Origin of the sequence: Sphingomonas sp. Leaf21 (assembly GCF_916858675.1) — a bacterium.
Classification (GTDB): domain Bacteria; phylum Pseudomonadota; class Alphaproteobacteria; order Sphingomonadales; family Sphingomonadaceae; genus Sphingomonas.
The window spans coordinates 1-54,480 of the sequence record NZ_CAKASM010000022.1 but is presented as its reverse complement, the minus strand read 5'-3'; the positions used below and the strand labels follow the sequence as shown (position 1 = coordinate 54,480).

The following is a 54,480-nucleotide window of genomic DNA, read 5'->3' as shown; positions in this document are numbered from 1 at the left end:
TGGTCGTCATGCGCGCGCCAGCGCTCCCGCCAGATCGCCGAGCGCCACCCGCGTCTGGGTGCCGTCGGACAGCCGCTTCACCGCCGCCTCCCCCGCCGCCAGTTCGTCGTCGCCCAGGATGATCGCATAGGTCGCGCCCTGCGCATCCGCCTTCTGCATCCGACGCTTCATATTGCCCTTATAGGCCATGTCGACCGCCAGCCCGGCGCGGCGCAACGCGGCGACAACCCCCGTCGCGCGCAACTCCGCCGCCGCGCCCATCGGCACCACGACCGCGTCGATGCCCGGGCGCGCCGGTTCGTCGAGCAGCATCGCCAGCCGCTCGACACCCGCCGCCCAGCCCACGCCCGCCGTCGCCGGACCGCCCAGCGACTCGACCAGTCCGTCATATCGACCGCCCGCCAGCACCGTGCCCTGCGCGCCCAGCCGATCGGTCACGAATTCGAACGCGGTATGGCGATAATAGTCCAGGCCCCGCACCAGCCGCGCGTTTCGCGTCCAGGCGACCCCCGCCGCGTCGAGCCCCGCCGTCACCGCGTCGAAGAAGCCGCGTGCTTCCGGCGTCAGATAGGCGTCGATATCGGGCGCCGCGTCGGCGATCGGCCGGTCGCGCGGATCCTTCGAATCCAGGATGCGCATCGGGTTCTTGTCGAGCCGCACCAGGCTGTCCTCGGAGAGTTCGCCCCGATGCGCCTCGAAATGCGCGACCAGCGCCGCGCGCCAGGCGTCGCGCGTCTCCGCATCGCCCAGCGTGTTGAGCTGAAGCGTCACGCCCTCGGCGATGCCCAGATCGTGGAGCAGCTGGTCGGCCATCACGAGCAGCTCGACATCCGCCGCCGGTTCGGCCGCGCCCAGTATCTCGGCGTCGATCTGGTGGAACTGGCGATACCGCCCCTTTTGCGGGCGCTCGTAGCGAAAGACGGGGCCCGAGGTCGCGAGCTTGAGCGGCACATATTGCTGCCACCCCTCGGTCAGATAGGCGCGCGCGATCCCCGCGGTGAACTCCGGACGCAGGGTCAGCATGTCGCCGCCGCGATCGGGGAAGGTGTACATTTCCTTCGACACGACGTCGGTCGTCTCTCCGATCGAGCGCGCAAAGACCTGCGTGTCCTCGAACACCGGCAGGTCGAGACGCTGGAAGCCGTAGAGGCGATGGACATGCTCGAACCGCGCCAAGACATGCGCGAAACGGCGCTGCTCGTCGCCGAAGATGTCCTGCGTGCCGCGCACGCGCTTGGGGGTTTCGATCCGTGCCATAGAAGTGGCGCTATCTAGGGTAGCGGAGCGCCGTGCGCTAGAGTGCGATCACGCCTCGCGCGCCAGCCAATCCGCCAGCGCGAGTTCGTCGCTGGGACAGGTCTCGGCACACATGCTGTGCCGCATGATCTCCAGCGCCCAGCGACGATGCGAATCGCTTTCGCTCGCCACCGTGTCGCCCGGCACCCACAGGTCATATTCGCGCATATGCGCATCGGCCGCCGTGAACAGGACGCAGATGTCCGCCGCCACGCCGGTCAGGATCAGCCGACCGACGCCCAGTTGCGGCAGGAGCACGGGCAGATTGGTGGCGTAGAAGCCCGAAAATTGCGGCTTCACCACGAAGAAGTCGCTGTCACGCGGGCGCAGCGCGGCGATCAGCGCGCGGCCCGGACTGTCCGCCCGATCGCAATGCTCGACGATCGAGGAGCGCTCGGAATGCCAATGGCCGAAATTGTCGTTGACGTAGATCACCGGCACCCCGGCGGCGTCCGCCTCGCCGCGAAGCGCGACGATCCGCTCGGCGGCCGCCTCGGCCGGGGGTCGCAACTGCTCGCCGCCCTCGAAATCGAGGTCGTTGATCATGTCGATGATGATCAGCGCGGCGGCATGGGATGGAGAATCGGCCATGCGCGATCATGTCATGATCGAACGGTGGCGGCGTTGATCCATCTCTATGCCCCCTCCCCGCCGGTCACGGAGAGGGGGCACCCCGGCGTCAGGCCTTCAGACCCTTGGCCATGTTGAGGTGCGCGGTCACCGTCGGGATCAGGCCGGTGGCGAAGGTCTTGAGCGGCGCGGAGTCGCCGGTCGCGGCATAGGCCTTCAGCGTGTCGAGCGTCTGCTGATGCCCCGCGGTCTGCGCGGCGATATAGGCCTGGTCGAAGGCGGTGCCGTTCAGCCCCTTCATCTGGTCGAGCGTCTGCTGCTGCTGGGCGTTGAGCGCGGGATCGGGGGTGATCGCGGGGGTGGTGGTGCCCGCCACCGTCTTCAGCTTGGCGGTCGAGGCGGTGTGCGCGTCGATCATCTTGCGGGCATAGCTCTTGACCGAGGCCGAGGCGCCGTTGGTCAGCGCCAGCTTCGACGTCTCGATCTCGAACGCATCGCTCGCTGCCGCTGCATTGGCGAAGACCTGCGACGCGGGCAGCGCGGCCGACGTGGCGTCGGCCATTGCATTGCCCTCGGCCATGCCGTTGGTCGACATCGTATCGGCCGTCATCGAATTCTGTGCCTGCGGTTCGCTGCGATTGCAGCCCGCAAGGGCCAGAAGGGCGGCGGCGCCGAGGGCGGTTGCGCGAATGCTCATGCCAGTAAGCTCCTAGAATTGTTCGACTAGCCGTCTAAGCGCGCCGTGACGCGGGACGTTCCTTCGTATCCGGACCCGAATGCCGATCGCATCGTTTGAACGCTGACAATCGCCGCCGGGCGAAACGAGGAAGGAACTGGCATCATGAGCATCTTCGGCAATATCCTGGGCAAGATCTTCCATCACGGCGCGGCCAGGCCCGCTGATCCGGCCCCAGCTCCGGCGCCCGCACCCACCACGACCCAGGCCGCGCCACAGCAGCCCGCGCCAGCCCCAGCCCCCGCGCCGACTCCCGAACCCGCCGCGCAGCCGGTCGATGTCGGCGCGGTGCTGAGCGAGATGGCGTCGATGAAGAATGGCGGCGGCAATTATCAGAGCTCGATCGTCGATCTGCTCAAGCTGCTCGATCTCGACTCCAGCCTCGCCGCGCGCAAGGAACTGGCCAACGAACTGGGCGTCCACGCCGCCGAGGACGGCTCGGCCGAACAGAATATCGCGCTGCACCGCGCGGTGATGGCCAAGCTCGCCGAAAATGGCGGCATCGTGCCCGACAGCCTGCGCAACTGAGGCGCAGCGCCGACGCGCGTCGCCCCCCATCCAGGGGAGCGGGAAGGATAGCCAAGCGGGGGGCGACCGGATTACACCCGGCGCATGACCACCACCCGCTGGCAGCGCCTGAAGGCGCATATCGGTGACCGGATCGCGCCGCCGCGATTCCTGGCCTTCGCGCTGATCCTCTTGGTCGCGGGGGCGCTGCTGGTGCCGTCGCTCGGGCTGACGCGCGGAATCCTGGCAGGGTTCGATCTCGCCGCCTTCCTGTTCCTCCTGTCGCTGGTGCCGCTGCTTCGTCAGGGGCAGGCGGCGAAGATGCGACGGCGGGCGGCGCAGAACGATGCCAATCGCGCGGTGCTGCTGGTCTTTTGCGGCATCGTGTTGTTCGTCATCCTGATCGCGGTCGGCGGCGAATTGCGCGGGCGCAACAGCGTCGTCACCATCGCGCTGGTCGTCGTCACGCTGATCCTCGCCTGGCTGTTTTCCAACATCGTCTATGCGCTGCACTACGCGCACCTCTATTACAGCGCGGGCGAGAAGGGGGATGCGGGCGGACTGCAATTCCCCGACACGGCCGAGCCGGACTATTGGGATTTCCTCTATTTCTCGGTGACGCTCGGCATGACCTTCCAGACGTCGGACGTGTCGATCGCGTCGCGGCGGATGCGGCGGGTGGTGACCGGCCAGTGCCTCGCGGCGTTCATCTTCAACCTCGGGGTCATCGCCTTCACCGTCAACGTGCTGGGCGGCGGGGGCGGTGGCGGATAGCCGCATCCCCGTCCCGGTTCGGGAAAAGGGTCTGGACGGCTGGCCTATCGGGTGCCTAACCTGATCGCATCTCCTTCCGCCGCAAAAGGCTTTCCATGATCCGTCCCGTGTTCCGCGCCCTCATCGTCGCATCCCTGCTGTCGACCGCCGCCGTCTCGCTGGCCCAGGTGCCCCCCGGCAACTCCGCCCCCGCCGGCCCCCTGCCCTTCGTCGACACCATCCCCGATGCGGTCGACACGCCCTATCCCGGCACGATCAAGCTGGTCGTGAACGCCACCGATACCGACCGTGGCATCTTCCGCATGAAGGAGACGATCCCGGTCGCCAAGGCGGGGCCGATGGCGCTGCTCTTCCCCAAATGGCTGCCCGGCGCGCACAATCCGCGTGGCGAAATCGAGAAGCTGGCGGGCCTGGTGATCAGGGCGAATGGCCGCATCCTGCCCTGGACGCGCGACCCCGTCGACGTCTTCGCCTTCCATATCGACGTGCCGTCGGGCGCGAAGCAGCTCGACCTGGAGTTCCAGTTCCTGTCGGCGACCAAGCCGGACCAGGGCCGGATCGCGGTCACCCCGACGATGATCTCGCTCGAACCCAATTCGCTCAGCCTCTACCCGGCGGGCTATTACACGCGGCAGATCCCGATCCAGATGACCGCGATCTTCCCCACCGGCTGGACGGCGGCGGGCGCGGTCCCGGCCAAGGCGTCGGGCTCGACCTACACCTACGACACGACCAACTACGAGATCCTGGTCGATTCGCCGGTCCTGGCGGGCAAGTACGGCAAGGTCTTCCCGCTCAGCCCGCGCGTGAACCTGAACGTCTTCGCCGACAACGCGGCCGAGCTCGCCGCCAAGCCCGAGCAGATCGCCGCGCACCAGCGCCTGGTCGATCAGGCGGTCAAGACCTTCGGCGCGCAGCATTACGACCATTACGAATTCCTGCTGTCGATCAGCGACCAGCTCGGCGGTATCGGCCTGGAGCATCACCGTTCGTCGGAGAATGGCGTGACGCCGGGCTATTTCACCGACTGGGATTCGGGGCCGGGCCGTCGCAACCTGCTGCCGCACGAATTCACGCATAGCTGGGACGGCAAGTTCCGCCGTGGCGCCGATCTCTGGACCCCCGATTTCCGCACGCCGATGCGCAACTCGATGCTGTGGGTCTATGAGGGGCAGACGCAATTCTGGGGCTATGTGCTCCAGGCGCGCGCCGGGCTGGTGTCCAAGCAGGACACGCTGGACCAGTATGCGTCGATCCTGGGCATCTACGACACCGCCCCCGCGCGTCAGTGGCGCGACCTGCTCGACACCACCAACGACCCCATCATCTCGTCGCGCAAGCCCAAGGGCTGGACCAGCTGGCAGCGCTCGGAGGATTATTACAACGAGGGCCTGATGGTCTGGATGGAGGTCGATGCGATGCTCCGCCAGAAGTCGAACGGCACCAAGTCGATCGACGACTTCGCCAGGGCCTTTTTCGGCATCCGCGACGGCGACTGGGGCGAGGTCACCTATAATTTCGACGATATCGCGAACACGCTGAACGCCATCGTGCCCTATGACTGGGCCGGTTTCCTGCGCCGTCGCCTGACCGAGACGGGCCAGCCCGCGCCGATCCAGGGCTTCGCGATGAACGGCTACAAGCTGGTCTACACGCCCGAGCCGACCCCGACCTTCAAGCAATCGGAGAAGGGCCGCACCGATGTCAGCTACTCGCTGGGCATGGTCGTCTCGACCGCGGGGGACGTGACCAGTTCAATTTGGGACAGTCCCGCGTTCAAGGCGGGGATCGACGTGGGCACGCAAATTCAGGCAGTGAACGGCGAAAGCTATACGGGTGACCGTCTGAAGGCCGCGATCGTGGCGGCCAAGGATCCGGCCATGCCCATCAAGTTGGTGATAAAGAGCCAGGACCGCATTCGTGAAGTGACTTTGGCCTATACCGGCGGCCCACGTTACCCGCGTCTGCAAAAGGTCGGAACCGGCGAGACCGGGCTCGATCGTTTGTTGACCGCACGCTGATCTCATCCGGACGGGAGCGTTACCGTCCTCTATCGACTCCCCGTGGCGGGTTGCGCTATCGCGCCCGCCATTGTTTTTCCACCGGAACGCGTTTCCGGCCTGTTTGGCAAAGAAAGACTGACCGATGCGTATCGACCTCATTCCTGTCGGCAAGAATCCCCCCGACGACCTCAACGTCGTGATCGAAGTGCCGACCGGCGGCGAACCCGTGAAGTATGAGTTCGACAAGGCGAGCGGCGCGCTGTTCGTCGATCGCATCCTGCACACGCCGATGCGCTATCCGGCCAATTACGGCTTCGTGCCGCACACGCTCAGCCCCGATGGCGATCCGCTCGACGCGCTGGTCGTCGCGCGTTCGCCCTTCATCCCGGGCTGCGTCGTCCGGGCCCGCCCGATCGCCGTCCTGAACCTGGAAGACGAAGCCGGCGGCGACGAGAAGCTGGTCTGCGTGCCGGTCGATTCGACCTTCCCCTATTATTCGAACGTCGGCGGCCGCGACGATCTTCCCGAGATCGTCTTCCAGCAGATCGAGCACTTCTTCACCCACTATAAGGACCTGGAGAAGAAGAAGTGGGTGCGTATCGGCACCTGGGGCGACCGCGACGAAGCCCGCCGCATCGTCGTCGAGGCGATCGAGCGCTATGACGCCGCCAAGCAGAAGGGCGAAGAGCCGCACGACCACGACGTGCCCGGCCGCGCCTGAACCACTCGGATGGTTCGAAAGACGCCTCGGTGCCCGGTGCACCGGGGCGTTTTTTTGTTCCTCCGCCTCGCTCCCCTCCCGCAGGCGGGAGGGGCTGGGGGAGGGCAGTCCCGGACCATGGGGAGAGGACGGGGCCGTGGCCTTCGACCGACGCGCAGGCTGAACGGAGGCCGGATAAAGGCCCACCGTTCACGCTGGGCGAAGTCGAACCTACCGTCCCGCCAACCGCGCCAGCGCCGCGCCCGACACACGTTGCACGGTCCACTCGTCCATCGCCTCCGCCCCCATGGCGCGATAGAATGCGATCGCGGGCGCGTTCCAGTCGAGCACCGACCATTCGAAGCGCCCCCAGCCCCGATCGACCGCGAGCCCGGCAAGGTGGATCAACAGCGCCTTGCCAACCCCGGCACCGCGCGCGGCGGGGGTGACGTAGAGATCCTCCAGATACAGCCCCTGCCGCCCGGTCCAGGTCGAAAAATTGGCGAAGAACAGCGCGAAGCCCACGCCCACACCATCGCGCTCGGCGATCACGGCCTCCGCCGCGGGCCGTTCGCCGAACAAGGCCGCCTCCAGCATCGCCTCGGTCGCGACCACCGCATCGGGCTCGCGCTCGAACGCCGCCAGTTCGCGCACGAAGCGCAGAATGGTCGCGGTATCGGCGCGCGCCGCCGCCCGGATGGTAATGCTCATAATCCCGCCTCGCTCTGGGGTCCCGGCCCCGGCCGCCGCACCGCGACGACGCATCCCCCGATGATCAGCGCCGCCCCGGCCAGCGTGAAGGGCGACACGCGCTCGCCGAAGACGGCATAGCCCAGACAGGCCGCCCAGACGAAAGCGGTATATTCGACCGGCGCCAGTATCTGCGCCTCCGCCCGCGCATAGGCCCAGGCCAGCAACAAGGCCGACAGGCTGCCCAGCAACGCGGCGGCGAGGATCGCGGGCCACTGCCCCATGGCGGGCCAGTGCGAAACGAAGGGCGCCGCGGGGGTCATCAGCACGGCGATCACCAGCATGGTGAACAACGCGACCTCGGTCGGCCCCGCGACCTGCGCCTGCCGCCGCAGCAACACCAGGCTGACGGCATAGAGGATCGAGGCGGCCAGGATGGCGAGCGAGCCGAGCACGACCTCGGTCGAGGCCTGTGCGCGTACCTCGCCGCCCGCGATCACCAGCACGCCCGCGCCCGCGATCAGCGAACCCCAGATCGCGGCACGGCGGACCTTCTCGCCCAGCGCGACCGCCGCCAGGAACAGCGCGATCAACGGCGACAGGAAGGTCAGTGCGATGCTCTGCGCCATCGGCACGCGCGCCAGCCCCCAGAAGAACAGCAGCACCGACGCGCCCCCGGTCGCACCACGCGCGACATGCAGGGTCAGCGCCTCGCGCCCCGGCCAGCGTCCGCGCCTGGCGAGGAACAGCGCGGCCGTGATCGCCACCCCGACCCAGGAGCGCCACAGCACCGCGCTATACGCACCGCTGTCGATCGACAGCCGCTTCATCAGCGTATCCATCACCGAATAGATCGCGATCCCCAGCGCGGCGGCGCCGAAGGCGATGACGGGAGAGGGACGCGCGTTCATGAACCGGGCGATACCGGCCGCGACGGCGAAAGGCGAGGACTCCCTCGCCAGGTTCCGCATCTCATGGCGCCCATTCCCCCCTCCGACCGAGAAAGGAGGGCGCGTCGGATTAAACCCCGCCCGGCATCCGTTGCCCGTTCAATCAGGACACCAAGGGACAAAGGGTATGAAGACGCTCCTCGCAGCAACCGGTCTGGCCATGCTGATCGCGGCGCCCGCCGGGGCACAGGTCACCGCGTCGATCGGCGCCGACTATGCCTCGGGCAAATACGGCACCGGCCAGCAGGTACGCAGCGCCAGTTCCACCGCCACGCTTCGCGCCAAGCGTAAACGGGTGACGGTCTTCGCCGCGCTACCCGTCGTGCAGGTCGACGCGCCGGGCAATGTCATCGCGCCGGGCGGGCCGCTGGGCCTGCCGATCTTCACCGATCCCACCCGCCCCGCCACCCGCGTGAAGCGCAGCGGCCTGGGCGATGCCGTGGTCGGCGCGTCGGTCCAGCTCATCGAGCCGCGCCCGCATCGCCTGGCACTCGCGCTGACCGGAACCGCGAAGCTGCCGACCGCGTCCGCCGCGCGCGGGCTGGGGACCGGCAAGGCGGATTACTCGGTCGTCGCGGAGGCGGCGGTGCCGGGCAAGGTCACCCCCTTCGCCGCGGTCGGGCACAGCTTCATCGGCCAGCCCGATGGCTATCGCCTGCGCGACGTGACCAGCGCGCGGGGCGGCCTGGCCCTGCGCGTCGGCAAGGGAAGCGAGGTCAATGTCTCGTACAATTACGCATCACGGGTCAGCGACCAGATCGCCGATCGGCAGGAGGTCGGCGCGGGCGTCGACACCGCGCTGTCACGACGCCTGTCGCTGGGCGTGCAGGGCAGCGCCGGGGTCAGCAAGGGCGCGCCGGACATGGGCGCGGGGGTGCGGCTGGGACTGCGGCTGTAATCATTCGTCCGGGCTAGGCGGGTCCCGCTTTGCTTCCCTCGCCCCTCGCAGAGGGGAGAGGGTTGCGTAGACTTGGTCTTTGCGGGAGCAAAGGCCTTAGTCGGAGCTGGGTGAGGGGTGGGCGCGCGGAGCGCGCGCGAGCCTTGCGGCTCGCTCGACCCCTCACCCAAGCTTCGCTAGCCAGCAAAGCCGGCAAGCTCCGCTAACCCTCTCCCCTTTCCAGGGGAGAGGGAAAGACAGAGCGGAATGAACGTCGACCGGATCTGGGCTCTGTCCCCATCTCACGCCAGCATGGCAGGATATGATCCCGCGTCAACGGTGCGACGGGAAGCGGGATGGGCGCGGCTGGATCGACCCAGATCACCTCCTCGATCTCGGCCGCGGGAACCGGGTCATGCCCGGTGCGCAGATGGAAGACATGCGCGTCGACCCGGTGGTCGGGCTCGTTGGCGGCGGGCGCGTCGAAATGCCCGAGCGGTCGAAGGTCGGCCGGGGAGACGACCAGGCCGATTTCCTCCTCGAGCTCGCGACACAGCGCGGTCGCGGCATCCTCGCCGGGTTCGATCTTGCCACCCGCCTGCATGAAGAACCGCGTTCCCGCCTTGCGGACCAGCAGAACGCGGCCGGACGCATCCTCGATCAACGCGGCGGCGATATGGATGATGGTCATGCCACCGGACGTAACGACATCACGTCCGCCCCTGCAAGCGAAGGTCCGCGAAACGCCGTGAGGCCGGATCGACATTCCGCTTATTCTCCCCTCTCCCCTCTACGAGGGACGAGGGATGGACAGGCATGGTTGAATGTCGATCGGCCCTGGGAGAGGCAACAGGAACCGCCCGACCCCAAGGCGACCGAATCACTCCGCCGCGATCGCCGCCTTGGTAACGTCCGCCGCGTCGAGTTCGGCGGCCTTGGCCTCGACCAGCTTGACGATATGGTCGACCATGTCGGCATCCTCGACCGTGTGGTCGGTCAGACCCGACAGATAGACCATGTGCTTGCCGTTACCGCCGCCGGTCACGCCGATATCGGTCTCGCGCGCTTCGCCGGGGCCGTTGACGACGCAGCCCAGCACCGACAGCGACATGGGCGTGCGGATATGCTGCAGCCGCTCCTCCAGCACCTGTACCGTGCGGATCACGTCGAAGCCCTGGCGCGCGCAGGACGGACAGGACACGACACGAACCCCGCGATTGCGGATGCCCAGCGCCTTCAATATCTCGAAGCCGACGCGCACCTCTTCCTCGGGCTCGGCCGACAGCGAGACGCGGATGGTGTCGCCGATCCCGAACCAGAGCAGCGAGCCGATGCCGATCGAGGACTTGACCGTCCCGCCGATCAGCCCGCCCGCCTCGGTGATGCCAAGATGCAGCGGGCAGTCGGTCGCCTCGGCCAGCCCCTGATAGGCGGCGACCGCCAGGAAGACGTCGGACGCCTTCACCGCGACCTTATATTCGTGGAAATCGTGATCCTGGAGCAGCTTGATATGGTCAAGCGCCGATTCGACCAAAGCCTCCGGGCAAGGCTCGCCATATTTCTCCAGCAGATCCTTTTCCAGCGAACCCGCGTTCACCCCGATTCGAATGGCGCAGCCATTGGCCTTGGCGGCCCGTACAACCTCCGCGACCCGCTCCGACGAGCCGATATTGCCCGGATTGATGCGCAGACAGGCCGCGCCCGCATCCGCCGCCTCCAGCGCGCGCTTATAGTGGAAATGGATATCCGCGACGATCGGAACCCGCGCCGCCTTGGTGATCTTGGCCAGTGCCGCGGTCGAATCGGTGTCGGGGCAGGAGACACGGATGATGTCCGCCCCCGCCTCCTCGCAGCGCCGGATCTGGTTGATCGTGGCGACCGGATCGCTGGTCGGCGTGTTGGTCATGGTCTGCACGGTCACGGGGGCGTCGCCGCCCACGGGCACGTTGCCCACCATGATCTGACGGCTTTGGCGGCGGACGATGTCGCGCCAGGGACGAATGGACATGGGCCCACTATACGCGCAAGCGCGTTGCGGTTCAAAGTCAGTGCTGTACCAGAACCGAGATTCATGACCGCCGCCGCCCCGATCCCCCGCCATTACGGCCTAGACTGGCTGCGTGTCGGCGCCTTCGCCATCTTGATCCTCTATCATATCGGCATGGTGTTCGTGCCCTGGGGCTTCCACGTCCAGCTCGCGCGGCTGCCCTGGGTCGCGATCCCGATGCTGGCGAGCAATCCGTGGCGGCTGATGCTCCTCTTCGTCGTGTCGGGCTATGCCACCCGCGCGCTGGCGGTGCGGCACCCGACGATCCTCAGCTTCGTGCGCGGCCGCAGCATCCGGCTGCTCGTGCCCCTGATCTTCGGTATCGCCATATTGGTGCCGCCACAGATCTGGGCCGAGCTGGCGAGCAAATATGGCTATCCCGAATCCTTCTGGTCCTTCTGGCTGCACGACTGGCTGGGCTTTCGCGCGATCGGCGGCGTGGTGCCAACGCCCGCCTGGAACCATCTGTGGTTCGTCGGCTATCTCTGGGCCTATACCATGGCGGTCGCGGCGATGCTGGCGCTGGGTCCCCGAATCGCGAGACATGCGCAGGCCTGGTTCGACCGGCTGTTCGGCGGCTGGGGCGGCGCGGTGCTGCCCCTGGTCTGGCTGCTGCTGGTCGACATCAAATTCTTCCCCGGCCAGTCGGAAACCCATGGCCTGATCGACGACTGGCTGGCGCATGCGATCTATTTTCCCGCGCTGTTGTTCGGCTTCGGCATGGCGGGGTCGGAACGGGTGCTGGACAGCTTCCGCCGCGGCTGGGCGGTCGCGGGCGCCATCGCGCTCGCCAGCTATGCGGTGGCGGCGGGGCTGGAATGGCGCTGGCCCGGGCTGGCGGGCGCGCCGCCGGGCCTCGGCATCGTCTTTGCCGGTGCGCGTGCGGTGCAGGGCTGGATGGCGGTCGTCGCGCTGATCGGCCTGGCAGAGCGCTTCTGGAACCGCGACCATCCGTGGCGTCGGACGCTGACCGAGGCGGTCTTTCCCTTTTACCTGATTCACCAGACGATCATCATCCTCGTCGCCTTCCATCTCCGCCGGGCGGGGCTGCCGCTATGGCTGGATGCGGCGATCCTGATCGCGGCGACGGTGGCGGGGTGCTGGGCCTTCTACCGGATCGGGCGCGAGGTACGCTGGCTTCGTCCGCTGATCGGGCTCCGCCCCCGGGGGATGCCAGGCAGGCCGTGATCTGATAGGGGCGCCGCATATCCCCTGCGCTTTATCGGAGTTTCGTCATGCCCGCTTCCTGGTCGCTGGTCATCCATGGCGGCGCGGGCCGGATCACGCGGGACGTCCTGACGCCCGAACAGGATGCCGGTGCGCGCGCGGCGCTCGACGCGGCGCTGACCGCCGGATCGGCGATCCTGGCGCTGGGCGGCCACGCGCTGGACGCGATCGAGGCGGCGGTCCGCGTGCTGGAGGACGATCCGCATTTCAACGCGGGGCGCGGCGCCTGCTTCACCCATGAGGGCACCATCGAGCTCGACGCCGCGATCATGGACGGGCGCGACCGCCGCGCCGGATCGGTCGCCGGCGCGACCCGGACCCGCAACCCGGTGTCGCTCGCCCGCAGGGTGATGGAGGCCAGTCCCCATGTTCTGCTCGCCGGGCCGGGGGCGGATCGGTTCGCGGTCGAACAAGGGCTGCCGCAGGTCGACCCCGACTGGTTCCACACCGACGAGCGTCGTCGCCAGCTCGACGAGCTGCTGTCGCGCGATGGCGACGCCTTCGACAGCGACATGAAATACGGCACCGTCGGCGCGGTGGCCCGCGACATGCAGGGCCATGTCGCCGCCGCGACCTCGACCGGGGGCGTGACGGCCAAGCGCTGGGGCAGGATCGGCGATTCGCCGCTGATCGGGGCGGGCACCTTCGCCGACGACCGCGCCTGCGCGGTATCGTGCACCGGCTCGGGCGAGGTCTTCATCCGCGTCGGCGTCGGACACGAGATCGCGGCGCGCCGCCGTTTCACCGGCGAGGACGTGCAGGCCGCCGCCGACGCCGTACTGGCCGAGGTCAGGACGCTGGGCGGCACGGGCGGCACCATCGTCGCGGCGCCCGATGGCAGCATCGCCTGGAGCATGACGACCGCGGGCATGTATCGCGGCCGCGCGACCGGCACCGGCGAACATCGGGTGGCGATCTATGCCGATGAGGGATAAAGGGCGTGGCATGAAGCACTTGCGTATCCTGATCGGGATGCTGGCGGGCCTGTTCCTCGCCTCCCCCGCCGCCGCCTACTGGGAATATGGCCATCAGACCGTCGCGGCCATCGCCTGGGCCAATGTCACGCCACATGCCCGCGCCGAGATCCGCCAGATCCTGCGCGCGCAGACCCAGCTCGACACCCCGACCTGCCCGGTTCGCACGATCGAGGAGGCGAGCGTCTGGCCCGATTGCGTCAAGCCGTTGAAGGACGAGGCGGGCAAGTCGCGCTTCGGCTATGCCTATAGCTGGCACTATCAGAATGTGGACATCTGCCAGCCCTTCCGCCTGCCGCCCGCGTGCGACACCGGGGATTGCGTCTCGGCGCAGATCCCGCGCCAGCTCGCGGTTCTGAAGGACAAGCGCGCCAGCCGTAAGGACCGGGTGATGGCACTCGCCTTCCTGGTCCATTTCGTCGGCGACCTGCATCAGCCGCTGCATGCCGGCGACAAGGGCGACAAGGGCGGCAACGACACCCATGTCGATTACGGCATCTATGCGACGCCCAGGCTCAACCTGCATTCGGTATGGGACGGGCTCTTGGCCGAGCGCGCGATCTCCACCCCGCCGAGGCTGGTCCGCCGCTATCCGCTCGCCGAGCAGCGCCGCGAGTCGGCCGGGGGCGTGATGGCGTGGAGCCGCGAGAATTGGGCGGTCGCCAAGCGCGCCTATGCCGCCGCGATGGGCGGCGACGCCTGCCAGCCGACCCCGCCGCAGATGCACATGGACGAAGCCGCGATCAAGGCGATGGCCCCGGTCGAGCGCGAACAGATCAAGCGCGGCGGGTTGCGGCTGGCGAAGCTGCTGGACAGCGCGTTCAAATCCTGACCCGATCCTCCCCAAGCCATGCTTGGGGAGGAATTGCGCGCCACAGGAGATCGGGCCCGGCGCCCCTTGATCGGGCCGCCGGGCCGTTGGTCGTCAGCTCAGGACGATGGTCACCGCGCGACGGTTCTGCGCGTAGCTGGCATCGTCCGAGCCCAGCGCGATCGGGCGTTCCTTGCCATAGCTGATCACGTTCATCCGGTCGGGCGACACGCCGCGCGCCGCCAGGTAATTCTTCGCCGCATTGGCGCGGCGGTCACCGAGCGCGAGGTTGTATTCGCGGGTGCCGCGCTCGTCGCAATGCCCTTCGATCGTGATCCGGACATTGGGATAGCGCTGCAACCAGGCGGCCTGGCTGTCGAGGATCGCGCGCGCCTCGGGATCGATATCATATTGGTCGAGCCCGAAATGGACCGTGTTCGACGTCACCGAGCGACGGAAGTCGGCGTCGGAGCCGGGGACGACCGCGCCGTTCGGGTTGGCGTTGGCACCCGCATTGGGATCGATCGGCGCATTCTGGTCGACCGGCGCGGGCGGCAGCACCGGGGGCCGCTTCTTGGCGCATCCGGCGATCGCGAGCGCCATGGTGGCGACGACGAGCGTGGTCTTGATCTTGGTCACTGGCTATCACTCCCTTTGAGTTCGGTTCGACCCGATGGCGGCCGACCGTAAACGCTTACGGACGCAACGGCCCCCAGGCCGGATCCGATCCGTCGAGCGGGGTCGGGATGCGGCGCTCGTTGACCCCGGTCAGGTCGACCATCCACACATCCGCCTTGCCCGACGCCCCTTGCGTCGAGCGCTGGAAGGTGATGACGCGGCCATTGGGGGACCAGCTCGGCCCCTCGTCCTGCCAGCTGTTGGTCAGCAGCTTTTCGCCGCCGCCCGACGGGCTCATGATACCGATCCGGAACGCCCCGCCCAGCTTGGTGAAGGCGATGAGGTCGCCGCGCGGGCTCCACACCGGCGTCGCGTAACGCCCGCCGCCAAAGCTGATCCGCTGCTGGTTGGAGCCGTCGGCGTTCATCACATAGATTTGCTGCCCGCCCGAGCGGTCGCTCTCGAAGACGATCTTCGAGCCGTCGGGCGAATAGCTGCCGCCGGTGTCGATGCCCGGCGCATTGGTCAGTCGCTGCGGCGTGCCGCCCTGCGACGAGACGCGGTAGATATCGGTGTTGCCCGCCTGCGCCATCGAGAACAGGATCCAGCGGCCATCGGGCGAGAAGCGCGGCGCGAAGGTCGTCGCGGCATTCTGCACCACCAGCCGCTGGCGCCCCGAACCGATGTCATAGACATAGATGGCGGGCCGCTTGTCGACATAGCTCATATAGACGATCGACTGCTGATTGGGTGCGAAGCGCGGGGTCAGCACGATCGACTGGCCGTTGGTCAGGAAGCGGTGGTTCGCGCCGTCCTGGTCCATGATCGCCAGCCGCTTGATCCGCCGCCCCTTGGGCCCCGTTTCGGAGACATAGGTGATCCGGCTGTCGAAATAGGGGCCTTCGCCGGTCAGCTTGGTATAGATGGTATCGGCGCATTTGTGCGCCGCGCGCCGCCAGTCGGACGGCGGCACCACGAAACCCTGCCGCGCCAGTTCGCTCCGCGCCAGCACGTCATAGAGATAGCAGCCGACCGTCAGCGTCCCGTCGCCATTGGCGCGGACATAGCCCTGGACCAGCGCCTGCGCGCCGGTGCCGTTCCAATAATCGAAGGCGGGCGCGGTCACTTCCGGAAAGGACACGGTGCGAAGCTGCGCGGGAGGAACGGGCGTGAACAGCCCCGAATTGCGCAGGTCGTTGGCGATGATCTGCGATAGCTGCTGGCCGACGACATCGGTGGTGCCCGCCGCGGTCTGCACGACCGCACTGGTCGGCATCGCGGGAATGGCGATCGGCATCGGCGCGGAGATGCCGCCCTCGACATCGACTACCAGCTCCTGCGATCCATTGGCAGGTGCTAACGTGGGCTGTTGCCCGGCGGCAGGCGCGGGCTGTGCCTGAGGTGCAGGCATGTCTTGAGCACCGACCGCACTTGCGGCCAGCGCCAGGGTGAGCGGAAGAGTCAGCAGGGAACGGGGCATAAGCATCATCCTCAACCCGAAAGTTTGTAATTCAGCGTGAACACGCGCCAGCCGCCGGGTACGTCATAGAGCTCTGGCGGCAAGCCGCGTAGCGGCGAACAGCCCTTGAACGTGGCGATGGCCAGCGCATTGACTCGATCGACATAGCGTTCGTTGTCGCCATCGACGCCGGTATGGCCGACGACGCGCGGCTCGGCGGCTAGGCTGCCGTCCCGATTAATCTGCAAACGAATCGCGACTTTGATACGATTCGCCTCCGGCGCCGGACTGACCTGACGATCGGCGCAAGGCTTCACTTGGCGACTGATCGCCGAGGCGATGTTGGCGAGCTGCTGCGCACCGATCTTCGCGGCGGGGGCCGCCTCCGACTTGGACGGCGACGGATCGGCGGACAGGCCCTTCAGGAAATTGTCGCCGAGCCGCGATCCGCGCGGCTTGCTGGCCGTCGCGGTTTCGCTCTTGCCGGTGCCGCGCGCAGCGGTGCTGGGCTTGGCGGGCGACGGCCTGGCCTCCGCCCTGCTCGGCTTGGCGGGTGCTGGCTTGGCGGGCGCCGGTTTCGCCGGAGCGGGCTTGGGCTGCGGCTTGGGGACCGGGCGCGGCTCGGGCTTGGCCGGTTCGGGCTTGGGCTGCGGTTTGGGTTGGGGCTTGGGCTGCGGTTTGGGCTGGGGAGCCGGGGGCGGCGGCACGGGTTCGGGTTGGGGCTCGGGCTCCGCCTCGACCGGCTCGGGCGGCGCGGCGTCCTCGGGCGCGCCCTGTTCCGGCGCGATCGACTGGGCGGGCTCCTGGTTCGGGGTGGGCGATTCGGCCTCGATCCCGACATCCTTCACCAGCGAGATGTCGATCGGCGTGACCTTCAGCTTTTCGGGGTTCGGCGTCGACAGGAAACCGACCGACAACAGGCCGAACAGGACGATATGCCCTGCGACCGCGACGGCCAGTCCGATCCGCTCACCACGCTCCATCAGCGGGGACCCGCCCCCTCGACCGTGACCAGCGACACGCGGTTGAGCCCGGCGCGGTTCAGCTCGCCCATCACCCGCATCACCCGGCCATAGTCCAGCGCCCGGTCGGCACGCAGATAGACCTGCGGCACCTGTCCATCGGGGTCCTTGCGCGCCGCGATCGCGTCCAGCCTGGCCGGCAGGTCCGCTTCGGTGATCTCATCGTCGTTGAGGAACATCCGCCCCTGTTCGTCGATCGAGATCTGCTCGGGCTTCTGCTCCTGCTCCAGCGCCTTGGCGCGGCTGTCGGGCAGGTTGACCGGCACGCCCGTGGTCAACAGCGGCGCGGTCACCATGAAGATGATCAGCAGCACCAGCATCACGTCGACCAGCGGCGTGACGTTGATCTCCGCCATCGGGGCGCGGCGGCCCCGACCGGATCGGGAGGGAAGGTTCATCGCCATCGCCCTTGCCCTTTCAACGCGCCTGGTCGAGCTGACGGCTGAGCGTGGTGTGGAAGCCGTCGGCGAAGCGGTTCAGCGACGCCTCGATCCGGTTCACCCCGTGGCTGAAGCGGTTATAGGCGATCACCGCCGGAATGGCGGCGAACAGGCCGATCGCGGTCGCGAACAGCGCCTCGGCGATACCCGGCGCGACGACCGCCAGCGACGAATTCTGCGCCTGAGCGATGCCGGTGAAGCTGCGCATGATGCCCCAGACGGTGCCGAACAGCCCGACGAACGGCGCGACCGAGCCGACCGTCGCCAGCACGTTCAACCGATCCGACAGCTTGTCGATCTCGCCCGCGACCGCCGATCCCATCGCGGTGGCCAGCCGCTCGCGCGTGCCGTCGCGGTCGATATGCCCGCCCGCGGTCGAGCGGCGCCATTCCTGCACGCCCGCCGAGAAGACCCGCGCGGAGGGCAGTTCATTGTCCTGCTCCATCCGGTGAAAGGCGTCGATATCCTCGGCCTTCCAGAAATCGCGCTCGAACCGGGTCATGCCCTTCTTCGTCCGCGCCAGCCTGCGCGAGAAGGCAACGATGATCGTCCAGGTCCAGATGCTGGCGAGCAGCAGCCCGATCATCACGAACTTCACCACCCAATCGGCCTGCAGGAACAGGGCGACGGGCGACAATGTGGCGGCATCCATGTTGAAGACGGGATTCATGGGTGTTGGGTGTCCCCCTGCCAGACAAGGCGTTGGTAGATGGCGATCCAGTCGGCGGGTTGCCGTCGCGGGCGGCCGTTCGGGCCGACCCAGGCGACAGTGACCCTGGCGTCGGTCAGCATGACCGCGCCGCACCTGACTGTCTGATGAATGACGACGCGCACCGCACTGACCTCGATCAGTTTCGATATGACGATCAGGTCGTCGTCGAGCCGCGCGGGGGCGGCATAGCGGAGGGCGATGTCGGTGACGGCATAGGCACCCTCGCCCGCCTCGTGCGCCGCACGCTGGTCGATCCCGGCGAGCCGCAGCATGTCGGAGCGGGCGCGCTCCATATAGCGGAGATAATTGGCGTGATAGACCACGCCCGACAGGTCGGTATCCTCGAAATAGACGCGCACCGGAAAGCGATGCCCGAACCCCTCGAAGCGGCCGCCGATCGGCTGGTGGTCTCCCGTCACCGTCATGGTGACCGTCCGTTAACGCATCCGCCCCCTCGAAGAAAGGCACTTGCACGCCTGTCACCTACGGGTTACATGACACCTATAGGTTACAGCCAGCAGGTACAGGAGTTCGTGATGAATCTCGTGGAGAAGGCCGAACGTAGGAGCCGCAGCCGGGCGATCCTGTTCTATCTGCTGGCGCTCAGCCTGCTCGCCTCGACGATCCTGGCGGTCACCAACGGCAACGAGGCGCCGAATCGCCTGCTGCCATGGTTCGTGATGGTCGGTGCGACCGCACTGAACCTGACCGGCCTGCCTTTTCGCTGGGGTCGATATGGGCCGGTTTCCGACCTGATGAATGACGAAACCACCCGCTATCACCGCCGATCGAGCTTTGAGGCCGGTTTCTGGGCGATGATCGTGGCGGCTGCGGCGACCATCGTGGTCGCGACGTTCGAGCCGCTGAATGCCATCGCACTGGGCCGGATCACGATAACCGCCGGCCTCATGGCCGCGCTGATCGCCTTCGCCACGCTGGAAATCCGCGCCAGTCGATGAGCGAAACGCTGGGCAACGACCTGAAGGCCGCGCGCGAGGCGGCAGGGCTGACGCAAGGCGGCCTCGCGGAAGCGATCGGAGTCAGTCGCAAGACGATCAACACGGTGGAGAATGGCGTCTTCCAGCCCTCCACCCTGCTCGCGCTCAAGCTGGCACGGGCGCTGGACCGATCGGTGGAATCGCTGTTCTGGATCGAGGGCTAGGCACGATCGACTTCATGTGGGACCTTCTCCCCTCTCCCCTGGACAGGGGAGAGGGGAGAAGAAGCGCATGTTTGGACGTCGATTCGACCTGGAGAGCCTCGCTCCGCACTCTCAGAGAGGCTGGATGTACCGGCGGCGTTTACTGGAGCGCCGCCGGATTCACCGTCAGGCTCGGCGGATTGATCACCGGCGGCGCATAGGGCTTTGCCGCGGGCACCGGCTGGCTCGACAGGACCGGCTGCGCGGCCGGGCGCGGCGTGACCTGGGGCGTGGCGCTCGCGGCCATGCTCAGCGGTGAGGCGGCTTGCTCGACGGGCACCATCGTGCCCGACCGCCATGCGTCATAGGCTCGGAAAAAGGCCACGAACGGCGCGTTCAGCTGGTCGAGATGCCGCGCCGCGCCGCCCTCGAACCCGTCGACGGCGCCGCCACTGATATCCGACAGGACCTGATCGGCGGCGGCGCAAAAGGTCTTGCGCACCGGCGTGATCGAGAAGAAATTATAGAGACGGGTCATCGCATCGTCATAGCGATCGCGCCAGTCGCCCCCCTGCGACTGGTATTCGGCCGAGTAGCGCTTCTCCGCCGCCGCCAGCGTGATCCGCTGGACGGTGAGCATGGTGTTGTAACGGGTGACGATCTGTCCCTCGTCCGGCCCGCGACAGGCAAGTGCGGCGACGTTGAGCGCCGAGCGGAGATGCCAGATCGTCGCGGCGCTGGTCAGCGAACGGTTCGGGGTATCGTAATTGCCATCGGGCAGCCGCACGGGGATGCGCATCCCCGGCGTCGCGCCCGGCGGCAGTGGCGCCTTGGCATATTGCGGTTGCGGTGCCGGGATCATCACCGGCGGCGGCGCGACCTTGGCGGTCTCGCGCGCGGCACACCCCGCCAGCGAAAGGCCGATCGCCACACCCGATAGAATACGCACACTCGCCATGACCCTGATCCCTTTACGCCCGCCCCCCGGCTGTTGGGCCATGTCATGGCGAATCAAGGTTAACACGTCGTAAGCCCTGCGATGAAGCGAGCCGTACATCCGGGGGCCGGAATTTTCCCCCGGCGCAGGGAGAATCAGGGGAAGGATCAGATGGCGCGGGCGACCAGGGCGGCGGCGGCTTCGGCCATGAGTTGCGCCAGGATGTCGGCGATCGGCTCTTCCTTCGTGACCATGCCGACCGACTGGCCCGCCATCACCGAGCCATGCTCGACATCGCCCTCGATCACCGCGCGGCGAAGCGCGCCCGCCCAGTAATGCTCGATCTGGAGCTGCGCCTCCATCATCGCGACCTTGCCCTCGTCGAGCGACTGGGCGACTTCGCGCTGCTTGGCGGTGAAGAGTTCGCCGCCCGCATTCTTGAGCGCGCGGACCGGGATGACCGGCAGGCGCGGGTCGATCTGCACGCTCGCCACCGCGTCGCGGGCCGAGGCGCGGATGAACGCCTTCTTGAAATTGGGGTGCGCGATCGATTCGGTCGCACAGACGAAGCGCGTGCCGAGCTGCACGCCCGCCGCGCCCATGTCGAGATAGGCGGCGATCGCCTCGCCCCGGCCGATGCCGCCCGCGACGAAGACCGGCACCTGGTTGGCGATCTCGGGCAGCATCTCCTGCGCCAGCACGCTCGTCGATACCGGGCCGATATGGCCGCCCGCTTCCATCCCCTCGATCACCAGCGCGTCGACGCCCGAGCGGATCAGCTTCTTGGCAAGGCTCAGCGCGGGCGCGAAGCAGATGACCTTGGCGCCGGTTTCCTTGATCGCCTCCAGCGCGCCCTTGGGTGGCAGGCCGCCGGCCAGCACGACATGGCCGACCTGGTGACGGCCGCACACCGCGATCAGGTCGAACAGCTGCGGGTGCATGGTGATCAGGTTCACGCCGAACGGGCGGCTGGTCATCGCCTTGGTGGCGGCGATCTCGGTATCGAGCAGTTCGGGCGTCATCGCGCCGCACGCGATCACGCCGAAGCCGCCCGCGTTCGACATGGCGGAGACGAGGTTGCGCTCCGACACCCAGGACATGGCGCCCGCCATGATCGCCATCTCGGCGCCGAGGAATTCCGCGCCGCGCGCCATGCGGGTGGCCAGGCGCTGTTCGCCAGTGGTGGTGATGTGGGTGTCGGTCATCGACGCTCCATGCCGTGGAGCGCGGCGGACGGCAAGATGGGAGCACATTCCTCCCTGAGCTTGCTCGGGGAGGGGGACCGCGCCCGCAGGGCGTGGTGGAGGGCATTCGCCCCTCGCCCCTCCACCATCGCTTCGCGATGGTCCCCCTCCCCAAGCCGCGCTTGGGGAGGAATTGGGGGTGTCAGGCCGCGTCGGCGTCCAGACCATAGGCGGTGTGCAGCACACGCACCGCCAGTTCGGTATAATCCTCTTCGATCAGCACGCTGACCTTGATCTCCGAGGTGGTGATGGCGAGGATGTTGATCCCCCGCGCGCCGAGCGTCTGGAACATGGTCGACGCCACGCCCGCATGGCTGCGCATCCCGACACCGACGACCGAGATCTTGGCGACCCGCGTGTCGTGGACCAGCTTGGCATAGCCGATCTCGCCATTCGCCTTTTCCAGCACGTCGAGGCTGCGCGCCAGATCGGCCGAAGGCACCGTGAAGGTCACGTCGGTCGAGGATGGGGTCGATCCGGTCGAATGCGCGATGTTCTGGACGATCATGTCCACGTTGATGCCTGCATCCGCGAGCGGCGCGAAGATCGCGCCGACCGAGCCGGGCCGATCCGGCACGGCGGTCAGGGTGATCTTGGCTTCGTTCTTGTCATGCGCGATGCCGGTGATGAGCTGGCGTTCCATATCGTCGATTTCCTCTTCGCCCACGATCAACGTGCCGCGATGTCCGTCTTCGTCCCGTGCGTCGTCGAACGAGCTGAGCACCCGGACACGCACCTGTTCCTTCATCGCCAGACCCACCGAGCGGGTCTGGAGCACCTTGGCGCCGACGCTGGCGAGTTCCAGCATCTCCTCATAGGTGACCTTCGACAGTTTCCGCGCACGCGGTACGATGCGCGGGTCGGTCGTGTAGACGCCGTCGACATCGGTGTAGATGTCGCACCGCTCCGCCTTCATCGCGGCGGCGACCGCGACCGCGCTGGTGTCCGACCCGCCGCGACCCAAGGTCGTCACCCGGTTGCCCTCGGCCACGCCCTGGAAGCCGGGGATGACCGCGACGACACCGCTGGCCAGGCTCTGGTCGAGCGCGGTCGTGTCGATCTCGCCGATGCGTGCCTTCGCGAACGCCGTGTCCGTGTGGATCGGCAACTGCCAGCCCAGCCACGAGCGGGCGGGGACGCCCATCGCTTGGAGCGTGATCGCCAGCAATCCGCTGGTGATCTGTTCGCCCGCCGAGACGACGACGTCATATTCCTGGGGATCGTAGAGCGACGAGGCCTCGCGGCAGAAACCGACCAGCCGGTCGGTCTCCCCCGCCATCGCGGAGACGACGACCGCGACCTCATGGCCCGCCTCCACCTCGCGTTTGACCCGCGCCGCCACGTTGCGGATGCGCTCGATTCCGGCCATCGAGGTGCCGCCGAACTTCATCACGATACGGGCCATGCGGTTTTTGCCAATCTCCTTGGGGTAAAACGGCGGTCCTGATAGGTAGCCCCCATGACGAACGCAAGCCATTTGAACGATTCTACCATTATCGGGGCTGAAGCCGCACATTTCGGAAAGATGGCCGCCGATTGGTGGGATCCCAAGGGATCGAGCGCGATGCTCCACCGGCTGAACCCGCCCCGGCTGCGCTATATTCGCGAGCAGATCGACCTTCACTGGGATGCCGATGGGCAGGGCTTCACCCCGCTTGCGGGCAAACGCGCGCTGGATGTCGGCTGCGGCGCGGGGTTGCTGTGCGAGCCGCTGGCCCGGCTTGGCGCGGCGGTGACCGGGCTCGACGCCGCACCGGAGAATGTCGCGGTCGCCGCCGCCCATGCCGCGCAATCGGGGCTGGCGATTCAGTACCGCGCGGGTAGCGTCGAGGGGCTGGCGGGCGAGACCTTCGACCTCGTTACCTCGCTGGAGGTGATCGAGCATGTCGCCGATCCGGCGCGATTCGTGCGCGGGCTGGCCGATGCGCTGGCGCCGGGCGGGCTGTTGATCCTGTCGACGCCAAATCGCACGCCGCTGTCGAGACTGGCGCTGATCACCATCGCCGAGGGGACGGGTACGATCCCCAAGGGGACGCATGACTGGTCGAAGTTCCTGACGCCCGAAGAGTTGTCGTCATTGCTGAAAGACGCCGGGCTGACGGTACGCGACGTGCGCGGCCTGAGCTATTCGCCGACCAAGGGTTTCGCGGTCAGCGACTCGACCGCGCTGGATTATTTCGTGACCGCGATTCGCTGACCCTCCACTCCTCCTCACGGGATCACATTGCACCTTTGAGACCATCCCGGCGAAGGCCGGGATCCAGTTGGGACACGCGGGGAAGTCTTGTCTTCGTAGCGCAACTGGACCCCGGCCTTCGCCGGGGTGGAAGGTATGGGCGTGGAAGGCCCAACTTTCGTCACGATCCGCTGCAAGGGGCGGGACTCGTTTGGATTCACCCCATGTCTTCACGCCCAAGATCGTCCCCGAACCGACTCCTGATCCTGCTCGCCGTCGCGCTGGCCGCCCGCGCGCTGACCTTCGGCAATCCGGTGGTGCATGTGGACGAGGAATTCTATTTCTTCACCGGACATTCGATGTGGCAGGGCGCATGGCCCTTCGTCGACGTCTGGGACCGCAAGCCGATCGGGCTTTTCCTGCTCTATGCGCTGCCCGCCGCCTTCGGTTTCCCGGGGGGTATCTGGGCGTATCAGGCGATGGCGCTGGCCAGCGTGGTGGCGACCGCATGGCTGATCGCGCGGATGGCCGAACGGCTGGGCTGGGGCGCGGGGGCGATGGCGGCGGGAATCGCCTATATCCTGTGGCTCGACCTTCTCGGCGGGCAGGGGGGGCAGGCGCCGGTCTTCTACAATCTGCTGATGATGGGCGCGGCCTGGACCATTCTCGAATCGGATCGGCAGCGGGCGCGCAGCCTCGGCATCGTGGCGATGGCGCTGGTCGGCATCGTGCTCCAGATCAAATATTCGGCGGTGTTCGAGGGGATGGTGTTCGGGCTCTGGCTGCTCGCGTCCGAATGGCGGCGGAGCCGGTCGCCGGTCGCGCTGATGCTGTACGGTATCGGGCTGGTGGCGGTGTCGCTGATCCCGACGGCGCTGGCGGCGGGGGTCTATGCCGCGATCGGGCAGTGGGACGCGTTCCTCTACGCCAATTTCCTGTCGATCTTCCATCGCAACCCCGATCCGCTGTCCGAACTGGCGGGCAATCTGGGGCAGATGATCCTGATCCTCTCGCCCATCGTCACGCTGGCGGTGCTGGGATTGAAGCGGACATGGCGGGGCGACGGCGAGCACGGCTTCCTTGCCGTCTGGCTGGGCGCGGCGATCGTCGGCGTCCTGCTGTTCCGGCCCTGGTTCGACCATTATGGCCTTCCCATCCTCCTCCCCGCCTGCACCGCCTCGGCCGCGATGCTGGGAAGCGGGGCGTGGCGGCGGCGCCATGCCCCTGCCCTGCTGCTGACCGTCGCGCTCGCCGGACAGGTCGTGCTGCTGGCATTGCGACACGAGCGCGGCGACGGAACGCAGTTCACCGCGCTGGCGACGGCGGTCGGCAAGGGGCCGGGCTGCCTCTATGTCTATTCGGGCAGCACCATGCTCTATGTCGCGACCGAGCGATGCGCCCTGTCGCGCTGGATCGTACCGGCCCATCTCAGCCGCGCGCGCGAAGCCGGGGCGACCGGCGTCGACCAGGATGCCGAGATCACCCGCATCCTCTCGCGACATCCCGCCGTCGTCGTGATGCGGCCGCCCTATAATGGCGAACGGCCCGAGGCACATGCGCGCGTCCTGGCGGCGATGGCCGGCGGCTACCGGCTGACCGCCAAACTGCCGATGGGCAATGAGACGATCAGCGTCTATAAATCCGCGCGATGAAACGCCTTCTCGCCTCGATCCATGACGTGTCCCCCCGGTTCGAGGGGGCGGTCGATGCGCTGTTCGACCGGCTGTCGGGCCATCTCGGTGGCCCGCGCCTGGCCATGCTGGTCATCCCCGACCATTGGAACAGCGCACCGATCGCGCCGGGCACGCCCTTCGCCACGCGGCTGCGCGACTGGGCGGACATGGGGATCGAGATGTTCGTCCATGGCTGGTCGCACAAGGACGACATGGTCCACACCGATTCCAGGACCGCGCTGAAGGCCAGGCACATGACGGCGGGCGAGGGCGAGTTCGTCGGCCTGCCCCGCGACGAGGCGTTGCGGCGGATGCGGCGAGGGACCGCGCTGATCGAGGATATCATTGGTCGCCGCGCGACCGGCTTCATCGCGCCCGCCTGGCTCTATTCGGACGAGGCGCGGGCAGCGCTGGGTGACGCGGGCTTCGGCCTCGCCGAGGATCATTTCCGTGTCTGGACGCCCGCCGATGGCAGGATCATCGCGCGCGGTCCGGTCGTCACCTGGGCCAGCCGGTCGCGCGGACGCCAGCTCAGTTCGCTCGCCGCCGCCGCCGTGCTGCGCCATGGCCTGCGCCCGACGCCCGTGGCGCGAGTCGCGGTGCATCCGGGCGACAACGGCGTGCCCGCGCTGCTCGACAGCATCGACAAGACCTATTCCCGGCTGGCGAAGACGCACAGGCCCTCGCGTTACGTGGATCTCCTGGCGGCCTGACCCCCACGCCAGCAGCGGCGAGCGATCAGCGCGCTGCGAGCGCGTGGAGGAAGCGATGCCGCTCCTCAGAGCCGCGCGGGTAGCGGGCCAGCGTCTTCGCTTCCGCCTTTGTCAGCGTGAACGGGCGATAGCCTTTATCGCTCAGACATTGCTCGACATCGCCGACCTGGATCGCGTGTACCAAACGCTTCTGTCGATCGGGGCGCACGCGCTGCACCGAATCGATCCATGCATCGATGTTGGGAGACCCCGCCCCGTTCAGGCCGTTGTCCGCGGTCTCGAATCCCCGGATGAACCGCTTGGCCGGTTCGTCCTGCGAGACGTCACGGAAATAGCCGATCTTGGCACATTCGACCGCGTCGGTGCGATATTGGGCGAAGCCGACGCCGGGCTTGCCCCAGCTTTCGACCGGAGGACGGTCCGCCGCCAGGGCCGCGCCGGACGACGCCAGCAGGATGCCGATCACGACTGCGAGGCCACGACTCACCGACGGTCTCCCATGACATTTGTGTCATGATGACATACGCGCCGTCCCTTCGAAAGGTCCGCCTGGCCTCAGGCGACCGCCCGCTGATGCTGGTCGCCATCCAGCAGCCGCTGATAGCGTGCGATCAGCGCCTCGGCATGGTCGCGGTCGCTGAACACCTTTCCCGCCGCCACACGCGCGGCGTTGCGCAACATGCGCTGGTCGCGCGCCAGCAGCCGCTCGATCGCCTGTGCACAGGCGGCGCCATCACGGGCGCGAAACGTCTCGGCGAAGAGCGGGCTCGCGACCTCGGCGCATCCGCCATAATCGGGCACGACCAGCGGCAGCCCCGAGGCCAGCGCCTCGGACGCGACCAGTCCGAAGGTCTCGGTCTCGCAACCATGGACCAGCGCGTCGCAGCTCGCCATGATCCGGGCGAGGCGCGGGCGGTCATAGACCGGGCGGAACAGCCGTATATGCGGACTGCCGGCGATCCGCTTCTCGAGCGTCCGGCTGGCGACGCCGCCACCGATCAGGATCAGGCCGATCGGCCGGGTCGAGGCGACCCGCTCGACAGCGTCGATGACCATCGGCCAGCGCTTTTCGGGATGATGCCGCCCCAGGCCCAGCAGCAGATGCGCATCCTCCGGGAGCGCGCATTGGGCCAGCAGCGCGGCGCGAAGCCGCTCGTCCCGGTGATCGGGCGAGAAGAAATGCCGTTCGATACCGAGGGGTATCCCCTCGTCCACCCGCACGCCGCGCTTGCCGAGCCGCTTGACCAGCGCCGGACCGTTGGACAGCACCAGGTCGTAATGGTCGAGGAAGCGGTTCATGTAGCGGCTGTACCAGCTGAACCAGTCCTCCACCCGCTCCTGCGCGACGATGCCGTCCAGCCAGCGCACCGGATAGGTGCCGACATTGTCGTTGTGCATGAAGAAGACCTTCTTCGCACGCCCCTGCCAGCTGGCGACGAACCAGGCGGGCTTGGCGGGCGAGGAGACTTCGACGATGTCGGGATCCAGCTCGTCGAGCAGGCGGCAGACGGGCGCACCGTCCCAGAACATCCCGTAATTGGTGTCGAGGATCAGGCGCGGCGCCTTGATATAGATGATCTTGCCGCCGCCGGGACGCTCCTCGACCACGTCCTCGGTGCCCGGGGCGAGCACGATCAGCTCATGGCCCATCTCGGCCAGGATCGACATCTTGCGGTCGATATAGGTCCGCACGCCACCGCCGGTGGGCGAATAGAATTCGTTGACGTCGACGATGCGCATCGTCTTCCCCTTAATCCACCGGCCCGAAGCCGCCCAGCCCACGCAGATACTGGGCCCGAATGTTCGTCGTCACCACCCCGTTCGGCACGTCGATCAGCGCGTAGGCGAGCGGCGGCTTGCGACGGCCAAGCTTGGTGTTGGACGGGAAGCCCGCCCCGTCGCTCCAGAAGTTGAACTTGTTCTTGCCGTCGCGGTCATGCGTGAAGAGCAGCGCAAAGCGGCCGGGGTGCGGCACGCGGATGCATATCGCGATCGGCCCGCCGCCCGCGGGGGTCGGCACCGACACCCGGCGGAAGGTCTTGCCCGCGCGCTCCAGGACGCCGTCGTCCTGCAGGAAGTCGTCCTGATTGGCCGGGTAGAGTTCCAGCTTCAGATTGCCCTTGCGATCCTTCAGCCCCTCGATCCGCACCAGGATCGCGGGGCCGCCGCTGGCGCAGGCCGCCGCGTCGCTGCCCAGCACCTGCGCCGGGGCCGCCTGGGGCAACCATGCCGCGGCCAGCGCCGCCGCCATCATCGTCATCGTCTTAGGGGTCATACCCGCACCCTCCGCACCAGTTCCGCCACACCGAACCCCGCGATCAGCACGACATGGACCAGAAGGGTCAGTGCCGCGGTGAACGCGATCAGTTCGCTCAGTTGCTGATCCTGCCCGATCAACAGGATCGCGAAATTGGCGAAAAGAAGGTCCTTGTTGGGCACGAGCGGCAGACGCGAGACCAGCAGACGTGCCGCCGACAGGAACAGCCACATGCCGAGCGATACCGTGGGCATCCCGAAATGCCAGGCGAGCGCGACCAGCAGCGAGTTGGCGATCAGGCGCACGCAATGGACCATGAAGATCCACCACAGCGTCTTGCGATCGAGCGAAAAGACCCGCCGCGAGAAGATCAGGAAGGGCAGCGAGGTCGCCATGACGATCGCGATCGATCCCCAGACCAGATGCAGTTGCTCATGCGTCAGCAATTCGCGACCCACGGGCAGCGCGAGGCCGATCATGATGAGGGTGATCGCATTGCCCGCGATCGCCGACAGGATGCCGACATCCTTGACCGCCCCGAACGGCGCCGCGACCATCTTCGCATTGGCGCGCGCCCAGGCGTAGAAATAGGCCTCGCCCGAATAGCTGAAGGCCACCTCGTTGGCGATCCGCTTGCGGATCAGCGCGGCGAGGCCGCTGGTCGGAATCCCCCACAGGCGACGGAAGATGATATAGTCGCCGATCGGCAGCGCCATGTAGAGCCCGACGAACACGATGTAGAACAGCGGGTTGGTCGGCACCGAATGGCTGAGCCCCACCAGGCCGCGGCCGAGCAGCTCGTGCCCCAGCCCGACGACCATCGCGATCGTCAGCAGTCCGCCGATGATCGCGGGCCAGCGCCGCTTCACCGTCTTCAGCGGTTCCAGCGCGGCGATATCGCGCGCGACCGGCGCCCCCGATGCCGGGGTGCCGACAGGCAGGGCCTGTGGCGGGTTCATGGGATCATCTCGTTCATTCTGCACGTTAGGGAGATTCCTCGGCGGCGTTCGCCGGTGGCGCCCGCTAACCTCAACACTGCTTTCTCGCACCTGAATAAGAATTCACCTCTGGGGGGCGATTGTGTCGAGCTTAGGGCTGAATCTGACATATTTGCGCGACAAGCTACGCGTACCCCCGGCACCCGATCCACTCTTCAGCCGTTATGGGGGCTCATGCCAGCCGATCATATACTGACCTATGCGCTGGCGATGCGGGGCGGTGCGGAAGCCGCGCTGGCCCGGATGCTCCAGGGATGGCTCCGCCACGGACGGCGCGTGACGCTGGTCCTCGGCGAGGACAGTGGCCAGTTTCAGAACGGCGTGCCCGCCGGTGTCGATATCGTCACCCTGGGGCATCAGCGCTATGCCGGGCTGTGCACCACGCTTCCCGCGATGATCGAGCGGGTGCGCCCCGACATCGTCTTCTGTCCGGGCAATCACTATACCAGCATGGCGGCCTGGGCGCGGCTGCGGCTGGCGGATGGCTGCCCGCCGATCGTCGGCAAGATGTCCAACGCGGTCGATCGGGGGGACCATCATCCGCTGATCGCCTGGGGCCAGCGGCAATGGCTGGCGCGGCACCGGCTGTTCCTCGATTCGCTGGTCGCGATGACCCCCGCCACGGCGCGCGCCGCGCGGGCGGCGACCGGGCTGTCGGTCGCGGTCATCCCCAATCCGCCGTCCGCGCCGTCGCCCTCGCCCTGGTCCGACGCGATCCTGCCGCCCGGTCGGCGGATACTGGGCGTGGGTCGGCTGGAGCCGCAGAAGCGCTGGGACCGGCTGATCACCGCGATGACCCATCTGCCCGAGGATATCGGGCTGACCATCCTGGGCGAGGGCAGCCTGCGCCCCGCGCTGACCGCGCAGATCGAAGTGCTGGGGCTGGAGCATCGGGTGTCGCTGCCCGGTCATGTCGCCAACCCGGCCGCCGCGATGGCCGCCGCCCCGGTGCTGGCGCTGCCGTCCGATTATGAGGGGGTGCCCGGCGTGCTGCGCGAGGCGCTGGCGGTCGGCACCCCCGTCGTCACCACCGATTCGAGCCCGGCGGTGCACGAGATCGTCAGCGACCCGTCGCTCGGCACCATCGTTCCGCGCGACGACCTGGCCGCGCTGGTCGCGGGGCTCCGGCAGTGGCTCAGCCCGGTCGCCCCGCGCCCCGATCCGGTGCCGCAGCCCGGACAGGATTCGGCGGAACGCTATCTGGCCCTGTTCGATTCGATCGTCACCGCGCGGCGGCGGCGCGACGATCTGGTGTCCGAACCGGTTTCAGCCGATATCGGCCTCGGCGCGCGCGCTGTCGCCGTCGCGCGCCGCCTCGCGCTCCGACCGGCGCTTTAGCGCGGTCTTCGCCATCGCCGTCATCGGATCGGCCAGCGCGAGCCCGAGAATGCCGAACAGCGCGCTCGCCATGATCTGCGTCGACAGGGTCAGCGCGGGCGGCAGGTCAACGGTCCGCTTGGCGACCATCGGCACCACGACATAACCGTCGAAGGTCTGCACGATGACATAGGTGCCGATCGCCCAGAAGCCCGCATCGCTTCCCGCCGAAAAGCCGACCGCGATCATCAGCGTGCCGGTGATGATCGCCCCGACATTGGGAATGAACGCCAGCACGCCCGCGATGATGCCCAGCAGCAGCGCCATCGGCACGCCCCCGACGGTCAGCGCGATGCCGGTCAGCACCCCCTCCACCGCCATGCCCAGCAACCGCCCGGCGAGCAGCTTGCGCAACGTGCTCATCATCCGCTTCTGCGTGATCGCGAATTCGGGGCGCGCGGCGCGCGGCACCACCCATTGCAGGCCGCGCGCATAGCCTTCGGGATCCATCGCCAGGAACAGGCCGATGATCAGGATCATGAACATGGTGGTGACCGCGCCCACCGCCGTGCCGACCCAGGAGGTCAGCTTGCCGATCGAGCCGACCGACTGTTTGAGCAGGCCGTTGATGTCCGAGGTGCCGGGCATCAGCCCCTGCGACGCGAGCCAGCCGCTCAGCCGCCCCGCCTGCGTCTCCAGCGTCGAGCGGAGCTGGGTCACCTGCTGGGTCATCTCGACCCCGGTCAGGTAGAAGGTGCCGAGCAGGAACGCCGTCACCGCCAGCACGACGATCAGGAGCCGCCAGCCACGCCCGATCGGCAGCACGCGGCCCAGCAACCGGACGCCGCCGTCGAGCAGCGTGGCGAAGACCAGCCCGGCGAAGATCACCAGCAAGGGCTGGACCAGCAGCACGGTCACCGCCATCGCGGCGATCAGGCCCAGCCAGATCGCGGCGCGGGTCAGCTCCCGCCGGACGAACCCTTCGCGAAACTCGATCGGGGCGGGATCGTCGGTCAGCGGGGCGGGATCCGTCATTGGCCCGCCGCCACCTTGGCCGGATGGAGCGAGGTGCCCGCGCGGCCCGACCGAAGCGAACCCCACCAGGTCAGCGGATTGAGCGTCGCATCGCCGTCCAGGCTGAAGGTCACGAACTCGGCGCGGCCACCGATATTCTCATAGGGAACGGGGCCGCCCAGCCCCAGCTCGGCGAGCGAGAAACGGCTGTCCGCCGAGCGGTCGCGATTGTCGCCCATCAGGAAGACATGGTTGGCGGGAATGGTGATCGGGCCGTAATTGTCACCCGGGCTCCAGCCCAGCTCGACCGTGTCGTAGCGGCGGTTGTTGGGCAGCGTCTCGGTCACGATCGGCAGGTGGCAGACCCATTGTCCGCCGGGCGACCGGACCTTGGCCTCGTCGCCATAATCGGACGCCTTGCACGGGCTGTTCGTGTCGACGGGGATGTCGATATAGTGGAGCGGGCCGCGCCGCACCGGCTGGCCGTTCAGGATGACGGTGCCGTCGCGTACCTCCAGCCGGTCGCCGGGCAGGCCGATCACCCGCTTGATATAGTCGTTGTGCGTTCCCGGCGGCGTAACGATCACCACGTCGCCGCGAGTCGGCAGCGACCCGAACAACCGGCCATGGATGAATGGCAGCTGCGCGCTCCAGCTCTGTTCGGGCTCGCGAAGGACGACCGACTTGAAGATCGCGACCGGGTTGGGGATGGTCGGCGAGATATAGGACCAGCCATAGGCGAACTTGCTCACCACCAGCCGGTCGCCGACGCGCAGCCCCGGCAGCATCGATTCGGAGGGGATGTAGAAAGGCTTGGCGATGAAGCTGTGAAAGCCCAGCACGATCAGCAGCAGCCAGAACAGCCCCTTGACCTCGGACCACAGGTCGGTGCCCTTCTTCCTGGCGACCGGCGTCGGGGGCGGTGGCGCCGCGTTCACCGGTTTGTCCGCGGGAGCGCCCTGGTTCGTGTCCAACACCGCGTCGTTCATGCGGAAACTTCCGGTCGTGCCTCGATCACGACAAGGGCCTGCGCCCAGGGGTGATCGTCGGTCATGGTCAAGTGAATATGCGCGACGTGGCCCGCCGGGGTCATCGCGTCAAGTCGTTCGCGTGCGCCGCCGGTCAACACCAGCGTCGGCGCGCCACCGGGCCCGTTGACGACGCCGATGTCGCGCATGAACACGCCTTGCGCGAATCCGGTGCCGACCGCCTTCGAAAAGGCCTCCTTGGCGGCGAAGCGCTTGGCGTAGGTGCCCGCGCGCGTGAAGGGGCGCCTGGCCGCCTTGGCCTGTTCCACGTCGGTGAAGCACCGCGCCTCGAACCGTCCGCCATGGCGATCCAGCGCGGCCTGTATCCGCTCGATATTGCAGAGGTCCGAACCCAGGCCGATGATCACCGGCATTCCTCCCCTGCAAGGCGCGGTGGCAGGGCGAAGCCGTGGTGGAGGGGTGTCACGGCCAGCGGCGACGCCCCTCCAGCACGGCTTCGCGGCGGTCTCCCTCCCCAGGCACCGCTTGGGGAGGATCGGGTGATGCCCCTCACCGCGCCAGGTCCATCGCGGCGCGCATCTTGCGGACCACCTCCGGCAAGCCGACGAACACCGCGTCCGCGATCAGGAAATGCCCGATGTTCAGCTCGCGCACTTGCGGGATCGCGGCGATGGGCGCGACATTGTCATAGGTCAGGCCGTGCCCGGCATGAACCTCGATCCCGTTCTTCGCCGCCAGCGCCGCCGCGTCGGACAGGCGACGCAGCTCGTCGGTCCGCTCGGGGCCGTTCAGCTCGGCATAGCGGCCGGTGTGCAGCTCGACGACCGGCACGCGCAGGTGCAGCGCCGCCTCGATCTGGCGGGGATCGGGCTCGATGAACAGCGAGACGCGGATCCCCGCCTCGCCGAGCGTCGCGACCATGGGGCCGAGCCATTCGCGCTGCCCGGCGGCGTCGAGACCGCCCTCGGTCGTGCGCTCCTCGCGCTTTTCGGGAACGATGCAGGCGGCGTGCGGGCGATGCCTGAGCGCGATGGCCAGCATCTCCTGCGTGGCCGCCATCTCCAGATTCAGCGGAACGGTCAGCTCCGCCGACAGCCGCGCGATGTCGTCATCGGTGATGTGCCGCCGATCCTCGCGCAGATGCGCGGTGATGCCGTCCGCGCCCGCCTGCACGGCGATCAGCGCCGCCTTCACCGGATCGGGATAGCCCGCGCCGCGCGCGTTCCGCACGGTCGCGACATGATCGATATTCACACCCAGGCGAAGATGCTCGGTCATGCCGCCGCGCGACTCCCGGGCTTGATCGCGGGGATCGCCGCCAGTTCGGGGGGCAGATCGTCGGGGCTGTAGCTCGGCACATCGAGTCGGATCAGCGGGAAGAAGGGCACGCCCAGATCGGCCTTGCCGTTCGACCGGTCGACCAGCGAAGCCGCCGCGATCGTCTCGCCCCCCTCGCGCGCGATGGCGGCGATCGCTTCGCGACTCGACAGGCCGGTGGTGACCACATCCTCCATCATCAGCACCTTCTGCCCTGGCTCCAGCCGGAAGCCGCGACGCAGGTGGAAGGTTCCCTCCGGCCGTTCGAGGAACATGCCCGGCACACCCAGCGCACGCGCCATCTCATGCCCGACGATGACGCCGCCCATCGCGGGGGCGACGACGGCGCTGATCCCGTCGCGGATTTCCGCCGGGATCGTCGCGGCGACCGCCTCGCACAGCCGCGCGGCGCGGGCCGGGTCCATCAGGACACGCGCACATTGCAGATAGCGCGGGCTGCGCAATCCGGAGGACAGGATGAAATGCCCTTCGAGCAGCGCCTCGGCGGCACGGAACTCGGCGAGGACGTCTTCATCGGTCATGGGGCAACTCCGGCATCGGTCAGATGACCAGGCCTCATAGAATCGCCCCTCGACCGGTGCAATGACGCTTCGCACCGCCAAGGGTTGAGGGGGCGCGGTCCCGTGCTATAGTCGACTGACAAAAACGACATGAGGCCCCGTCAAGGGCCCGTCGGATGACCGACGGACCGACGAGGGAGGATGGGAGACGAGAGCGGGATGAGCGAGGTCAAGCGCATGTCCGGACCCCGGAGGATGAGGATGCCGAAACGGATGAAGGCGCTGGCGATCGCCGCCGGGCTGGGCTGTGCCGCTTTGTCGGGGGCCGCGCTCGCGACTCCCGCCGCGCCGCCGGCCGCCGCCCCCGCCCCGCAGGCCGCGGCCGAACCGGCGGGGGTGTCCAACACCGCCCCGACCACCGCCGCCGCACCCGCCACCGCCGCCCCGGCCAGCCCGCTGCTGGCGCAGGACGGTGCACCGGTGACGACGATCGATCCCCAGGTCGGCCTGCCGATCAACGGCAAGATCGGGCTCCAGCCGCAGGTGACGAAGAACGGCGTGTTCGCGCACTGGATGCACAACGACGTGCTGATGCCGGTGATCACGATCATCTGCATCCTGGTCCTGCTGCTGCTCGTCTGGGTCGCCTTCCGCTATCGCCGCGCGGCCAATCCGGTGCCGTCCAAGACCAGCCACAACACGCTGGTCGAGGTGCTGTGGACGCTCGGCCCCGTCGTGGTCCTGGTCCTGATCGCCATCCCCTCGATCGGCCTGCTGCAGGCGCAGTTCAAGCCCGCGCCCGCCGGTGCCGTCACGCTGAAGGCGATCGGCAACCAATGGTATTGGACCTATCAATATCCGGATCATGGCGGGATCGAGATCACCGCCAACATGCTGAAGGAAAAGGATCAGGTGTCACCCGGCGAGCGCGCGCGCACCGATGCCGACGGTCCGCGCCTGCTGGCGGTGGACAACCGCATCGTCCTGCCCGTCGGCGTGCCGATCCGCCTGATCACCACGTCGAACGACGTCATCCATAGCTGGGCCATCCCGGCCTTCTGGATGAAGCTGGACGCGGTGCCCGGCCGGTTGAACGAGACGAGCTTCACCATCGACAAGCCCGGCCTCTATTTCGGGCAATGCTCCGAGCTCTGTGGCGCGCGCCACGGCTTCATGCCGATCGCGGTGCAGGCGGTGCCCCCGGCGCAGTTCGCGGCGTGGATCGCGGCCAAGGGCGGCAAGATGCCCGGCTCGACGGCCCCCTCCGCCTCGGTCATTCCGCAGCCGGGTGCCGAGGGTTCGAAGGTCGAAGCGACCCAGGCCAATGCGGCCGAGGCGGTCACCGGCCCCGCCGACAATCTGGCCACCCCCGCCGTTTCCCCCCCTTCCGCGCAAGGCGCCACCGGCAATCCGGCGGGCCCCGGCAACGCTGGACAATAAGCCATGACCGACACCGCACTTCACCCCGGATCGGCTTTCGTCGGTCATGAAGACCATAACCACGCGCACCATGACGCCGATCACAAGCCCGGCTTCTTCGCGCGCTGGTTCCTGTCGACCAACCACAAGGATATCGGCACCCTCTATCTGATCTTCGCGATCGTCGCGGGGATCATCGGCGGGGCGATCTCCGGCCTGATGCGCGCCGAGCTGCGTGAGCCCGGCATCCAGTATCTCGGCATCTGGGCCGGGCTGCTGCACGGCGGCGCGCAGAGCCTCGACCAGTCGCTCCACCTGTGGAACGTGCTTATCACCGCGCACGGGCTGATCATGGTCTTCTTCATGGTCATGCCCGCGATGATCGGCGGGTTCGGCAACTGGTTCGTGCCGATCATGATCGGCGCGCCCGACATGGCGTTCCCGCGCATGAACAACGTGTCCTTCTGGCTGCTGATCCCCGCCTTCACGCTGCTGCTCGCCTCGCCCTTCTTCGGGTCGGGCGCGGGTGTCGGCTGGACCGCCTACGCCCCGCTATCGACCTTCGGCGAGCCGGGTCCATCGGTGGACATGGCGATCCTGTCGCTGCATCTGGCGGGTGCGTCGTCGATCCTGGGCGCGATCAACTTCATCACCACCATCTTCAACATGCGCGCGCCGGGCATGACCCTGCACAAGATGCCGCTGTTCGTCTGGTCGGTGCTGGTCACCGCCTTCCTGCTGCTGCTCTCGCTGCCGGTGCTGGCGGCGGCGATCACCATGCTGCTGACCGACCGCAACTTCGGCACGACCTTCTTCGACCCCGCCGGGGGCGGCGACCCGATCCTGTACCAGCATCTCTTCTGGTTCTTCGGTCACCCCGAAGTCTACATCATGATCCTGCCGGGCTTCGGCATCGTCAGCCAGATCATCGCGACCTTCAGCCGCAAGCCCGTCTTCGGCTATCTCGGCATGGCCTATGCCATGGTCGCGATCGGCGTGGTCGGCTTCGTCGTGTGGGCGCACCACATGTTCGCCACCGGCCTGAGCGTGAACACCAAGATGTATTTCACCGCCGCGACGATGATCATCGCGGTGCCGACGGGTATCAAGATCTTCTCGTGGATCGCGACCATGTGGGGCGGCAGTCTCACCTTCAAGACGCCGATGGTGTGGGCGATCGGTTTCATCTTCATGTTCACCGTCGGCGGCGTGACTGGCGTGGTGCTGGCGAATGGCGGCATCGACGATTACATGCACGACACCTATTATGTCGTGGCGCACTTCCACTACGTCCTGTCGCTGGGTGCGGTGTTCGCGCTGTTCGCGGGCTTCTATTACTGGTTCCCGAAGATGTCGGGGAAGATGTATAGCGAGCTGCTCGGCCAGCTTCACTTCTGGGTGTTCTTCGTCGGCGTGAACCTGTTGTTCTTCCCGATGCACTTCCTGGGGCTGCAGGGTATGCCGCGTCGCATTCCCGACTATCCGGCGGCCTTTGCCGACTGGAACAAGCTGGCGACCCATGGCTATGAGATCATGGCGCTGGGCATGGTGTTCTTCTTCGTCAACCTGGTCTGGTCGCTGGTCGCGGGCAAGCCCGCCGGGGACAATCCCTGGGGCGAAGGTGCGACGACGCTGGAATGGACGCTGTCCAGCCCGCCACCCTATCACCAGTTCGAGACGCTGCCGCGGATCGACTGATCCCTGCCACCCCTCGCGACGGAAAGGGCCCCCACCTCTGGTGCGGGGCCCTTTTCTTATGCCCGCCACATTCCGTCGGGCCGCCCCCGCCAGACGGGTCCGAAAGCGCGACGGAGCGAAGGCCGGATTCATGATTCGTTAGCCACGTCGGCGCATCCTGACACCGGGGCGACATTTGGTCGGTGCGGGCGGGTATCCTATCATGACGGTGCTGGAAGACGGGGCGGTGCCGAATGCGGCAACCGTCGACATGGCGGCGGTCGCGCCGGTCGATCGGGCGGACGGCGCGACCGGCGTCGTGCCGCTCCTCGCGCTGGCGGCCTGCGGCGACGGCGGCGGCGCGAGCGGCGGCGGCTCTTCGGCATCGGGCGGCACGACGACGGTCGTGGTGGTCAACGCCGCGCCCACCGCCACCGAGGCGAGCCGCTTCCTCGCACAGGCCAGCATGGGCGCCACGCGAGCGATGATCGATACGGTCGTCTCGCGCGGCTACGACGGCTGGCTGAGCGATCAGTTCGCCCTGCCCCGCGCGACCACCCATTGGGACTGGATGACCGCCAACGGCTATGACGCCGCCGCCAACAGGAATACGCTGGCGGGCTTCGACCCGTCGATGTGGCGGCAGATGATCGTCGAGCCCGACCAGCTTCGCCAGCGGATCGGCATGGCGCTGCTCGATATACTGGTCGTCGGCATCGACGGCGTCACCGATGCGTGGCGCGCGTTCAGCATGGCCGCCTATGTCGACCTGCTGCTCGACAATGCGTTCGGCAATTATCGCGACCTGCTCGGCGCGATCACGACCAATTTCGCGATGGCGACCTATCTGACCTTTCTGAACAACCGCAAGGCCAACCCGACCACGGGCCTGCAACCCGACGAGAATTACGCGCGCGAGCTGATGCAGCTCTTCACGCTGGGCCTCTACCAGCTCAACATGGACGGCTCGGTCAAGACCAATGGCGGGCAGCCGATCGAGACCTATGGCCAAGCCGATGTGTCGGGCCTGGCGCGCATCTTCACCGGCCTGTCGCCCGCGACGAGCGACAGCACGACCACCGCACGCTATCGCCAGCCACTGGTGATGAACGCCGCAATCAACGAGACCGGCGCGTCGAGCTTCCTCGGCACCACCGTGACCGGCGGGGGGATGGCGGGCGTGACGTCGGCGCTCGACACCATCTTCGCGCATCCCAACATACCGCCCTTCGTCGCGCGGCAGCTGATCCAGCGGCTGGTCACCAGCAACCCCTCGCCCGCCTATATCAACCGGGTCGCGAGCCGCTTCGCGGACAATGGCCAGGGCGTGCGCGGCGACATGAAGGCAGTGATCCGCGCGATCCTGCTCGACAGCGAGGCCCGGTCGCTGCCGACCGCCGCGACGGCGGGCAAGCTGCGCGAGCCGGTCCTGCGGCTGACCGGATGGGCGCGGGCGTTCGCGGTCAACTCGCCATCGGGCGCCTGGGCGATCGGCGACACGTCCAACCCCTCGACCCGGCTGGGTCAGGCCAAGGGGCACAGCCCCTCGGTCTTCAACTTCTACCGGCCCGGCTACACCCCGCCGGGGACCAGCATCGCGGCCGCCGGGCTGGTCGCGCCGGAGTTCCAGATCACCAACGAGCAAAGCGTCGTCGCCTATGTCAATTACATGTACGGGCTGATCGCCAACGGCACCGGCGACGTGAAGGCCGATTACAGCGCGATCCTGACCAAGGCCGCCGACTCGCAAGCGCTGGTCGACGAGGTCAATCTGGTGCTGGCGGCGGGACAGCTTTCCGCCACGACGGTCACCGCGATCCGGACGGCGGTCGACACCGTGTCGGCGACCGCGACCAACGGCCCCGTCAACCGGGTCGGCATCGCCGTCCTGCTGGCCATGGCCTCCCCCGACTATCTGACCCTGCGGTGAGCATCATGACGCAAGACCAGTCCCGTCGCGCCTTCCTCAAGCGCAGTGCGTTGCTCGGCCTGGCCGGGACCGCCACCCCCTTCGTCACCAGCCTGGCCGCGATCGGTGAGGCCGCCGCCGCCACCGCCTCGGACTATAAGGCGCTGGTCTGTGTCTTCCTCTATGGCGGCAACGACTATGCCAACACGCTGGTCCCCTATGACGAGAGCAGCTTTGCCGCCTATCGCACCGCACGCGCCAATATCGGCTATCAGCGCGACGCGCTGGCGGCCACGGTCCTGAACCCGGCGGTCGCGCTGCCCGGCGGGCGCGCCTATGCGCTCTCGCCCTCGATGCCCGAAATGAGCCAGCTCTTCGCGGCGGGGAAGATGGCGGTCGCGCTGAACGTCGGCACCCTCGTCGAGCCGACGACCAAGGCCCAATATACCAATCGCACCGTCAAGCTGCCGCCCAAGCTGTTCAGCCACAACGATCAGCAGAGCTTTTTCCAGGCATCGAACCCCGAGGGCGCAACCAGCGGCTGGGGCGGGCGGATCGGCGACGTGTTCCAGGGCGGCAACGGCACGGCGGCGCTCACCTGCATCAACACCAGCGGCAATGCGGTCTATCTGACCGGGCGCAGCGCGATCCAATATGCGGTGGGCACCGGGGGCCCGATCCCGCTGATCAACAACAGCCGCACCCTCTATGGCTCGTCCTCCGCGCTCGACACGCTGCGCAGCCTGATGACCACCGAGTCGGGTTTCGCGATGGCCAGCGAACATGCGCGGATCAGCAAGCGCGCCTTCGACATCCAGGCCCGACTCGGCAGCGCGCTCGCCGGGGCGCCCGCCGCCAATTTCCCGCTCTTCCCCTCGAACAACGGCCTTGCCGACCAGCTCAGGATGGTCGCCCGGATGATCTCGGTCAGCCAGACGCTGGGGCTGAAGCGACAGGTCTTCTTCGTCTCGATCGGCGGGTTCGACCTGCACGACAATCTGGTCGCGCAGCATCCCGGACTGCTCGCCAGGGTGTCGGCGGCGATGAAGGCCTTCTACGACACGACCGTCGCCCTGGGTGTCGCGGAGCAGGTGACCAGCTTCACCGCCTCCGACTTTGGCCGGACGCTCCAATCGAACGACGATGGATCGGATCATGGCTGGGGCGGGATGCACTTCCTGGTCGGCGGCGCGGTGCGCGGGCAGCGTTTCTATGGCAAGGCGCCGATCGTCGGCACCGGGACCGGCGACGATGTCGGCCAGGGCCGGTTGCTGCCGACCATGTCGGTCGACCAATATGCCGCGACGCTCGCGAGCTGGTTCGGGGTCGATTCGAACGGCCTGCGCACCGTCCTCCCCAATATCGGCAATTACGACAGCGCGACATGGGATCAGGGCTTTCTGGGCGGATAAGGGCTTTCCGGGCTGAGTTGAGACAATATAACATACTGATTGCGGGCAATTTCCCGATCAGCTCCGATCGGAAATCTTGCGCGGCGGCGGCTCTGGCATCGGACCCGGGCGGCCCCATATGAGCGCCGCGATCGTCCGGTCGCCTCACAAGATTCCACAGGAGCTTCCATGCCCACTCCCGCCAAGGCCTATGCGGCCCAGTCGGCCGACGCCTCGCTCGCGCCCTTCTCGTTCGAGCGGCGCGATCCGCAGAGCGACGACGTCGCCATCGATATCCTGTATTGCGGCGTCTGCCATTCGGATCTGCACACGGCACGCGGCGAATGGGCGGGCACCCAATATCCGTGCGTGCCGGGTCACGAGATCGTCGGGCGGGTCACCGCGGTCGGCGATGCGGTGACCAGGTACAAGGTCGGCGACATGGTCGGGGTGGGCTGCATGGTCGACAGTTGCGGCCATTGCCCGTCCTGCCATGACGGCGAGGAGCAATATTGCGAGACGACCGGCTTCGTCGGCACCTATAACGGACCCGACCCCGTGATGGGCGGCCATACCTTTGGCGGCTATTCGGACCATATCGTGGTCAAGGAAAGCTTCGTCCTGAAGATCAACCACGACGCCGCCGACCTGGCCGCCGTCGCGCCGCTGCTCTGCGCCGGCATCACCACCTATTCGCCACTGCGCCACTGGAAGGTCGGGTCGGGCCAGAAGGTCGGCATCGTCGGGCTGGGTGGCCTGGGCCATATGGGCGTGAAGATCGCCGCCGCGATGGGCGCCGAGGTCTATGTCTTCTCGACCTCCCCGAACAAGGCCGAGGACGCCCGTCGGCTGGGCGCCAAGGACTTGATCGTGTCGAAGGACGCCGACCAGATGGCGGCACATGCGAACAGCTTCGACTTCATCCTGAATACGGTCGCGGCACCGCATGACCTGGACGCGTTCCTGGTCCTGCTGAAGCGCGACGGGACGATGACGCTGGTCGGCGTGCCCGATTCGCCGCACCCGTCGCCCTCGGTCGGCAATCTGGTCTTCCGCCGCCGCTCGCTTGCGGGGTCGCTGATCGGTGGCATCGCCGAGACGCAGGAGATGCTCGATTTCTGCCACCAGCATGGCCTGACCGCCGATATCGAGATGATCGCGATGGACGAGGTCAACACCGCCTATGACCGGATGCAGAAGAGCGATGTGAAGTATCGCTTCGTCATCGACATGGCGACGTTGAAGCAGGCCTGACGCCGCTGAGCCTCACGCCCCTCCCGCAAGCGGGAGGGGATGGGGGAGGGAAGGCCACGGGCGTTGCCCTCTGTGAGACCCCTTACCCTCCCCCCGTCCCCCTCCCGCCTGCGGGAGGGGGTGCGCTTCTGGCAAATGGGGTATCCTTTCAAGACAACCGCTTCGATTGCTCCCCCTCCCCACAGCGCCTATATGCGGGGCTTCCATGTCCAGCATTCCCTCCTCCGTCTTCGTCCCCGCCGATTGGCGCGACTTCCTCGCCCTGACCAAGCCGCGGGTCATGACGCTGGTGGTGTTCACCGGACTCTGCGGAATGCTGGCGGCGCCCAATGCCGTCGATCCGGTCATCGGCTTTACCGCGATCCTGTGCATCGCGCTGGGCGCGGGTGCGGCGGGCGCGCTCAACCAGTGGTATGAGGCGGACCTCGACGCGCTGATGAAGCGCACCGCCAAGCGCCCATTGCCCGCCGGACGGATGACCCGCGAATCGGCGCTGCATTTCGGCGTCGGGCTCTCCTGTTTCTCGGTCATCCTGATGGGGCTGGCGGTCAATTACGTCGCCGCCGCGATCCTGGCCGTGTCGATCCTGTTCTACGTCCTGGTCTATACCGTCTGGCTGAAGCGCCGGACGCCGCAGAATATCGTCATCGGCGGTGCGGCGGGCGCGTTTCCGCCGCTGATCGGCTGGGCGGCGGCGACGGGGCAGATCGCGCTGCTGCCCTTCCTGCTCTTCAGCCTCGTCTTCCTGTGGACGCCGCCGCATTTCTGGGCGCTCGCGCTGTTCGTGAAGACCGATTACGCCAATGCGGGCGTGCCCATGCTGCCCGTCGTCGCGGGTGAGCGGGTGACCCGTGCGCAGATCGGGCTCTACACCATTCCGATGGCGATCGCCGCCGTCGCACCCTGGCCATTGGGGCTGACGGGGTCGATCTATGGCGTGATCGCCACGGCCGGAACCGCGCTGTTCGGCGCCTATGCCGCGATCGTCGCCTTCCGGCATACGCAGCCCGACGACGCGATGAAGCCCGAAAAGCGGCTGTTCAAATATTCCATCCTGTATCTTTTCCTTCTCTTCGGCGCGCTGGTGGTGGATCGTTGGGCATGACGCCCGACGATTCGAATCGCATTCGCGCCAAGCAGCGCGCCCGCGCCACCGTGATGGCGCTGCTGCTCGGTTTCCTGGTGGTGCTGATCTTCTTCATCACCCTGTCCAAGATCCGCGCGGGGATGCACGGATGACCCTGACGCGCCAGGCTCGCACGGTGGTGTTCGCGCTGGTCGGCGTGGTGTTCATGACCGGGCTCGCCTGGGCCAGCGTGCCGCTCTATCGCATGTTCTGCCAGGTGACGGGCTATCAGGGCACGACCCAGCGCGGACAGGCGGCGCCGGGCAGCGTCCATCGCCAGGTCCGGGTCGATTTCGACGCCAATGTCTCGTCACGGCTCGCCTGGACCTTCAAGCCCGAAAATCCGCACGAAACCGTCGATATCGGCGCACGCGACATGGTGTTCTTCACCGCGACCAACAATGCGAAGGTGCCGATCACCGGCACCGCGACCTTTAACGTCACCCCCGATCAGGCCGGGCGCTATTTCACCAAGATCCAGTGTTTCTGCTTCACCCAGCAGACGCTGAAACCCGGCGAGACGGTGCGTATGCCGGTCATCTTCTTCGTCGATCCCAAGATCCTGAACGACCCGGATGCGAAGGACATCGAGACCATCACCCTGTCCTACACATTTTACCCGGTGGATTCGGCGGGAAAAGCGGGTTAGCCTGCCCCCAAAATAGCAAAATATAGGGACGGGATCATGGCTGGCGCGAAGAACCACGACTATCACATCCTGCCGCCGAGCCCCTGGCCGCTCGCCAGTTCGATGTCGGCGCTGCTGATGGCCTCGGGCGCGATCATGTGGATGCACAGCGTCCAGGGTGGCGGCTGGGCGTTCCTGGCAGGCCTGGCGGCGGTGCTGTTCTGCATGGGAAGCTGGTGGGCGGACGTGGTGCGCGAGGCGCATCATGGCGACCATACCCCGGTGGTGCAGCTCCATTTCCGCTATGGCATGATCCTGTTCATCGCGTCGGAGGTGATGTTCTTCGTCGGATGGTTCTGGGCCTTTTTCGACTTCTCGCTCTTCCCGACCGCGATGAGCGTCGTCGACGGGCAGGTCGAACGCGCCGCCGAGGGTGCCGCCGCCATCGCCGCGACCTGGCCGCCCAAGGGGCTGGAGGTCATCGACGCCTTCAAGCTGCCGCTGCTCAACACGCTGATCCTGCTGACCAGCGGCACCACCGTCACCTGGGCGCATCATGCGCTGATCCATAACCAGCGCGGCGGCGAGAAGAAGGGCCTGTGGGGCGCGCTGGGCGTCGGCGATCGCGACGGCGTGCTCAAGGGTCTGTGGCTGACCGTCGTGCTCGGCCTGATCTTCAGCTCGATCCAGGCCTATGAGTATGTCCATGCGCCCTTCCCCTTCAAGGGGATCAACTATGGCGCGTCCTTCTTCATGGCGACCGGCTTCCACGGCTTCCACGTTCTGGTCGGCACCATCTTCCTGATCGTCTGCCTGATCCGCGCCTATCGCGGCGACTTCACCCCGCGCCAGCATTTCGGGTTCGAGGCGGCGGCCTGGTACTGGCATTTCGTCGACGTGGTGTGGCTGTTCCTGTTCGTCACCATCTATGTCTGGGGTGGCTGGGGCGCGCCGGTTCATAGTGGCTGAGCCGACGCCTCCCACCCCCAACCCGCCCACTATCGCGCAAGCGGCGTTTCAGGGGCTGTGTCCGCGTTGCGGCCAGCCCCATTTGTTTGCGGGGCCATTATTCTCCCGGCATCTGGCGAGCTTCGCGGATCGCTGTAGCGCCTGCGGGCTGGACTTCACCCGCTTCAACGTCGGGGACGGCCCCGCCGCCTTCCTGACGCTGATCCTCGGCACGGTGATCACCATCGCGGCGATCGTCGTCGAGCTGACCCTTCATCCGCCGCTCTGGCTGCATATGCTGATCTGGCTGCCGCTGACCGCGATCGGCGTCATCTACAGCCTTCGACTGGCCAAGGGGGCGCTGATGGCGGCGGAATATCGCAACGAGGCGCGCGAGGGCGCGGTGGTCCGCCCGGACGAGGACGCATGAGGCGCGTTCCCATCCTGCCGAGCGTGATCGTCGGGCTGGCGGTCGCCCTGATGATCGCGCTGGGCCTGTGGCAGTTGCTCGACCGGCTGCCCAGGAAGGAGGCGTATCTGGCGCAGCTCGCCGCCAATCCGGCGCGACCGCCCATCGCCTTTCCCCTCCGCCCCGACGACCGGCTGCTCTTCCGCCGAACCGTTGCCGATTGCCGCCCGCCGGTGACGATCCGCCGCGCGGGCGCGGGCGCGGCGGGGTTCCGCCTGATCGCGACCTGCTCAGTGGGACAGGGCTCAGTGGGACAGGGCTCAGTGGGACAGGGCTCAGTGGGACAGGGCTCAGTGGGACAGGGCTCAGTGGGACAGGGATCGCTTCAGGTACAGCTCGGCACCACCCATGATCCGCGCAAGGAGATCGACTGGTCGGGGGGCCCGGTCACCGGCTATGTCTCCCATGCCCCCGACAGCCGCTCGCTGATCCAGTCGGCCTTCGACCACCGCCCGCAGGCGATGCTGCTGGTCGCCGACACGCCCGCCGCCGGGCTGGAGCCCAATGCCAGCCCCGATATCGACGGGGTGCCCAACAACCATCTGGCCTATGCCATTCAATGGTTCCTGTTCGCGGCGATTGCCGCAATTATCTATGTTTTGGCCGTCGCTCGACGCAATCGAGCGGTTGTGACCGGGCGCCCACCCCGTTAAGCCCCGGCGCATCATGCGCTATCACAGTACCCGTGGCTCCGCCCCCGTCCTCGACTTCCGGGGCGCGACCCTGACCGGTCTCGCCAGCGACGGCGGGCTATATGTCCCCGAAACCTGGCCCAGCCTGACTCCGCACGAGATCGAGGGGCTGGCGGGCCTGTCCTATGCGCAGACCGCCGCGCGGATCATGGCGCCGTTCGTCGGCGACAGCCTGACGCCGGAGGACCTGCAAGGGCTGTGCGACGCCGCCTATGGCCGTTTCTCGCACGCCGCCGTCACGCCCCTGGTCCAGCTCGACCATGACCAGTGGCTGCTCGAGCTGTTCCACGGGCCGACGCTGGCGTTCAAGGACGTCGCGCTCCAGATGCTGGGGCTGCTGTTCGAACGGTTCCTGCGCGGCACCGACACCCGGCTGACCATCGTCGGCGCGACCAGCGGCGACACGGGCTCGGCGGCGATCGACGCGGTCGCGGGGCGCGCCAATATCGACATCTTCATGCTGCACCCGGCAGGCCGCGTGACGGAGATCCAGCGTCGCCAGATGACGACGGTACTCGCCCCCAATGTCCACAACATCGCGATCGAGGGGAATTTCGACGACGCGCAAGCACTGGTGAAGGCGATGTTCAACGACCGCGCCTTCGCCGATCGCCATACGCTGTCGGCGGTGAACTCGATCAACTGGGCGCGGTTGATGGCGCAGGTCGTCTATTATTTCTATGCCGCCGTCCGGCTGGGCGCGCCGGGCAAGCGCATCGCCTTCTCGGTCCCGACCGGCAATTTCGGCGACGTCTTCGCCGGATATGTCGCGGCGCGCATGGGCCTGCCGATCGAGCGGCTGATCGTCGCGACCAACGTCAACGACATCCTGCACCGCGCCCTATCCTCGGGCGACTATTCCAAGGGGCAGGTTCAGGCGACCGCGACGCCCTCTATGGACATCCAGGTCAGCTCCAATTTCGAGCGGCTGCTGTTCGACGCGAACGGCCGCGACGGCGCCGCGCTGGCCGCCCAGATGAAGGGCTTCGAGGCGTCGGGCGCGATGCGGCTGACCAATGCGCAGAGCCAGGCGATCGCACCGCTCTTCACCAGCGCGCGGGTCGACGCCGACGATATGAGCCGCGCGATGCGCTGGGCCTGCGAACAGGCGGGGCAGGTTCTCGACCCGCATACCGCCATCGCGCTATCGGCCGCGCGCGCCGCCGAAACGACCGCCCCGATCGTGACGCTGGCCACCGCACACCCCGCCAAGTTCACCGACGCGGTCGAGCGCGCGACCGGCGTCCGCCCCCCGCTCCCCCGCCGCGTCGGCGACCTGTTCGAGCGCGAGGAACGCTATACGACGCTGCCGGGCACCTTCGAGGCGGTGACGGCCTTTATCGACGGGCATGGTTTGCGCTAACGCGCTGTCCATGAAACTCGAAACGATGACCGGCGAGCCCTGGGCGGATTACGGGCTGGTCGACTCCGGCCATGGCCGCAAGCTGGAACGCTATGGCCGGTTCCGCTTCATCCGCCCCGAACCCCAGGCGATGTGGGCGCCCGCCACCCAGGACTGGCGCGCGGCGGCCGAGTTCGTGCCGGGTTCGGACGAGGATGGCGGCGGCCGCTGGAACTTCGCCGAGCCGGTGCCACGCGACGGCTGGCCGCTGAAGTGGAACGAGGTGCGCTTCACCGCGCAGAACACCCCCTTCCGCCACCTCGGCTTCTTCCCCGACATGGCGCCCGTGTGGAGCTGGATGCGCGAGCAGGTCGACGGGCTGGCCGAGCCGGAGTGCATGAACCTGTTCGGCTATACCGGCGTCGGCACGCTGGCGATGGCGAGCGCGGGGGCCAGGATGGTCCATGTCGACGCCTCCAAGAAATCGGTCGAGGCGGCGCGAAGCAATGCGATGCTGTCGGGGCTGGGCGATGCGCCGGTCCGCTGGATCATCGACGATGCGGCGAAGTTCGTCGCGCGCGAGGTGCGGCGCGGGCGGCGCTATGACGGCATATTGCTCGACCCGCCAAAATATGGACGCGGGCCGGAGGGTGAGGTCTGGCGGCTCGAGGAGGACCTGCCCGGCCTGATCGCGAACTGCCGCCAGTTGCTGGACGCCGACTCGCGCTTCCTGTTCCTCACGGTGTACGCGGTGCGCATGTCGGCGATGGCGATCGGCGAGATGATGCGACAGGTGATGGCCGACCTGCCCGGCAAGGTGGAATGCGGCGAACTGGGCGTGCGCGAGGAAGCGCGCGGGCTGGTACTGCCGACAGCCATCTGGGCACGGTGGAGCCGGTAAGGCTCTCCTGCCTCCCCAACGCCCGTCCGCTCAGACTCGGCGGGGTGTCGGGGAACGGATCTCGATCAGCGCCACTTCATAGGTCGCGACCGCCCCGCCAGCCTCGAACCGCCGGGCAATCCGCCGCATCGCCCCCGGCGGGATCGGGCGGTGCCCCTCGCGCGGTGTTCCCGCGCCGATCGCCCGGAGCGCCCGCATGAACGCGGCCGCCGAGTCGTGCCGCTGCTCGAACGTCCGCATCTCGATCCGCCAGTCCGGCACGGCGATCGAGGGATAGACCGGACTCCCCGCCACATAGCCTTCCGCCCGATGCGCCTCATGCCAGGCCGCGAACGTCCCCTCGACCAGCGTCGTCACCAGCAGCCGCCCACCCGGCGCGAGCAACCCGGCGAGCCGCCGCAACCCGCCCGCCAGATCGCCGAACCATTGCACTGCCAGGCTGCTGACGATCAGGTCGAACGGCGCTTCCCCGGTCAGATCGGGGTGCTCGCCGTCCATCATCCGCCCGCGCGCGCCCGGATTGGCCGCCAGCCCGCGCGCCAGCATCGCGGGCGCGATATCGGTCATCAGCCAGTCGGGTTCCACCAGATGCGGCATGGTCGCGCCGGTCAGGAAGCCGGTGCCGCACCCCACCTCCAGCACGCGCGGGCGTGGCGGTGCGGCGGCCACGATCGCCTCGGCCAGCCAGGTCGCTACCCGGCGCTGGACCACCGCATGCGCGTCATAGGCCGCCGCCGCGTCGAAGGCGCGCGCGATCCGCGTCGTGGCATCGTCCCGCATCGTCACCGACAGGCTCAATCGCGTACCGAGCGGATCGCCGCCGCCGCCAGCCAGGGCGCCCCCGCCACCAGCATCAGCGACACCGCCGCCAACAGCTTGACCGCGCCGAGATCCTCCCCCCCCGCCCCGAAGATCAAGAGCGGCAGCGCCAGTGGCAGCAGCAACAGCCCGGCCATTCCTCCGGCGCCGCGCAAGCCCGCGGTCAGCGCGCCCGTCGCCACCGCCAGCGCGGCAAGGCCCGGCGTCCCCAGCAGCAGCGCCAGCTCGACCCGACCGAGCCGCATCCCATCCAGTCCGAACAGCCCACCCGCGATCAGCGCCACCAGCATCAGCGGCGGCGCGAAGGCGATCCAGTGAGCAAACATGCGCAACGCCATGACCAGCGGCAGCGACAGGCCGTGGACCCTGATCTGGTCGAACCAGCCCGACTCGGCATCCGGCGCGACCAGTCGCTCGACCGGCAGCAGCGCCGCGAGCAGCGCCGCGACCCAGATCGCACCGGGGCCGATCCGGGCCAGCAGCACCCGGTCGGGGCCGATCGCAAACGGAAACAGCACCACCGCGAGCAGGAAGAAGCCGCAGGTCAGCGTCGCGCCACCCCCGGCATATCCGCGCCGCACGTCGCGCGCGATGAGGGTCAGCGGCGCGTTCATGCCGGAACCAGCATGTCGAGCGCGACAGTCGTGGCACCGGGCACCGCCAGCGCCTGATGCGTCGCGAGCAACACCGCCCCGCCCTCCGCCCGGTGGCGCTCCACCGCGCGTTCGAGCATCGCCACGCCGCTCGCGTCCAGCCCGTTGGCGGGCTCGTCGAGCAGCCACAGCGCCGCTCCGGCCGCCAGCGTCCGCGCCAGTGCGGCGCGACGCCGCTGGCCCGTCGACAACAGCCTGACCGGAATCTCCGCCAGCGCGGCGAGCCCGACCTCCGCGAGTGCCGCCGCCACCCGTTCCCGCGCCGTGCCCCGACCATCGATCCGTGCCCAGAAGAGCAGCGAGTCGGTGAGCGATCGGTCGCTGTCCAATGCCAGATCCTCGGTCATCAACGCGATCCGCCCCTGCCGCGCGACCTGTCCCTCGAAGGGAGCGATCAGCCCGGCGGCGAGGCGCAGCAGGCTGGACTTGCCGATGCCGTTGGGGCCCGTGACGATCGCCGCGTCCCCCGCCGACAGGGTGAGCGAGGCGTGCGCGAACAACAGCCTCCCGCCGCGCGCGCAAGCGACATCGGACAGCGACAGGATCACTTGGGCGACATATCCACCGCGTCTTCCAACGCGTGCATATCGTCATCCGACAGGCCGAAATGATGGCCGATCTCGTGGATCGTCACATGCGCCACCAGATCGTCCAGGCGCACCCCCGTCTCGACCCATTCGTCGAGGATCGCGCGTCGGTACAGATGGATGCGATCGGGCAGGCCGCCCGAATCCATCGAACTCTTCTCGCCCACCGGACGCCCGTGATAGAGCCCGGTCAGGTCGAGGGGATGCGCGATTCCCAGCGCCGCCAGCGTCTCCTCATCGGCGAATTCCTCGACGATCAGCACGACATCGCCCAGATGCGCGACGAACGCCGCTGGCAGGCGCGCGATCACGTCCCGCGCGATCGCCTCGATCGCTTCGGCCGTAGGCGCTTCGCCGATCCCGTCTTGCCCGCTCATGCGCGTCGTCATACCGCTGTGGCTGTCAAAAGAACAAGAGAAGCAAGGGGACGGCGATGGTGGAGCGGCTGAACGATCTGGACCGGGACGAGGCGCTCGACGGCCTGCCCGAATGGGATTGGGACGAGGGGCGCGACGCGATCAGCCGCCGCTTCGTCTTCACCGACTTCAACGAGGCGTTCGGCTTCATGACCCGCGTCGCGATGCTGGCGGAAAAGGCGGACCATCATCCCGAATGGTCCAATGTGTGGAACCGGGTCGACATCATGCTGACCACGCACGACGCGGGCGGCCTGTCGGCGCGCGATATCGATATGGCCGAAGCGATCGACGCGCTGGTCGCCTGACCACCCCTCAATTCCTCCCCGAGCAAGCTTGGGGAGGAATGGCTTCGGCACCGTCTGCCCGATCGCGACCCAATCCTCCCCAAGCGTGCTTGGGGAGGGGGACCGCCCGGCATAGCCGGGTGGTGGTGGGGCGATGCCATGCGGTCGCCCAACAACCGAACGCCGGAGGAAAACGGACCGCCGGGCCCCGCCCCTCCACCACCGCTTCGCGGCGGTCCCCCTCCCCATCAGAGATGGGGAGGAATAAACTACGCCACCCTCTGCCCGATCGCGACCCAATCCTCCCCAAGCTTGCTTGGGGAGGGGGACCGCGCGGCATAGCCGGGTGGTGGTGGGGCGATGCCATGCGGTCGCCCAACAACCGAACGCCGGAGGAAAGCGGTCCGCCGGGCCCCGCCCCTCCACCACCGCTTCGCGGCGGTCCCCCTCCCCATCGGAGATGGGGAGGAATGGGCTTCGCCACCCTCTGCCCGATCGCGACCCCATCCTCCCCAAGCTTGCTTGGGGAGGGGGACCGCCCGGCATAGCCGGGTGGTGGTGGGGCGATGCCGTGCGGTCGCCCGGCAACCGAACGCTGGAGGAAAGCGGACCGTCGGGCCCCGCGCCTCCACCACCGCTTCGCGGCGGTCCCCTCCCCATCGGAGATGGGGAGGAATAGGTTACGCCACCGTCTGCTCGATCGCGCCGAAGATCGGGTGGTGGCGGTCGTCCTCCATCCAGATTCGCACCGTGTCGCCTTTCCTGAGGAAGGGCGTGACCGGCTCGCCGCCGCGGATCGTCTCGATCATCCGCACTTCCGCGATGCAGCTATAGCCGACACCACCCTCGGCCACGGGCTTGCCCGGCCCGCCATCGACATCGCGGTTGGACACGGTGCCCGATCCGATGATCGTCCCCGCCCCCAGCGCGCGGGTCTTGGCGGCGTGCGCGACCAGCGTGCCGAAGTCGAAGGTCATGTCCTGCCCCGCATCCGCCCGGCCGAAGGGCTGGCCGTTGAGATCGACCTTGAGCACGCGGTGAAGCTTGCCATCCCGCCACCAGTCGCCCAGCGATTCGGGCGTGACGAAGACCGGCGAAAAGGCCGAGGCGGGCTTGGACTGGAAGAAGCCGAACCCCTTGGCGAGTTCGCCGGGAATCAACCCGCGCAGCGACACGTCGTTGGTCAGCCCGACCAGCCAGATCGCGGCCAGCGCCTCCTCGCGGCTCGCGCCCATGGGCACGTCGCCGGTGACGACGACGACCTCGCCCTCCAGGTCGCAGCCCCAGCTTTCGTCGGCCAGCGGAATCGGATCGCGCGGGCCCAGAAATCCGTCCGACCCGCCCTGATAGATCAGCGGATCATGCCAGAAACTCTCGGGCAGTTCCGCCCCGCGCGCCTGGCGGACGAGCGCGACGTGGTTCACATAGGCCGAACCATCGGCCCATTGATAGGCGCGCGGCAGCGGCGAGGCGGCGTCATGCTCATGGAAGCGCTCGCGCGGGATCGCGCCGTGATCGAGATCGGTCGCCAGATTGGCGAGCGCGGGTGCGTGCCGCTGCCAATCGTCGAGCGCGGCCTGTAGGGTCGGCACGATATGCCCCGCATCCGCATACCAGGCGAGGTCGCTCGACACGACGACCAGCTTGCCGTCGCGCCCCTGTCCGGGATTGGCATGTTTGAGACTGGCGAGTTTCATGCAGGACTCCTCTTCGCTAACTGGTATCGGATGTAACCATCCGCCCACGGTTGTCACGCGACCGCGACGCGATCCTGCCCGAAACTTGACTTTCCGCAAGCGTTAGCGCACATGGCCGACCGTCGAGGCGTCCACTCGCAGCGTGAACGGACCATCTGGTCCCGGCTCCGCCCCGACCCTGTCTTCAGGCTTCCCTTGTCACGCGGGGTGTCATCAACCCCGGCCCGCGCTTGCGGCCTGTCGTGACTCGCGCGCCATGTCAGAAAGTTATTCCATGTCCTTTTCCGAACTCGGCCTCGCCGAGCCGCTCGTCCGTGCGCTCGAAGCCAAGGGCTATTCCGAGCCGACCCCGATCCAGCGCGACTCGATCCCGACGCTGCTGGAAGGCCGCGACCTGCTCGGCATCGCGCAGACCGGCACCGGCAAGACCGCGGCCTTCGTCCTCCCCTCGATCCAGCGGCTGGTCGAGGCGAACAAGCGCGTCCTGCCGACCCATTGCCGGATGCTCGTCCTGGCCCCGACACGTGAACTGGCCAGCCAGATCGCCGAAAACGCGAAGGGCTATGCCAAATTCTCCAAGCTGGCGGTCGCGACCGTCTTCGGCGGCACCAGCCTGAACAAGAACCGCCAGGACCTGTCGCGCGGCGTCGACATCCTCGTCGCCACGCCCGGCCGTCTGATCGATCTGGTCGAGCAGGGCTTCCTGAACCTGTCGATGATCGAGATCCTGGTGCTCGACGAAGCCGACCAGATGCTCGACCTGGGCTTCATCCACGCGCTTCGCCGCATCGTGAAGATGATCCCGCGCAAGCGCCAGACCCTGTTCTTCTCGGCCACCATGCCCGCGGCGATCCGCGACCTGGCCGACAAGTTCCTCGACAACCCGGCGACCGTGTCGGTGACCCCCGTCGCCACCACCGCCGAGCGTGTCGAGCAGTCGGTGACCTTCGTCACGCAACAGGAAAAGCAGGCGCTGCTGACCATCCTGCTGGCCGATCCGGCGATCGAGCTGGCGCTGGTCTTCACCCGCACCAAGCATGGCGCGGACCGCGTCGTGAAGCTGCTGGCGGGCAACGGCATCGCCGCCAACGCGATCCACGGCAACAAGAGCCAGGGCCAGCGCGAGCGGGCGCTGGGCGAGTTCCGCTCGGGCCAGACCCGCGTGCTGGTGGCGACCGACATCGCCGCACGCGGCATCGACATTCCGGGCGTCAGCCACGTCTTCAACTTCGAACTGCCCAACGTCGCCGAGCAATATGTCCACCGCATCGGCCGCACCGCGCGTGCGGGGCGTTCGGGTCTGGCCATCGCCTTCTGCGCCGAGGACGAGCGTCCGTATCTGAAGGATATCGAGAAGCTCACGCGGCAGAAGATCACCGTCGTGCCGCTTCCCGCCGACTTCGTGAAGCGGGCCGAGACGATCAAGTCGCAGCGGGTGAAGGCGATCGGCGCCGATCCCGCGCCGCGCGTCGATCGCCCGCGCGATCCGGCCCGCCCGCGCGCCACGCATCATGCCCGCGCGACCGATGCCCGCGCGCCCCAGGGTCGCCAGCCG

The 54,480-nt window shown here is 67.7% G+C and carries 59 protein-coding genes and 1 pseudogene (1 of these 60 only partly in view); 29 read left to right on the top strand and 31 right to left on the bottom strand.

Translation table 11 applies throughout. The annotated features are described in order from the left end of the window. The 4 genes from prfA to LRP66_RS14570 form a co-directional block, all read right to left on the bottom strand. Positions 1-10: the beginning of a peptide chain release factor 1 gene (gene prfA, locus LRP66_RS14585; RefSeq protein WP_230483332.1), read on the bottom strand. 1,064 nt of this gene lie to the left of the window's left edge; the window shows 10 of its 1,074 coding nt (coding positions 1-10); its start codon is at positions 8-10; its stop codon lies off the left edge, out of view. Then, complete coding sequence (hisS, locus tag LRP66_RS14580) at positions 7-1,257, bottom strand: histidine--tRNA ligase (RefSeq protein ID WP_230483331.1); 1,251 nt, start codon at positions 1,255-1,257, stop codon at positions 7-9. Before hisS ends, prfA begins: the two co-directional genes overlap by 4 nt. 48 nt (positions 1,258-1,305) lie before the next feature. Further along, the gene (locus LRP66_RS14575; RefSeq protein ID WP_230483330.1) at positions 1,306-1,887 is read right to left on the bottom strand and encodes a cysteine hydrolase family protein; all 582 of its coding nucleotides are present in this window, start codon (positions 1,885-1,887) and stop codon (positions 1,306-1,308) included. Positions 1,888-1,975: 88 nt separating this feature from the next. Next, positions 1,976-2,563: a DUF4142 domain-containing protein gene (locus LRP66_RS14570; RefSeq protein WP_230483329.1), complete on the bottom strand. Its 588-nt coding sequence runs from the start codon at positions 2,561-2,563 to the stop codon at positions 1,976-1,978. Positions 2,564-2,707: 144 nt separating this feature from the next. Between LRP66_RS14570 and LRP66_RS14565 the strand changes: the two genes are divergently transcribed. From LRP66_RS14565 to ppa, 4 genes are all read left to right on the top strand, one after another. Next, positions 2,708-3,130, top strand: coding sequence for a DUF3597 family protein (locus tag LRP66_RS14565; protein WP_230483328.1), 423 nt, complete (start codon positions 2,708-2,710; stop codon positions 3,128-3,130). Positions 3,131-3,214: 84 nt separating this feature from the next. Further along, positions 3,215-3,883: a DUF1345 domain-containing protein gene (locus LRP66_RS14560; RefSeq protein WP_230483327.1), complete on the top strand. Its 669-nt coding sequence runs from the start codon at positions 3,215-3,217 to the stop codon at positions 3,881-3,883. Positions 3,884-3,978: 95 nt separating this feature from the next. After that, complete coding sequence (locus tag LRP66_RS14555; protein ID WP_230483326.1) at positions 3,979-5,904, top strand: M61 family metallopeptidase; 1,926 nt, start codon at positions 3,979-3,981, stop codon at positions 5,902-5,904. Between the two features lie 124 nt (positions 5,905-6,028). Continuing rightward, a complete protein-coding gene (ppa, locus tag LRP66_RS14550; protein ID WP_230483325.1) occupies positions 6,029-6,607 on the top strand; it encodes an inorganic diphosphatase in 579 nt (192 codons plus the stop codon). A 210-nt stretch (positions 6,608-6,817) separates the two neighbouring features. Here ppa and LRP66_RS14545 read toward each other — a convergent pair whose 3' ends face one another. Continuing rightward, positions 6,818-7,297, bottom strand: coding sequence for a GNAT family N-acetyltransferase (locus LRP66_RS14545; protein WP_230483324.1), 480 nt, complete (start codon positions 7,295-7,297; stop codon positions 6,818-6,820). Next, on the bottom strand, positions 7,294-8,187 hold the full coding sequence (locus tag LRP66_RS14540) for a DMT family transporter (RefSeq protein WP_230483323.1): 894 nt from the start codon (positions 8,185-8,187) through the stop codon (positions 7,294-7,296). The genes LRP66_RS14545 and LRP66_RS14540 overlap by 4 nt, the downstream gene beginning before the upstream one ends. A 166-nt stretch (positions 8,188-8,353) precedes the next feature. Between LRP66_RS14540 and LRP66_RS14535 the strand changes: the two genes are divergently transcribed. Continuing rightward, the gene (locus LRP66_RS14535) at positions 8,354-9,124 is read left to right on the top strand and encodes a transporter (RefSeq protein WP_230483322.1); all 771 of its coding nucleotides are present in this window, start codon (positions 8,354-8,356) and stop codon (positions 9,122-9,124) included. 202 nt (positions 9,125-9,326) lie between these two features. Here LRP66_RS14535 and LRP66_RS14530 read toward each other — a convergent pair whose 3' ends face one another. Both LRP66_RS14530 and ispG read right to left on the bottom strand, forming a co-directional pair. Beyond that, entirely contained in the window at positions 9,327-9,794 is a 468-nt protein-coding gene (locus LRP66_RS14530) for an NUDIX hydrolase (protein ID WP_230483321.1), read from the bottom strand. A gap of 189 nt (positions 9,795-9,983) precedes the next feature. Then, positions 9,984-11,111 carry a flavodoxin-dependent (E)-4-hydroxy-3-methylbut-2-enyl-diphosphate synthase gene (ispG, locus tag LRP66_RS14525; protein ID WP_230483320.1) on the bottom strand — a complete coding sequence of 376 codons (1,128 nt, stop codon included), beginning with the start codon at positions 11,109-11,111 and terminating at the stop codon, positions 9,984-9,986. Positions 11,112-11,174: 63 nt separating this feature from the next. Here ispG and LRP66_RS14520 point away from each other — a divergent pair, with 63 nt between their 5' ends. Genes LRP66_RS14520 through LRP66_RS14510 form a run of 3 tightly spaced genes read left to right on the top strand, consistent with a single transcriptional unit; the run spans position 11,175 to position 14,183 of the window. Continuing rightward, on the top strand, positions 11,175-12,338 hold the full coding sequence (locus LRP66_RS14520) for an acyltransferase family protein (RefSeq protein WP_230483319.1): 1,164 nt from the start codon (positions 11,175-11,177) through the stop codon (positions 12,336-12,338). Positions 12,339-12,385: 47 nt separating this feature from the next. Continuing rightward, complete coding sequence (locus LRP66_RS14515; RefSeq protein WP_230483318.1) at positions 12,386-13,312, top strand: isoaspartyl peptidase/L-asparaginase family protein; 927 nt, start codon at positions 12,386-12,388, stop codon at positions 13,310-13,312. A gap of 10 nt (positions 13,313-13,322) precedes the next feature. Beyond that, positions 13,323-14,183: a S1/P1 nuclease gene (locus tag LRP66_RS14510; protein WP_230483317.1), complete on the top strand. Its 861-nt coding sequence runs from the start codon at positions 13,323-13,325 to the stop codon at positions 14,181-14,183. A gap of 93 nt (positions 14,184-14,276) precedes the next feature. Here LRP66_RS14510 and pal read toward each other — a convergent pair whose 3' ends face one another. Genes pal through LRP66_RS14480 form a run of 6 tightly spaced genes read right to left on the bottom strand, consistent with a single transcriptional unit; the run spans position 14,277 to position 18,838 of the window. Further along, on the bottom strand, positions 14,277-14,801 hold the full coding sequence (pal, locus tag LRP66_RS14505; RefSeq protein WP_230483316.1) for a peptidoglycan-associated lipoprotein Pal: 525 nt from the start codon (positions 14,799-14,801) through the stop codon (positions 14,277-14,279). Between the two features lie 55 nt (positions 14,802-14,856). After that, positions 14,857-16,260, bottom strand: a complete 1,404-nt coding sequence (tolB, locus tag LRP66_RS14500; RefSeq protein ID WP_230483315.1) for a Tol-Pal system beta propeller repeat protein TolB — start codon at positions 16,258-16,260, stop codon at positions 14,857-14,859. 11 nt (positions 16,261-16,271) lie between these two features. Continuing rightward, positions 16,272-17,222, bottom strand: a complete 951-nt coding sequence (locus LRP66_RS14495) for a cell envelope biogenesis protein TolA (protein ID WP_230483314.1) — start codon at positions 17,220-17,222, stop codon at positions 16,272-16,274. After that, positions 17,222-17,665 (bottom strand): protein TolR, encoded by a 444-nt coding sequence (tolR, locus tag LRP66_RS14490; protein ID WP_230483313.1) that lies wholly within the window; start codon positions 17,663-17,665, stop codon positions 17,222-17,224. The genes LRP66_RS14495 and tolR overlap by 1 nt, the downstream gene beginning before the upstream one ends. Before the next feature lie 13 nt (positions 17,666-17,678). Continuing rightward, positions 17,679-18,371, bottom strand: coding sequence for a protein TolQ (tolQ, locus tag LRP66_RS14485; RefSeq protein ID WP_230483312.1), 693 nt, complete (start codon positions 18,369-18,371; stop codon positions 17,679-17,681). Beyond that, positions 18,368-18,838 (bottom strand): YbgC/FadM family acyl-CoA thioesterase, encoded by a 471-nt coding sequence (locus LRP66_RS14480; protein ID WP_230483311.1) that lies wholly within the window; start codon positions 18,836-18,838, stop codon positions 18,368-18,370. The genes tolQ and LRP66_RS14480 overlap by 4 nt, the downstream gene beginning before the upstream one ends. A 108-nt stretch (positions 18,839-18,946) precedes the next feature. On the opposite strand from LRP66_RS14480, the gene LRP66_RS14475 reads away from it, so the two are divergent. After that, positions 18,947-19,372, top strand: coding sequence for a hypothetical protein (locus LRP66_RS14475; RefSeq protein WP_230483310.1), 426 nt, complete (start codon positions 18,947-18,949; stop codon positions 19,370-19,372). Then, on the top strand, positions 19,369-19,575 hold the full coding sequence (locus LRP66_RS14470; protein WP_230483309.1) for a helix-turn-helix transcriptional regulator: 207 nt from the start codon (positions 19,369-19,371) through the stop codon (positions 19,573-19,575). The genes LRP66_RS14475 and LRP66_RS14470 overlap by 4 nt, the downstream gene beginning before the upstream one ends. A 139-nt stretch (positions 19,576-19,714) precedes the next feature. Here LRP66_RS14470 and LRP66_RS14465 read toward each other — a convergent pair whose 3' ends face one another. The 3 genes from LRP66_RS14465 to LRP66_RS14455 form a co-directional block, all read right to left on the bottom strand. After that, positions 19,715-20,512 carry a hypothetical protein gene (locus tag LRP66_RS14465; protein ID WP_230483308.1) on the bottom strand — a complete coding sequence of 266 codons (798 nt, stop codon included), beginning with the start codon at positions 20,510-20,512 and terminating at the stop codon, positions 19,715-19,717. 146 nt (positions 20,513-20,658) lie between these two features. After that, a complete protein-coding gene (locus LRP66_RS14460) occupies positions 20,659-21,645 on the bottom strand; it encodes an NAD(P)H-dependent flavin oxidoreductase (RefSeq protein WP_443026702.1) in 987 nt (328 codons plus the stop codon). A 232-nt stretch (positions 21,646-21,877) separates the two neighbouring features. Next, positions 21,878-23,140: an aspartate kinase gene (locus tag LRP66_RS14455; RefSeq protein WP_230483306.1), complete on the bottom strand. Its 1,263-nt coding sequence runs from the start codon at positions 23,138-23,140 to the stop codon at positions 21,878-21,880. Positions 23,141-23,194: 54 nt separating this feature from the next. On the opposite strand from LRP66_RS14455, the gene ubiG reads away from it, so the two are divergent. The 3 genes from ubiG to LRP66_RS14440 all read left to right on the top strand — a co-directional run bounded on the left by ubiG (position 23,195) and on the right by LRP66_RS14440 (position 26,297). After that, positions 23,195-23,932, top strand: coding sequence for a bifunctional 2-polyprenyl-6-hydroxyphenol methylase/3-demethylubiquinol 3-O-methyltransferase UbiG (gene ubiG, locus LRP66_RS14450; RefSeq protein WP_268992464.1), 738 nt, complete (start codon positions 23,195-23,197; stop codon positions 23,930-23,932). Positions 23,933-24,135: 203 nt separating this feature from the next. Beyond that, positions 24,136-25,563, top strand: a complete 1,428-nt coding sequence (locus LRP66_RS14445; protein ID WP_230483304.1) for a hypothetical protein — start codon at positions 24,136-24,138, stop codon at positions 25,561-25,563. Next, a complete protein-coding gene (locus LRP66_RS14440) occupies positions 25,560-26,297 on the top strand; it encodes a polysaccharide deacetylase family protein (RefSeq protein WP_230483303.1) in 738 nt (245 codons plus the stop codon). The genes LRP66_RS14445 and LRP66_RS14440 overlap by 4 nt, the downstream gene beginning before the upstream one ends. A 25-nt stretch (positions 26,298-26,322) precedes the next feature. Here the strand turns inward: LRP66_RS14440 and LRP66_RS14435 are convergent, their stop codons facing one another. The 4 genes from LRP66_RS14435 to LRP66_RS14420 all read right to left on the bottom strand — a co-directional run bounded on the left by LRP66_RS14435 (position 26,323) and on the right by LRP66_RS14420 (position 29,513). Continuing rightward, positions 26,323-26,784, bottom strand: a complete 462-nt coding sequence (locus LRP66_RS14435) for a hypothetical protein (protein WP_230483302.1) — start codon at positions 26,782-26,784, stop codon at positions 26,323-26,325. A 68-nt stretch (positions 26,785-26,852) separates the two neighbouring features. Further along, positions 26,853-28,037, bottom strand: coding sequence for a glycosyltransferase (locus LRP66_RS14430; protein ID WP_230483301.1), 1,185 nt, complete (start codon positions 28,035-28,037; stop codon positions 26,853-26,855). Between the two features lie 10 nt (positions 28,038-28,047). Next, positions 28,048-28,572 carry a DUF2141 domain-containing protein gene (locus LRP66_RS14425; RefSeq protein WP_230483300.1) on the bottom strand — a complete coding sequence of 175 codons (525 nt, stop codon included), beginning with the start codon at positions 28,570-28,572 and terminating at the stop codon, positions 28,048-28,050. Beyond that, positions 28,569-29,513 carry a hypothetical protein gene (locus LRP66_RS14420; protein WP_230483299.1) on the bottom strand — a complete coding sequence of 315 codons (945 nt, stop codon included), beginning with the start codon at positions 29,511-29,513 and terminating at the stop codon, positions 28,569-28,571. The genes LRP66_RS14425 and LRP66_RS14420 overlap by 4 nt, the downstream gene beginning before the upstream one ends. Before the next feature lie 213 nt (positions 29,514-29,726). Between LRP66_RS14420 and LRP66_RS14415 the strand changes: the two genes are divergently transcribed. Continuing rightward, positions 29,727-30,890, top strand: coding sequence for a glycosyltransferase (locus LRP66_RS14415; protein ID WP_230483298.1), 1,164 nt, complete (start codon positions 29,727-29,729; stop codon positions 30,888-30,890). On the opposite strand, the gene LRP66_RS14410 is transcribed toward LRP66_RS14415, so the two are convergent. From LRP66_RS14410 to pyrE, 5 genes are all read right to left on the bottom strand, one after another. Further along, positions 30,819-31,904 carry an AI-2E family transporter gene (locus LRP66_RS14410; RefSeq protein WP_230483297.1) on the bottom strand — a complete coding sequence of 362 codons (1,086 nt, stop codon included), beginning with the start codon at positions 31,902-31,904 and terminating at the stop codon, positions 30,819-30,821. The genes LRP66_RS14415 and LRP66_RS14410 overlap by 72 nt on opposite strands. Next, positions 31,901-32,872, bottom strand: a complete 972-nt coding sequence (gene lepB / locus LRP66_RS14405) for a signal peptidase I (protein WP_230483296.1) — start codon at positions 32,870-32,872, stop codon at positions 31,901-31,903. The genes LRP66_RS14410 and lepB overlap by 4 nt, the downstream gene beginning before the upstream one ends. Further along, the gene (gene acpS / locus LRP66_RS14400) at positions 32,869-33,279 is read right to left on the bottom strand and encodes a holo-ACP synthase (protein WP_230483295.1); all 411 of its coding nucleotides are present in this window, start codon (positions 33,277-33,279) and stop codon (positions 32,869-32,871) included. Before acpS ends, lepB begins: the two co-directional genes overlap by 4 nt. A 142-nt stretch (positions 33,280-33,421) precedes the next feature. After that, positions 33,422-34,150 (bottom strand): pyridoxine 5'-phosphate synthase, encoded by a 729-nt coding sequence (locus tag LRP66_RS14395; RefSeq protein ID WP_230483294.1) that lies wholly within the window; start codon positions 34,148-34,150, stop codon positions 33,422-33,424. Further along, positions 34,147-34,731 (bottom strand): orotate phosphoribosyltransferase, encoded by a 585-nt coding sequence (gene pyrE / locus LRP66_RS14390; protein WP_230483293.1) that lies wholly within the window; start codon positions 34,729-34,731, stop codon positions 34,147-34,149. The genes LRP66_RS14395 and pyrE overlap by 4 nt, the downstream gene beginning before the upstream one ends. Before the next feature lie 240 nt (positions 34,732-34,971). Here pyrE and coxB point away from each other — a divergent pair, with 240 nt between their 5' ends. The 13 genes from coxB to LRP66_RS14325 all read left to right on the top strand — a co-directional run bounded on the left by coxB (position 34,972) and on the right by LRP66_RS14325 (position 48,466). Then, positions 34,972-36,150 (top strand): cytochrome c oxidase subunit II, encoded by a 1,179-nt coding sequence (coxB, locus tag LRP66_RS14385; RefSeq protein WP_443026701.1) that lies wholly within the window; start codon positions 34,972-34,974, stop codon positions 36,148-36,150. 3 nt (positions 36,151-36,153) lie between these two features. Continuing rightward, positions 36,154-37,827: a cytochrome c oxidase subunit I gene (gene ctaD, locus LRP66_RS14380; protein WP_230483291.1), complete on the top strand. Its 1,674-nt coding sequence runs from the start codon at positions 36,154-36,156 to the stop codon at positions 37,825-37,827. Between the two features lie 202 nt (positions 37,828-38,029). Beyond that, complete coding sequence (locus tag LRP66_RS14375) at positions 38,030-39,736, top strand: DUF1800 domain-containing protein (protein ID WP_230483290.1); 1,707 nt, start codon at positions 38,030-38,032, stop codon at positions 39,734-39,736. A gap of 5 nt (positions 39,737-39,741) precedes the next feature. Continuing rightward, positions 39,742-41,127 carry a DUF1501 domain-containing protein gene (locus tag LRP66_RS14370; RefSeq protein ID WP_230483289.1) on the top strand — a complete coding sequence of 462 codons (1,386 nt, stop codon included), beginning with the start codon at positions 39,742-39,744 and terminating at the stop codon, positions 41,125-41,127. Between the two features lie 168 nt (positions 41,128-41,295). Continuing rightward, entirely contained in the window at positions 41,296-42,360 is a 1,065-nt protein-coding gene (locus tag LRP66_RS14365) for an NAD(P)-dependent alcohol dehydrogenase (protein ID WP_230483288.1), read from the top strand. A gap of 205 nt (positions 42,361-42,565) precedes the next feature. Then, positions 42,566-43,465 (top strand): heme o synthase, encoded by a 900-nt coding sequence (locus LRP66_RS14360; protein ID WP_230483287.1) that lies wholly within the window; start codon positions 42,566-42,568, stop codon positions 43,463-43,465. Further along, positions 43,462-43,599, top strand: a complete 138-nt coding sequence (locus LRP66_RS14355; RefSeq protein ID WP_230483286.1) for a hypothetical protein — start codon at positions 43,462-43,464, stop codon at positions 43,597-43,599. The genes LRP66_RS14360 and LRP66_RS14355 overlap by 4 nt, the downstream gene beginning before the upstream one ends. Beyond that, positions 43,596-44,135 (top strand): cytochrome c oxidase assembly protein, encoded by a 540-nt coding sequence (locus LRP66_RS14350; protein ID WP_230483285.1) that lies wholly within the window; start codon positions 43,596-43,598, stop codon positions 44,133-44,135. Before LRP66_RS14355 ends, LRP66_RS14350 begins: the two co-directional genes overlap by 4 nt. A 36-nt stretch (positions 44,136-44,171) precedes the next feature. After that, complete coding sequence (locus tag LRP66_RS14345; RefSeq protein WP_230483284.1) at positions 44,172-45,083, top strand: cytochrome c oxidase subunit 3; 912 nt, start codon at positions 44,172-44,174, stop codon at positions 45,081-45,083. Continuing rightward, positions 45,043-45,492, top strand: a complete 450-nt coding sequence (locus LRP66_RS14340) for a DUF983 domain-containing protein (RefSeq protein WP_443026700.1) — start codon at positions 45,043-45,045, stop codon at positions 45,490-45,492. The genes LRP66_RS14345 and LRP66_RS14340 overlap by 41 nt, the downstream gene beginning before the upstream one ends. Beyond that, positions 45,489-46,184 (top strand): SURF1 family cytochrome oxidase biogenesis protein, encoded by a 696-nt coding sequence (locus tag LRP66_RS14335; protein ID WP_230483282.1) that lies wholly within the window; start codon positions 45,489-45,491, stop codon positions 46,182-46,184. The genes LRP66_RS14340 and LRP66_RS14335 overlap by 4 nt, the downstream gene beginning before the upstream one ends. 13 nt (positions 46,185-46,197) lie before the next feature. After that, complete coding sequence (gene thrC / locus LRP66_RS14330; RefSeq protein ID WP_230483281.1) at positions 46,198-47,586, top strand: threonine synthase; 1,389 nt, start codon at positions 46,198-46,200, stop codon at positions 47,584-47,586. 10 nt (positions 47,587-47,596) lie between these two features. Beyond that, positions 47,597-48,466, top strand: coding sequence for a class I SAM-dependent methyltransferase (locus tag LRP66_RS14325; RefSeq protein WP_230483280.1), 870 nt, complete (start codon positions 47,597-47,599; stop codon positions 48,464-48,466). Positions 48,467-48,496: 30 nt separating this feature from the next. Here LRP66_RS14325 and LRP66_RS14320 read toward each other — a convergent pair whose 3' ends face one another. From LRP66_RS14320 to LRP66_RS14305, 4 genes are read right to left on the bottom strand one after another with little or no spacing between them, the layout of a single operon-like run. After that, positions 48,497-49,246, bottom strand: a complete 750-nt coding sequence (locus LRP66_RS14320) for a methyltransferase (RefSeq protein ID WP_230483338.1) — start codon at positions 49,244-49,246, stop codon at positions 48,497-48,499. A gap of 14 nt (positions 49,247-49,260) precedes the next feature. Next, positions 49,261-49,899: a heme exporter protein CcmB gene (locus LRP66_RS14315; RefSeq protein WP_230483279.1), complete on the bottom strand. Its 639-nt coding sequence runs from the start codon at positions 49,897-49,899 to the stop codon at positions 49,261-49,263. After that, on the bottom strand, positions 49,896-50,486 hold the full coding sequence (gene ccmA, locus LRP66_RS14310) for a heme ABC exporter ATP-binding protein CcmA (protein ID WP_230483278.1): 591 nt from the start codon (positions 50,484-50,486) through the stop codon (positions 49,896-49,898). The genes LRP66_RS14315 and ccmA overlap by 4 nt, the downstream gene beginning before the upstream one ends. Continuing rightward, positions 50,483-50,902 (bottom strand): metallopeptidase family protein, encoded by a 420-nt coding sequence (locus tag LRP66_RS14305; protein WP_230483277.1) that lies wholly within the window; start codon positions 50,900-50,902, stop codon positions 50,483-50,485. Before LRP66_RS14305 ends, ccmA begins: the two co-directional genes overlap by 4 nt. 47 nt (positions 50,903-50,949) lie before the next feature. Between LRP66_RS14305 and LRP66_RS14300 the strand changes: the two are divergent. Continuing rightward, positions 50,950-51,249 (top strand): annotated as a pseudogene (locus LRP66_RS14300) (4a-hydroxytetrahydrobiopterin dehydratase); the annotation flags it as partial. Positions 51,250-51,908: 659 nt separating this feature from the next. Here the strand turns inward: LRP66_RS14300 and LRP66_RS14295 are convergent. Further along, positions 51,909-52,925 carry a fumarylacetoacetate hydrolase family protein gene (locus LRP66_RS14295; protein WP_230483275.1) on the bottom strand — a complete coding sequence of 339 codons (1,017 nt, stop codon included), beginning with the start codon at positions 52,923-52,925 and terminating at the stop codon, positions 51,909-51,911. 274 nt (positions 52,926-53,199) lie between these two features. Between LRP66_RS14295 and LRP66_RS14290 the strand changes: the two genes are divergently transcribed. After that, positions 53,200-54,480 (top strand): DEAD/DEAH box helicase (locus tag LRP66_RS14290; RefSeq protein ID WP_230483274.1); only part of this gene is annotated, 1,281 nt, incomplete at its 3' end.

What these genes read in the sequence shown, in the direction of transcription:
- LRP66_RS14360 (WP_230483287.1), top strand. Translation starts at nt 42,566, where the DNA reads ATGTCCAGCATTCCCTCCTCCGTCTTCGTCCCCGCCGATTGGCGCGAC.
- LRP66_RS14520 (WP_230483319.1), top strand. Translation starts at nt 11,175, where the DNA reads ATGACCGCCGCCGCCCCGATCCCCCGCCATTACGGCCTAGACTGGCTG.
- lepB (WP_230483296.1), bottom strand. Translation starts at nt 32,872, where the DNA reads ATGAACGACGCGGTGTTGGACACGAACCAGGGCGCTCCCGCGGACAAA.
- ubiG (WP_268992464.1), top strand. Translation starts at nt 23,195, where the DNA reads ATGACGAACGCAAGCCATTTGAACGATTCTACCATTATCGGGGCTGAA.
- LRP66_RS14465 (WP_230483308.1), bottom strand. Translation starts at nt 20,512, where the DNA reads ATGGCGAGTGTGCGTATTCTATCGGGTGTGGCGATCGGCCTTTCGCTG.
- LRP66_RS14370 (WP_230483289.1), top strand. Translation starts at nt 39,742, where the DNA reads ATGACGCAAGACCAGTCCCGTCGCGCCTTCCTCAAGCGCAGTGCGTTG.
- LRP66_RS14420 (WP_230483299.1), bottom strand. Translation starts at nt 29,513, where the DNA reads ATGAACCCGCCACAGGCCCTGCCTGTCGGCACCCCGGCATCGGGGGCG.
- tolB (WP_230483315.1), bottom strand. Translation starts at nt 16,260, where the DNA reads ATGCCCCGTTCCCTGCTGACTCTTCCGCTCACCCTGGCGCTGGCCGCA.
- LRP66_RS14335 (WP_230483282.1), top strand. Translation starts at nt 45,489, where the DNA reads ATGAGGCGCGTTCCCATCCTGCCGAGCGTGATCGTCGGGCTGGCGGTC.
- LRP66_RS14460 (WP_443026702.1), bottom strand. Translation starts at nt 21,645, where the DNA reads ATGGCGCGCGGCGCGGAATTCCTCGGCGCCGAGATGGCGATCATGGCG.
- LRP66_RS14295 (WP_230483275.1), bottom strand. Translation starts at nt 52,925, where the DNA reads ATGAAACTCGCCAGTCTCAAACATGCCAATCCCGGACAGGGGCGCGAC.
- ppa (WP_230483325.1), top strand. Translation starts at nt 6,029, where the DNA reads ATGCGTATCGACCTCATTCCTGTCGGCAAGAATCCCCCCGACGACCTC.
- LRP66_RS14320 (WP_230483338.1), bottom strand. Translation starts at nt 49,246, where the DNA reads ATGCGGGACGATGCCACGACGCGGATCGCGCGCGCCTTCGACGCGGCG.
- LRP66_RS14545 (WP_230483324.1), bottom strand. Translation starts at nt 7,297, where the DNA reads ATGAGCATTACCATCCGGGCGGCGGCGCGCGCCGATACCGCGACCATT.
- LRP66_RS14350 (WP_230483285.1), top strand. Translation starts at nt 43,596, where the DNA reads ATGACCCTGACGCGCCAGGCTCGCACGGTGGTGTTCGCGCTGGTCGGC.
- LRP66_RS14395 (WP_230483294.1), bottom strand. Translation starts at nt 34,150, where the DNA reads ATGACCGAGCATCTTCGCCTGGGTGTGAATATCGATCATGTCGCGACC.
- thrC (WP_230483281.1), top strand. Translation starts at nt 46,198, where the DNA reads ATGCGCTATCACAGTACCCGTGGCTCCGCCCCCGTCCTCGACTTCCGG.
- LRP66_RS14425 (WP_230483300.1), bottom strand. Translation starts at nt 28,572, where the DNA reads ATGACCCCTAAGACGATGACGATGATGGCGGCGGCGCTGGCCGCGGCA.
- LRP66_RS14570 (WP_230483329.1), bottom strand. Translation starts at nt 2,563, where the DNA reads ATGAGCATTCGCGCAACCGCCCTCGGCGCCGCCGCCCTTCTGGCCCTT.
- LRP66_RS14470 (WP_230483309.1), top strand. Translation starts at nt 19,369, where the DNA reads ATGAGCGAAACGCTGGGCAACGACCTGAAGGCCGCGCGCGAGGCGGCA.
- LRP66_RS14445 (WP_230483304.1), top strand. Translation starts at nt 24,136, where the DNA reads ATGTCTTCACGCCCAAGATCGTCCCCGAACCGACTCCTGATCCTGCTC.
- tolQ (WP_230483312.1), bottom strand. Translation starts at nt 18,371, where the DNA reads ATGAATCCCGTCTTCAACATGGATGCCGCCACATTGTCGCCCGTCGCC.
- pyrE (WP_230483293.1), bottom strand. Translation starts at nt 34,731, where the DNA reads ATGACCGATGAAGACGTCCTCGCCGAGTTCCGTGCCGCCGAGGCGCTG.
- LRP66_RS14540 (WP_230483323.1), bottom strand. Translation starts at nt 8,187, where the DNA reads ATGAACGCGCGTCCCTCTCCCGTCATCGCCTTCGGCGCCGCCGCGCTG.
- coxB (WP_443026701.1), top strand. Translation starts at nt 34,972, where the DNA reads ATGCCGAAACGGATGAAGGCGCTGGCGATCGCCGCCGGGCTGGGCTGT.
- LRP66_RS14575 (WP_230483330.1), bottom strand. Translation starts at nt 1,887, where the DNA reads ATGGCCGATTCTCCATCCCATGCCGCCGCGCTGATCATCATCGACATG.
- LRP66_RS14410 (WP_230483297.1), bottom strand. Translation starts at nt 31,904, where the DNA reads ATGACGGATCCCGCCCCGCTGACCGACGATCCCGCCCCGATCGAGTTT.
- LRP66_RS14455 (WP_230483306.1), bottom strand. Translation starts at nt 23,140, where the DNA reads ATGGCCCGTATCGTGATGAAGTTCGGCGGCACCTCGATGGCCGGAATC.
- tolR (WP_230483313.1), bottom strand. Translation starts at nt 17,665, where the DNA reads ATGGCGATGAACCTTCCCTCCCGATCCGGTCGGGGCCGCCGCGCCCCG.
- LRP66_RS14530 (WP_230483321.1), bottom strand. Translation starts at nt 9,794, where the DNA reads ATGACCATCATCCATATCGCCGCCGCGTTGATCGAGGATGCGTCCGGC.
- LRP66_RS14515 (WP_230483318.1), top strand. Translation starts at nt 12,386, where the DNA reads ATGCCCGCTTCCTGGTCGCTGGTCATCCATGGCGGCGCGGGCCGGATC.
- LRP66_RS14555 (WP_230483326.1), top strand. Translation starts at nt 3,979, where the DNA reads ATGATCCGTCCCGTGTTCCGCGCCCTCATCGTCGCATCCCTGCTGTCG.
- LRP66_RS14305 (WP_230483277.1), bottom strand. Translation starts at nt 50,902, where the DNA reads ATGAGCGGGCAAGACGGGATCGGCGAAGCGCCTACGGCCGAAGCGATC.
- LRP66_RS14325 (WP_230483280.1), top strand. Translation starts at nt 47,597, where the DNA reads ATGAAACTCGAAACGATGACCGGCGAGCCCTGGGCGGATTACGGGCTG.
- LRP66_RS14430 (WP_230483301.1), bottom strand. Translation starts at nt 28,037, where the DNA reads ATGCGCATCGTCGACGTCAACGAATTCTATTCGCCCACCGGCGGTGGC.
- LRP66_RS14315 (WP_230483279.1), bottom strand. Translation starts at nt 49,899, where the DNA reads ATGAACGCGCCGCTGACCCTCATCGCGCGCGACGTGCGGCGCGGATAT.
- LRP66_RS14480 (WP_230483311.1), bottom strand. Translation starts at nt 18,838, where the DNA reads ATGACGGTGACGGGAGACCACCAGCCGATCGGCGGCCGCTTCGAGGGG.
- hisS (WP_230483331.1), bottom strand. Translation starts at nt 1,257, where the DNA reads ATGGCACGGATCGAAACCCCCAAGCGCGTGCGCGGCACGCAGGACATC.
- LRP66_RS14440 (WP_230483303.1), top strand. Translation starts at nt 25,560, where the DNA reads ATGAAACGCCTTCTCGCCTCGATCCATGACGTGTCCCCCCGGTTCGAG.
- LRP66_RS14510 (WP_230483317.1), top strand. Translation starts at nt 13,323, where the DNA reads ATGAAGCACTTGCGTATCCTGATCGGGATGCTGGCGGGCCTGTTCCTC.
- LRP66_RS14535 (WP_230483322.1), top strand. Translation starts at nt 8,354, where the DNA reads ATGAAGACGCTCCTCGCAGCAACCGGTCTGGCCATGCTGATCGCGGCG.
- LRP66_RS14340 (WP_443026700.1), top strand. Translation starts at nt 45,043, where the DNA reads ATGTCTGGGGTGGCTGGGGCGCGCCGGTTCATAGTGGCTGAGCCGACG.
- LRP66_RS14565 (WP_230483328.1), top strand. Translation starts at nt 2,708, where the DNA reads ATGAGCATCTTCGGCAATATCCTGGGCAAGATCTTCCATCACGGCGCG.
- LRP66_RS14345 (WP_230483284.1), top strand. Translation starts at nt 44,172, where the DNA reads ATGGCTGGCGCGAAGAACCACGACTATCACATCCTGCCGCCGAGCCCC.
- LRP66_RS14495 (WP_230483314.1), bottom strand. Translation starts at nt 17,222, where the DNA reads ATGGAGCGTGGTGAGCGGATCGGACTGGCCGTCGCGGTCGCAGGGCAT.
- LRP66_RS14415 (WP_230483298.1), top strand. Translation starts at nt 29,727, where the DNA reads ATGCCAGCCGATCATATACTGACCTATGCGCTGGCGATGCGGGGCGGT.
- ispG (WP_230483320.1), bottom strand. Translation starts at nt 11,111, where the DNA reads ATGTCCATTCGTCCCTGGCGCGACATCGTCCGCCGCCAAAGCCGTCAG.
- LRP66_RS14355 (WP_230483286.1), top strand. Translation starts at nt 43,462, where the DNA reads ATGACGCCCGACGATTCGAATCGCATTCGCGCCAAGCAGCGCGCCCGC.
- LRP66_RS14365 (WP_230483288.1), top strand. Translation starts at nt 41,296, where the DNA reads ATGCCCACTCCCGCCAAGGCCTATGCGGCCCAGTCGGCCGACGCCTCG.
- LRP66_RS14375 (WP_230483290.1), top strand. Translation starts at nt 38,030, where the DNA reads ATGACGGTGCTGGAAGACGGGGCGGTGCCGAATGCGGCAACCGTCGAC.
- LRP66_RS14560 (WP_230483327.1), top strand. Translation starts at nt 3,215, where the DNA reads ATGACCACCACCCGCTGGCAGCGCCTGAAGGCGCATATCGGTGACCGG.
- ctaD (WP_230483291.1), top strand. Translation starts at nt 36,154, where the DNA reads ATGACCGACACCGCACTTCACCCCGGATCGGCTTTCGTCGGTCATGAA.